Below are 44,984 nucleotides of genomic sequence, written 5' to 3' on the forward strand. Positions count from 1 at the left end.
CATCAGACTGTCCCAAATGACTGACTAAAATCTGATAGCCCTTTTCTCTTAACTCTAATGCGTTCATCATGAAAAATTCCTGTTTACTGCTCCTGTAAAACCTCAATCAGCCACACCACCGGATTACGAATAGCTACCTTTAATTGGTGTTCATGTCTGCGAGCCGTCTTGAGCAGGGGCGATTGAGACAACACACATCTAAATATACCGCAACCATCACACCCCCTGCAACTGCGCCGCCACCCACTCGCACACCTGCACAAACCCCTCATCCACCAACTCCAGATGACTGTTGAGGATTTGCAGTGCTTCCCCCGGACAGTTGAGGAGTTCTTGAATCAGGGAGAGATAAGCCTGCACTCTTTGTTCATCCATAGCCGCGCACCGGGTAGGGAATAGCACTCCCATTTTACCCCATTCCAGAGACTCAGAAACGGGGTTTATTTCTTAAATCTTGGTGATGCGATCGCTATCCTACCAGAAACCCGCTTTCTTTGAGAAACCCGGTTTCTTGACACCCCACCGAGAAACCCGCTTTCTTTGAGAAATGTTGGCTAATTTAGGATTAGTCACAATCAATTACCTCGGATATTTGGGATAGGGTGAATCGGCTGTAAAAAGGTTTCTGGAAGCCTCCCTAATTATTCAACCGAGAAGGGGTGAGGAAATAGATAAACTTATACCAACCCCCGTTGGTTCACTTGCGCCTAACAGCAGAGTCCCTGGGTGGCGTGAGAGGCTGGGGTTGAAGTAAGCTACTGGAAGGCAAAAATGGCGGGAATTTGTTAACATCAGAAAAATGTTAGTTGAGCAACCCGAGTCCCATGGCGTTAAAGAGCGATCGCATTGTCATTGTGGGCGCTGGATTTGGTGGTTTAACAGCAACCCGCCTCCTAGCTAAGGCGGGCGCGAATGTGTTGCTAATCGATCGCAACTGCTACCATACTTTTATACCCCTACTGTATCAAGTAGCCACCGGGTTACTATATCCCCACCAAATCGTTTATCCCCTCCAGTCAGCATTCAAAAAATATCCCAATGTCGAATTTATCCAGACTAACGTTGACCGGATTAATTATGAATATCAATGGGTAGATACAGATCACGGACAAATCAGATATGATATTCTCGTTATCGCTACCGGAAGCCGTCCCCAATTAGATCACATCCCTGGGGCTGCTAAATATAGCTTAACTTTAAATACCCTAGAAGATGCGGCGGTTGTGCGCCATCATATCGTCGATCGCATTCGCCGGGCTATTTTAGAACCTGAACCCATTGATCGCGCCCGGTTATTGACATTTGTGATTGTTGGTGGCGGTCCGACCGGGGTAGAATTGGCCGGAGGTTTAATCGACCAACTCCGCGCTTTGTTAGGTTGGCGGCGGTTATTCCCCCTGGCGAAGGTGATTTTAGTACATTCCGGCGATCGCCTACTTCCCAACTTTTCCCAGGGGTTTAGCGCCTATTGTGAACGTCATTTACGCCAATTGGGGGTATCTGTCTGGTTAAATCGTCGGGTTTTGCGGGTCAACTCCCAGGGGGTAGAATTAGACACCGGAGAAGCGATCGCCGCCCCAACTATTATCTGGACAGCAGGGGTACAAGTCGATCATCCCAGCCAGCTTGACCAAATCTCTACCGCCGCCAAGGGTAAAATCATTGTGGAACCGATTTTACGAGTTCCCGATCATCCTAAAGTATATGCGATCGGAGATGTGGCTTTTCTCAGGCCTGATCATGGTCTTAGCGGTATCGCCCCGGAAGCTATCCAACAGGGGGAAGCGGTGGCGACCAATATTTTGCATCAGTTACGGGGAACATCTCCGCAACCTTTTCGTTATATTGATAAAGGCAAGGCTGCTATTATTAGTCGCTATGCTGGGATTTTGTCATGCGATCGCCTCAATAACACCGGATTTTTGGGTTGGCTAACTTGGTTAGTGATTCATATGTGTTATCTACCGGGATGGCGCAATCGCTTAACAGTCGGCTATAACTGGTTCTGGGATTGTGTTTTAGGACTGAGACTGCTAAAACCGATTATCCGCCCTTACCGGGAAATTGCCTTTTTAAATAGTCCTGATCCGGCTATCGAGTTTTTTAAGGATAAATCCCAAAGAAAGCGATCGCATTTGTTGTCTCAAGATAATTGGATTATGAATTATATTCCCCTAATTGGACGAGCATTTTTAGCCACCATTTTTATCAATTCATCCGTTAGCAAAATCTTGGATTTCGCCGCTACCGAGGAAATGATAGCATTGCGGGGATTGCCACATCCCAATTTAATGCTATTAGGAAATATTGTGTTTCAATTAGTGGGGGCTTTTTCTTTAATTCTAGGTTATAAAACCCGTTGGGGGGCGATTATTTTGATATTATTTTTAATCCCCACCACCCTAGTTTTCCACAATTTCCTAGATGATCCTGCTCAGAAAACGGCATTTTTAAAGAACTTAGCCCTAATTGGTTCTTTAATGATGGTTTCCTACTTTGGCCCAGGACCTGTTAGCTTAGATGAGAGGGTATAAGCCAAGGACCCAGCAATCATCGCGATTATAAACAATACCGGGTTAAGAATACCTAAAACTAGGGCGGTAATGGCGGGACCCGGACAGTAGCCAGCAATACCCCAGCCAATGCCAAAAATAGCGGCTCCCATGATTAAAGTGGGGTCGATATCTTGGCGAGTAGGTAGATAAAATTTGTTGGAAAATAGGGGGTGAGGAAGACGGAGGACAAACCGAAAAGCGATCGCTGTCACCCCCACAGCGCCGCCGAGGACAAAGATTAAAGTAGGGTCCCAAACTCCCACAAGATCCAAAAATCCCAAGACGCGATCGCGATCCATCATTTGGGATAAACCCAGCCCGAAACCAAATAAAATCCCAGAAACCAAGACAATTATATTTTCTTTGAGGTTCATAAAATTACACCCCTAAAACATGACGCATGATAAATACAGTAATAAAAGCAGTGGTCATAAATGAGAGAACTGCTATCAGCGATCGCATAGAAAAGCGACCCAAACCACAAACCCCATGACCACTGGTGCAACCGTTACCCATACGAGTACCAAACCCCACTAGAAAACCACCAATAATCATTAATAAAGGTACGGAATTTGACGGGGGAGTTGGTGGCGATGGAAATCCATATTCATAAATAGCAGCACCAGCTATTAAACCCAGAATAAATAGCCATCGCCAAGCCTCCTGGGATTTAAAAGTAATCGCCCCATTAACCATGCCGCTAATGCCAGCAATCCGACCATTAAAAGCCAATAATATGGTAGCACTCATACCAATTAAAACCCCGCCCATTAATGCACTTATCCAGTTAAAATCAGCCATATTACCTCCTGAACGATTAACACTGTTTCACCCTCTCAATTATCATGATTGTGAGAGTTTTTCAGATGTGCAACTATCAAGAACGTCTAATATTGAAACAGCACCAATTCTGTCGCTTCCAGAGAGTGGCGACGATCCAGCCATGTTGTTCTAACAAATCAGCGATCGGTTTAGCCTGTTCTAGCAAAATACCACTGAGAACCCCCCAACTATTAGGTTTAGTCAGACAGTCCAACTGAGGAATTATATCCATAATCACCTCAGCCAAAATATTGCATAAAATCCCATCAACAGGTCCTTTAGCACGCTTAATCAACTCCTCAACACTTCCCACCTCACTAATCATTTGTTCTGGGGATATATGGTTAAGGTCGCGGTTTTCATTAGCCGATCGCACCGCTAAGGGGTCAGTATCGACACCATAAACCTGAGTCGCCCCCAATAGGATCGCACCAATACCCAAAATTCCCGAACCACAACCGATATCAACAACAGTGATCGGATTTTCCCCTAATATTCCCAAACGCATTTCTAGGGACTCCAAGCAAAGCTGAGTAGTAGCATGGGCTCCGGTACCAAAAGCCACCCCAGGGTCAAGACGTAAAATAAGGCGATCGCTATTTTCGGGGGGAGTTAGCCAAGCCGGATAAATCCAAAAGCGATCGCCAATTTCCGTTGGTTCCCAATGCTGCTTCCAACTACTAGACCAGTCTTCCTCATCAATGAGATCCCATTGCACAATAGGGATAGACATTTCCATACACAAAGCATCCTGGCGCAGCAAAATAGATAAAGCCGCCAGGTCCAAAAGATGAGCTTGTTCTTCTGGTAAATAGGCACAAATCAAACAAGACTGATGTTTAGTTTGACTGGCTGTTCCCCGAAAGCCAAAATTTTCGAGTCGCCAGAAGACAGTTTCTTCTAGGTTCAAATCACAGACTACTCGAATTTCCCACCAGCTATGTGCCATATCAGTTACTTTTGGGGCCAGACAATATGCGAGCATTTAGCTCACTAGAAGTATGGGGATAATTTATCCCACTAGAGGTAGTGTGAGCATCTGATTCTCCACTTTCTCCAGTCTAGTCTGCCAGGAGCCATTAAGTCCAGCACCCTAATTTCCTTGAGTTTAGAGAGTTACCGTATAGGCATCCCGGATACCTGCTACTTTCATGATCTCACTCAACAGTCCGTCCGGCAATGGGTCATCTAAACTTAAAACCATCACCGCCTCTCCCCGTACAATTTTACGACCGACCTGCATACTAGCAATATTGACATTAAAGCTACCCAGCAGCGACCCGATTTTACCGATAATTCCCGGCATATCTCGGTGGAGAGTAAATAACATATAACGAGTCGGGGGTACGTTAATGGGGAAATCATCAATATTTGTCACCCGAATTTCCCGATCGCCCAATAGAGCCCCCGTCACCGAATGAGTACCTAAAGATCCCTTAGCTTCCAAATGCAGAGAGCCGGTATAGTCACAGACCGAAGCATCCCTAGTTTCAATGACCCGAATACCGCGTTCTTTGGCTTCAATGGTAGCATTAACATAATTAACCCGCTCCCGCAGAGCCTGAGATAACAAACCTTTCAGAGCCGCTACCACCACCGGTTTACTATCGCGATTGGCTAAATCCCCTTGTAAACGGATATCCAAGAAATCGACCCTACCTCCTACCAATTGGCTGACCAAATTTCCCAAGGTTTCCGCCAGTTGTAGATAGGGCTTGAGTTGTTCGAGAGCATCGGGATACAACCCAGGAATATTGACCGCTGAACGAGCTGGTAAGCCCAACAATACATCTCTAATTTGTTCAGCTACATCAATGGCTACATTAACTTGAGCTTCTTCTGTGGATGCTCCTAAGTGGGGAGTGAGGATCACCTTTTGACCCAACTCCCGCAGGGGGGAATTTTCCTCTAGGGGTTCGTTTTCATAAACATCTACCGCCGCCCCAGCAATTTGATCATTTTTCAGAGCTTCTGCTAAAGCTACTTCATCCACAATACCCCCACGAGCGCAGTTAATGATACGAGCTGTGGGTTTCATTTGAGCCAGAGCCTGTGCATTAATTAAATGATAGGTCTCCTCAGTTTTCGGCATATGTAGACTGATATAGTCTGACTCGCGGATCAGTAAATCTAAATCTACTAACCGACAGCCTAACTGTTCGGCGCGATCTTGGGAAATAAATGGATCATAGGCTAGTAATTTCATCCCCATAGCTTTGGCGGCGGAGGCTACATGGGAACCGATTTTACCCAGTCCCACAATCCCCAGGGTTTTTTTGTAAACTTCTACCCCAATAAACTGTTTGCGATTCCACTGGCCGCTTTTTACGGATACATTGGCTTCGGGAATATGGCGCGATAGGGCTAACATCATGGCTATAGCGTGTTCGGCAGCGGCGATCGTGTTACCTTGGGGGGAGTTAACTACGACAATTCCTTGGCGGGTGGCGGCGGGAACATCCACGTTGTCCACCCCCACACCAGCCCGACCAATAATTTTCAGCTGAGTACCCGCTTCTATTATTTCTTTGGTGACACGAGTACCAGAACGGATCATCAGGGCATCATATTCGGGAATAATCTTTACCAGTTCCTCAGCAGGTAGTCCGGTTTTGACATCCACCTGAGCCACCTGAGAGATAATGTCAAGTCCAACTTGATCAATCGGATCAGATACAAGAACCTTAGGCATGGTTGGGCTAATAAATTGCAACTGTAGGGGATTAACCACAACTTCCTTGATTTAAGGATTCGTGGTAAATTGAGAGAGTCTGTTGATGCAGATCTCGATCGCGGTAAAAATACCGCAGTGAACTATTCTAGCGTTAAGGGGGACGACCTACCACAAATTGTTCACAAAAATTTAGTAAATTTAGTTTGGATTGTCCCCAGCATCATGGCCCTTGATAATTAACCACAGAATTATGGTAAATTTACCAACCTTAACAGGGGGATCATGAAACCTAGTGACTAACAGAATTGCAGCCGTATATCCAATAATCTAATCATCATATATGAACTACCTAATTGCTGTTTTACCCGATCGCATTCAAGCTGAGGCTGCCTATTTGGCTTTAGAAAAAGACGAAATCCCAATCACTCAAGTGAGTATTTTAGGCAGAGGATACAAAAGCGCTGATGAGTTTGGCTTGATTGACCCCTATGATCCGGCCCGCAAACAGGTTAAACTTATGGCTAGTTGGTTGATTCCTTTTGGCTTTGTGGCTGGCTACACCTTTAGCTTAATCACGGGACTTAATACCTTTGCTTGGGCGGGGGAAATTGGCGATCATTTCATCGGTGGCATTCTGGGGGGCATTTCTGGGGGACTCGGTAGCATTCTCGCTGGCGGCGGGGTAGGCTTGATTATTGGCGGGGGAGATGCTGTACCCTATCGAAATCGCCTCAATGCTGGTAAATATCTAGTTGTGGTTCAAGGTTCGGAAACTTTAGTCCGTCAAGCTACCCGCACCCTCAAACAATTTAACCCGGAAAATATCCAGGGTTATAGTATCTGAAAAAGGCAGCAGGATCCGATAGCTTACCTAGCAGCTTGCACAATTACGGTTAGCTGTGCAAGCTGTTGGCTTGGCAATTAGACCAGAGTTTTATCCTTATATATTGGGTATGCTTGACGGCAAATATTGACAAATTGCCTACGTCCTCGGTAAGCACACCAGGCAAAAATCACGAGAGTTTGCCAACTCAGTAAAATGGATAATTCCCCGGTTCCTAGTGCGACAGAAATAATCAGAAATGTAAACAAAAAGCACCGGAAAAACTCTCCCGGAAATTCCATCCATTCGGTGTGTTTACCGACTCGATACACAATATAGGCGATCCAGCGAGCTAAAACTTGAGAAGCAAATAACATAATACCTATGCTATTTGTGGTAGTTACTATCAAAAACCCAAAACATTTACTTGCTTGTAAGCAGAAATATAGCCAAATTCGAGTTTGTTTGTCAAGGCGGTTATAACTCCAAAAACACCCAAATACAACGCTCAAAAAAGTGAGCCACAGGACACCATCTAAACCCATAGAACTGAGTAGGGATAAATTGATAGTTTTTGGGGTTAATTGAAGTTTTATCACCTCTAACAAGAAAAGTCCGGGTATTGCCAAAATTATCGCCCATAACCAAACCTGCAAGAGTTTGACACGATTTTTGTAGTTTTGATAGGTGGCGCTGAGAGTAGGTTTTTGCTCAAAAGTTTCGGCGATGATATCATTATCTACATAGCCATACTCGTAGATACACCAAAAAGATAAAAGCAAAAACAGCATCATGATTGATTGTAAAGCTGGATAAGGACTTATCCAAGCGATCGCCAAAATCAAGACTAACCAATCATCTGCGATAATGTTCTTGATGAAATATTTTTGGCCGGGGCGCTTACCGCGTTCCAGATACAAAAATGGAATATAAGCATCAGCCATAGCCGGGACATATTGAGCATCAGGCCACTGCACGAGATAGGGTGATGCTACAGCATCCAATAATACCTGATCATCTGTGGAATCTGTAATGACGGCGGCATTGGCGATTTCTTCGTCAGTTAATACTGCTTTAACTAACTCATACTTTCCCCGTTGACGATCAACCCCTCCCTGCCAAAACCGACAACTAATCACAGCATCAGGACAAAATTGTAAATTCTTAATAATGGGATTTATAATTAGATCAAAGCCGAGGGTAGCAATAACTATTTGTGAGGGGAATTGTTCAAGGAATTTTAGGATCAGTTCCTGGTTGATATAATTATGGGCAAGTTTCTGGGCTTGCTGTTGCCAAAAAATTAAAGTCCAGGGAAAAATTAGGGTGGAGATAATTACACGACACCAATCCCTTGATTGGTCTCCTTTGAGGGGTTGGGGTAACCAGTTCCAAGGCTTGAGAATATCTAGGGCAATTAATAAAACAGCCCCCAAGGTTTTAGGCTGTAAAGAATTTAGATATTCTTCTGTGGAGTTTCGCAGAAAAAGCGTTTCGTCCAAATCTACAATTACAAGTTTTCCTTGTAGTTCCATGGACATTGATTCGGGCTCTATTGTGGCCATAGGTTTTCAGAATTGATCAAGAAAATTTGATTTAGGGTGGAGTAAGCATTTAACGTATTCAGATTGTCTTGAGTGAAATTACGGATGTTACCATCATCAAATATATGCGATCATGGACTTAGTGGCTATAGCAGTCAAGAATAATCTGCGATCGCCTTGATCTGGAGATATCCTGCCCCTGGCTAAGGAAAAGGGCAGAAGTTGCTAATATTGACCGGTTATCTTTGACAACAGCTTCTAGGGGCTGCTAGTCAGATTGATGACTGGGTAGTGGGGTCAATTATACTTAATTGTGCGATTGGGCCGATCGCTGTTGGTGAAGGTAATCAAATACACTTTTATCACCAATATCAGAAGGAATGGCTTGGAAACACTTGCGGAGGGCAAAAATCCCGAATTGAATAGCCCAGAAAAACAACAAAAATTTCTGATTGATGACTGTCCACACTCCCGCCATATATCCCAACAGTAAGAGGGGGACTAGGGGAGTTAGCAGTTTGGTTTCCATGCGATTAAAACAAAAAGCCTCCTTAAAATAAATGCCTGTTAGAGCCACAAATGTAAAGCCGACACCGAATAAGCTATATGGCTGATTATAAACGGTGACGGCTAAGGGTTCAGGATCTGCGATCGCCACTACCAGGGTAGCAATACCCCCAATGAGCCAACAAAACTGAAGGAATCTGTGTAAAATAATTAGATAGATATGAATTGTGAACAGGCTAACTCCCAAAGCTAACCAGAACACAAGATAAATAGGGGTCAGCAGTTGCCGGAATATGGGGCTGTGTGAGTCCCATAAGACTAAAGCGGTCCCTAAACCAAAGCAGACGGCGGCGATCGCCAAACTAACTCTATATACTAGGACTCCCTGGCGATCGTCATCAGTGATGGTATACTCGCCAAACTGTCCTTGGTAGATCTGTGGCTGAGAGGTTGGTACTGTTTGGGTCACAATTTTGGTCTCCTGTTGATGATTCGGATCTATCCAGAACAAATTAAAGTAAGTTCTGTTGTTCACTAACCTAAATATTATGACAAAATTTCAGAAAAACTTAAAATCCGCCTCGACTCATCCCGAACCGTCTGACCTCAAGGGGATTCAAATTGATGAGACGATTACTTTTAATATCCGTAGTGGTAACAGTATAGACCGATTAGACCTCCCAGAAGATCCTCGTTTGTTGATGTTGGATGTCATCAAAAACTTGACTATAAGTGATATCGAAAATATCCCAGGTATTGATGACTTATACCTTGATTATTTGACCGATGCTGACCTGGAAATGGCGGTAGCTAAGACTGAAAAAAACTTGGGTTTTAAGCCTTCTTATAGTTTCCGAAAAAAACTTAAACTCTATCTGCAATATCTGAAAAAACAAATCAAGTTACCTTGTTATGTAACCGCAAGTGATGAATTTGCTTGGGAAGAAGAATATCTATTGTCTTCCGGTCGCAAAAAGGAATACGAGAAACAAAAAATCAACAATCCTTCCCATCAAGATACTTTTGAAATTCTGGGCTTTGCTGATAAATTTGATGAAGAATATGGCTTACAAGTGCAAGTCCGACGGGTTAGCGATGAGAAATTATTTACCCTAGACCTAGCGGATTTAGAATGCACAGATGAGGAGTCTGATAATTATCAATTAATTGAAGATTATTCGATCTGGTTTTTAACTTGCGCGGGAGATTGAGATGAGAATACAGCCCCAAGTGTCATGTAATCGGCGGATAATTAATAACTGCCAAAGAGATGAACGCTGGGGCTGTAGAGATTTTCTAAGACTGATAAATCCGGGCAGTATTCACGGTGGCTAATGCTTCCACGAGACTACGAACCGCTGCAATCATTGCTAATTCATTATCGAGGCGGTTGATAGCTGAACCGACACCGACACCGGCAGCACCGGCGGCGATCGCCAAAGGTGCTGTTACACTAGAAATTCCAGAAGCGCATAATACTGGAACCGATACGGCGCGGGAAATTTCCCGGGCGGCGGCTAGGGTAGGCGCAGCCTTTTCAATCAATCCTAAAGTTCCGGGATGCACAGGGTTAGCGCTAGTTCCCCCTTCTGTTTGGATAATATCCGCCCCAGCTTCCACTAAGTCTATGGCTAATTGGACTTGTTGATCCAGTTCCAAAATATGGGGAACTGTTACGGATAGGGTAATCTCAGGAAGTAGCGATCGAGTTTGACGGGTCAACTGCAACACTTCGGGGGCTTCAAAGCGCCGTCCTTGGGCGTAGAAAGCATCAAAATTCCCAATTTCAATCAGATCAGCGCCAGCTTCCACACAGGGGAGGAACTTTTCTGGTTCTACGGCTGACACACAAATAGGTAAATGGGTCAAATCACGCGCGATCGCCACTAATTCCGGGTCAGCGGCAATATCTACAAAGGTCGCGCCGCCTTGAGTTGCTGCTTTCACCACCGCCACCACATTGGGGCGATGGAAATTCATTAAACCGCTAATTACTTTCAGCCCTTGGCCTCGGTTAAAGGCTTGCTGTAGAGTAGAGTTGATCATTGTCATTACTTAGGCTCTATTTCCGATATCGATTTATTTTGACACAGAGCGGAAACACTGGGGCTGCTGAAATTTATAAATATCTGCGATCGCTTTTACCCAACTGTCTACCACCGACTCCAGTAGGCGACTCCCCTTCTCTTCTGTAGCCGCCGTTGCGTCTCCCAACACACCACTAGCGCTTAGATCCCGCGTTACCCAAGCAAAGGGCAATTTTCCTTCCATACTCAGTAAACTGTCGGAGGGTAAGCCGTGGGGAAACTCTCGCACCGCCTTATCCCGGCGTACCACATCCGGCAAAATTGATAACATCACACTGGTTTCTATGTCTCCGGCGTGAATCCCTAATTCCAATTCTTCCGGGGAAAATAGTTCTTTGGCTATGTGGGGAACCCGCCACACAAACAGGGGAAATACCATGAAATCTTCATGCTGTTGATGCAAGTCTCGCGCTACCATGTCTAAAATCTGGGGTTGTCCACCATGAGCGTTCAGAAATACTAATTTGCGGAACCCCGCCCTATATATACTTTCCCCTACTTCCATTAATACTGATATTAAGGTTTCAGAGGTTAAGGTGATGGTTCCCGGAAAGTGCCAATGTTCGTTAGATTTGCCGTAATATAAGGTAGACAGGGCATAGGCGGGAATAGTGCGATCGAGTTTTTCTAGGGCTAGACCCGTCACGGCGGTAGCAATAGCAGCATCCACAATTAACGGTAAATGGGGGCCGTGTTGTTCTATAGCCCCAATTGGTTGGATAATTACGGTATTTTCTGGATCGGGCATTTCCGCAATTTCTGTCCAAGTTAGGTAAGGGAAAAATCGATGAGGGGGGATAAAATTGTGCATGGTTTTCCAGGTAATTTTCACCAAAAATTGATAATATTTTGTAATCTCAGGAAACTAGATCTTGATCATGGTCTGCATACCTACCTAAAGACCAAGGGCATGGTACAATCAGACCGGGTTCACTTGCCAATATAGTAGGGGCGGGTTCTGTAATCATCTATATGGAAGTCCCGATTCTTTAGAACCCGCCCATACAAGCATATTCTTTAATCATCTATATGGAAGTCCAGACTATTTAGAACCCGCTCCGTATAAGACGATCGCTCGTCAGCAGCTTAGGCGGAATGAGAGCCGCCGTCTTTTTAGATCGGGGTGCTGACACTTGTTATGGTTGATATAGACTATACCCAAAATTTTATGCCAAAATTGACATAAGAAACTCAATGGTGAGTTCTCAATCCTGATGAAAATCAGTTAATCGATAGGAAAACCGATTCCATTTGCTCTCTCCAGCCATTTTATATCAAACTGTAACATATTATGAACTTAGACGATCGCTCCAAACCCCATTCCTCGAACTCCCCTAGAAGTTTCAAACCTCAACGCCAGATGGAAATCATTGGTCAACTCCTAGATGGAAGGTATCGAATTGTACAAATTTTGAGTTCAGGAGCATTTAGTCAGACCTATCTAGCCGCAGATACCCGCCGTCCTGGTCATCCTCAATGTGTGGTTAAACAACTGCGTCCCCCTAGTAATAATTCCAAAATCCTGAAAACAGCCTTACGCCTATTTCGACAGGAAGCAGAAATCTTAGAAAAGCTAGGACGCAACGATCGCATTCCCCTATTATTAGCCTATTTTGAGGATAATAATCACTTCTATCTAGTCGAAGAATTTATCGAAGGACATCCCCTTCATAAAGAACTAATTCCCGGTCATCCTTGGAAAGAAGATCTAGTGATCGAACTCTTAGAAGAAATCCTCAATATTTTAGTATTTGTTCACCAAAATGGCGTAATTCATCGAGATGTTAACCCCTCTAATTTAATTCGCCGCAAATCAGACCAAGCCCTAGTCTTAATCGATTTCGGTTCCGTCAAAGCCGTGACTAGCCAACTGGCTGAGGAAAATAATCAACCCATGCGAACGATCGCCACGGGTACACCCTCCTATATGCCGATCGAACAATTCCAGGGAAACCCCCAATTTAATAGCGATCTCTATGCTGTGGGAATGATTGCTATTCAGGCTTTAACTGGTTTAGAAGGCTCAGATTTGCCCAAACTCCAAGATCCTAGCCTATCTATATCTGGAGAAATTGCCTGGCGACAGCGGGCGCGAGTTAGTAACGAATTAGCTAGTATTATAGATAAAATGGTGCATCATTACTATGGGAAACGATATAAATCCGCTATTGATGCGATCGCTGAATTAAATCAACTCACCGGAAAAACCGGGTTAGTTAACCCAACTTCCCCAAATCATCCCCCCTATAAAACACACAAACCGCGACGAGACATATCCTTAAATCGCCTCTGGACTGTAGTGGGAATAGCGGCAACCGGATTAGTCGGTTTAATCGTGATATTTGGCTTATTTCAAGTGTTAAGCCGCCCCGATCCTGTCAAATCAGAAGCCGCCCTAAAAAGAGGGGTAGAACGTCTGGAAGCGGGAGACCCAGAGGCGGCAATTAAGGCTTTTACTCGGTCAATCCAGCTATTTCCTGATAATAGTGAAGCCTTCCGTAAACGGGCTAATGCTTACTATGATCTCCAGAAATATGAGCAGGCGATCGCTGACTATACCCAAGCCATTAAACTTGATCCTACTAATCCTGACATCTATTTTAACCGCAGTTTAGCATACCATCAAATGAGAGATTTTGGTAATGCTATTAATGACCTAAATCAAGTGATCCGTCTGAACCCAGAAGATACAGATGCTTTTTATCAAAGGGGACTCGCCCATTATAGCCAAGAAAACTACGAAGCCGCCATATTAGATTATACCGAAGTAATTAGGCGACAACCAAACAATAGTGAAGCCTATCGCGCTAGGGGAAGCGCTCACGTTAAATCTGGTAACTTACAAGCAGGAATGGCTGATTATACAGAAGCAATTAGACTCAATCCCGAGTCGGCTGCTGCTTATTATAATCGGGGTCGCGCTCGGTTTCATTTAGGAGATTATCAAGGTGCTTTAGCAGACTATAATCAAGTGATTAGTTGGGAACCAGATAATGCTGAAGCATACGGGAATCGTTGCAGTACCTACATCAATTTAGGGAATTATGAGGCGGCGATAGAAAGTTGTAGTAGATCCATTCAATTAAACCCCACAGCTATGGATTATAATAATCGCTGTATTGCTCATCTGAATGTGCAAAATTATGATGCAGCTATTGGAGATTGTACTAAGGCGATTGAGTTAGAACCTAATAATTCTAAGGCTCACAGTAATCGGGGGTTAGTTCACTCTTTGGCTGAGGATTATGAGGCGGCGATCGCTGACTATAGCCAAGCTATTAGTCTGAATCCTAATGATGCTGAATCATACAGTAATCGCGCTCAGGCTCATGCTGAACTTGGTAATTACTCTGAGGCGATCGCAGACTACGCCCAAGCTATTCGCATCAGACCTAATTTGGCTGGTGCTTTTTATGGTCGCGGAATGGTCCGAGCATCTTTAGGCGATCGCCGAGGTGCCATCAGTGATTTTGAACAGGCTGGAAAACTGTTTTTAGAGCAAGGTTTGACCGGGGGATTTCGGGATTCTCAATATCAAATTCAGCGATTACAGTAACCTGGTTTTTATCTAAAATTTATCCCAGATATTGGTTGGTAATTTTGTGGGACATTAGCCAAATCCTCTAACTCTATCTATAACCTAGTCATGACTAATCAATACCCTCAAAACTCTCTAAGTATCAGTGATGTTATCATTGCCGGGTTTCGGATATATCGAGACCATTTTAAACAATACTTTACTATGGCTTTGGTCGGCTGTTTATGGCTGATTGTTCCCGTTTATGGTTGGGCTAAATGTCTCGCCACTTTAGGAGCGATCGCTCGTTTAGCCTTTTTTGAAGTGAGCGAACGCCCCGAACCTCCATCAGACGCTAAACGCTACACTAACAAACGCCAATGGAGTTTTTTAGGACAATTACTGCTCGTCGGATTAATTATCATTGGCATTTTCATAGGTTTTAGTATGGTTCTTGGTACGGCAATCTTCATATTTATGAAACTGAATATTGAGACTTTTTGGTTATCATGGTTGATATTTTTATTGGCAGTATTTGGATTTATCATCTTATACCTGGGGTTGATGTGGATATCAGCCCGTCTGTATATATGTGACGTGATTCTCGCATTAGAAGACCAGACCAACGCCAAAAAGTCGATCAAGAATAGTTGGGAAATCACCGAAGAATCAGAGTTTCAAATTATGGGTATTTTTATAGTCGCAGTTTTAGCAACCTTACCCTTCCCCATAGCGACTCGGTTTATTTTGTTACTCAGCCGATTACTTATCAATTCCCTAGTTACGGCTGAGGTAGCAGTTGGGCTGAATTTATTAGTTTTATCAACTGTTTTAATTGCTATGGGGGCGCTGACTATCCCCTTCTTCAAATCCATTAAAGCCGTGATTTACTACGACCTCATCAACCATCAGGATGAACAGGATTTAGTCACAGATAACCCCAAAATCTTGGAAATCTGAAGGTATTTATAAAATTTTGTTTAAGAAAATCGCCCTAATTGGTCGATTCCTGTATAATCCTCACCATAGGAATTGTCTGGCTGGTGAATTAAAAGCAGATTCCTGGATCCCCCCCTAAACCCCCCTAGGTGAAGACGATCAGCATTTCTGGCTTTGGTGAAATCAAGGATACCAAGAATCTGTAATTTTGGAGACAGTCAAAAATCCTATAGCTGCATCTATAAATTTAGTCATGACTAATAAATATGCTCATAAATCCCTCAACTTGGGTGATGTGATTAGTGCCGGATTTCGTATCTATCGAGACCATTTTAAACAATACTTTACTATGGCGTTTTTCGGCATTTTATGGCTGATTGTTCCCATTTATGGTTGGGCGAAATTTGCGGCGATTTCAGGAGCGATCGCTCGTTTAGCTTTTTTTGAGGTGAGCGAACGCCCCGAACCAGGAGCAGACGCTAAACGCTATACAGACAAGCGCAAATGGAGTTTTTTAGGGCAATCAATTCTGGTAGGATTGATGATTATTGGGGCTTTTATAGGTTTAGCCATAGCTATTGGAATAGCCGGATTATTAGTATCTATCCTACTGAGTCCCGAAAGTTTGGTATCATTATTACTAGGATTTTTATTAGGAGTAGTCGCATTTGTCATGTTTTATGTGGGGTTGATGTGGATATCAGCCCGCCTGTATATATGTGACGTGATTCTAGCCGTAGAAAACCCGATGACTGCCACCGGAGCAATTAGCAAGAGTTGGCAAATAACCAAAGAATCAGCCTTTAAAATTATCTGGATTCTGATAGTCGCAGGTCTAGCCACATCCCCCATTGGCGTGGTTCAGTTGATGATACAAATCACCCGATTATCGATAAATGCCAATGCTCCCGATGAGATCACAATTTTGGTGAACTTGTTATTTTTGCCTGTGTTAACTGCAATGAGTGCGCTGACTTGGCCGTTTTTCCAATCCATTACAGCAGTGATTTACTATGACATAATCAGCCGTAATGGGAAACAGAATCGAGTCACCGATCGCCCCAAAAAGCCAGAAATCTAGGGCTTACGGTCAGAAATAGAAAGGCTATAAGGATGTTGAGACTGTTGGCGATCGCCAATAAAAATCCGATAAGTCCCGCGAGTACCATAACCGGAAAACTGTAAAATAGACCCAGAGGGACTCTCCGGGAGTACACAATAGCGACCAGCCGGACCATCAATCAGTAAAGTGGGAGCCCCAGCCGTCTGTACAGTAATACTCCAATATGGTAGATCCTGAGTCACATCCAGAATATGATTAGGACTCTCAGCGATCCAACCACAGTCTCGGCTATTAGAACTTCCCCCCGAAGTTCCCGATAAAGTGACAGCCACCCCAGGAGAAACCGATCGCCTGTCAGCCAAAGCCGACTGCGCCGCAGCCAGAAACAGGGAAACCCCCAGAAGTCCAGCGGTGAAAACTTGACCCAAGTTAATATTAGTCATAACCCACCCTCTTAATCTCCTTGTACAATGGTAAAGCGTTGTTTTATATCCCCGGAGGAGAAATCCCTTGAACTACCAAGACGACCCGAAAATCAATCGTCGCCTCGAGGAACTCGAAGCCGAAGTTAACCCCAATGCACCCATAAATCCCACCCCCTCCAACTTAAACAGCAGCCTAAAAACCCTATATGGTCAGTTGATGGCGCGGTTCAAGAGATTACCCAAAGCCGGACAGATAGCCGTAGCCAGTGTGGGAGTCATCGCCGGGTTAGCCCTATTAAAAACCCTTGTCGAATTAATTTCCTTAGCCATAAGTCTTGCGGTAGTCGGGGTGATAGTGTACATAGGTTATCAAGTATTCAAATCATCCCAAAAACCCAAGATTTAAAGAAATCTGCTTAACCCATCATCAAAGATTCAGACAAAGGCAATTATTAATTATGGCTAGTCCGACTGCAAACCGACCCAGCATCGACCAACCAACGCCTACCTGGCAAAAACAAGCCAAACAACTCCCCTTTTGGGTGCGTCGCTGTAGTGCTTGGGCGGTCGAGATCTCCCTAGTAATCGTGGGGGGATTAGCCCCATTGACCATCGGTGCGATTGCTAATCGCGGTTCTGTGTCAGTCCCCCTCAACCCAGTAGTAAGAGGAACAGCCGAAACTGTGGCAGCTACCTTGGGACTACCAATGCGCGATCGCCAGCCCCGTGTATCTCCATTGACGAATTTCTTTTGGTCTGGTGCCTTAATTTTGCCGATAGCGATCGCCTCCTGGCAGCTTTATCTATTGTCCACCACCGGACAAACCCTTCCCAAACGCTGGTTTGGGGTTCGTGTAGTCAACTCCAGACAACTCCCCCCCGGATTTTCACGGATTATCGCCAGGGAAACCATCGGGCGTTGGGGCATTCCCGTCGGTATCGCCTATCTAGTTTGGCAAGCGACAGGCGCATTCCCCAATCTCCTGGTATTTATGGGGTTATCGGGAATTATGCTCGTCGCTGACGGACTAATGGGGCGGCGCTTCCACAGTCGCACCGGACACGATTTGCTGGCTGGTACTTATGTACAACCCGCGGCGACTTCCTTCTTTACCAATCCATTTACCTCCTACGACTGGGAAGAAGAAAACCAATCCGTCAAAGCGATCGTCTTGACCTCTAAGCCAAAACTCCCAGAGTGGAATTTATGGCAATGGATGCGACAATATCCTGGCTTAACCCTAATTATCGTCGGTAGCGCCAGCATGGCAGCGGTTTTGGGAACCTTTATTGGTACTCAAGTTTATATTCAAAATCAAGCCAACCTTCGCGCCTCCCAAAATCAAGATAACGAAATATTCCTGGCGCTGGTGGGTCGCCTTTCTCCCACCGCCAACACCGACCCCGCACAACGGCGGGGAGCAATTTTAGCTTTAGGAACCCTACAAGACCCCCGCGCTGTTCCCCTATTGGTGGATTTACTCGGTCAAGAAGATGACCCCATATTGCTAGAGGTGATTCAACAGGCTTTGGTGAGTACAGGTCCGGTGGCTTTACCTAACATCCGCAAACTGAATCAAGCCTTGAGAAATGACCTCGATTTCATGAGGTTTGGGGCGGACCAACGGCAAAGACGTATTGTTTCCCAACGACAGCAGGCTACTCAAAGGGCGATCGCCAAAATTCTCAAAGTCTATGGCGGTTTTATCCAACAAGCCGATCTCAGTCGTGTTCATCTCGGTCAAACTACCACCCCTCCCGCTCAGTTTACCCTCGTACTAGACCAAACCGACCTATCTGGGATCAGTTTCCGCAGTGCGATCATGACCCATGCAAATTTCCGTAATAGTCGCTTTGCTTCACCAGGACCTGACGGACGTTTTAACACCTTTGACGACTTGATCTCAGACCTCAGCGGCGCTGATTTGACCTCTGTTGACCTGACAGGCGCTTTTATGAGTCCCGTCATCATGCGGCGCACTAACCTGTTAAATGGGACCCTAGACCGCGCTAATTTATCAAATGCTGATTTGAATGGCAGTAATTTTAGCAGTGCTAGTCTGATTGGCACTAACCTAGAAAATGCTAATCTAAAAGAAGCTAGTTTGACCGGAGCAGATATCACTAACGCTAATCTGTCACGCTCAGACCTCAAATTAGCCCGTATGAGTCAGATTAACGCCCAAGGAACCCAATTTATGTTTGCTGACCTCCGGGAAGCAGATCTACAAAGGGGTTCCTTATCCGGCGCTGACTTCCAAGGCGCTAATCTTCAGAATGCTAACCTCAGTCAAGCTCAACTCACTGGCACTAATTTTAGAAACGCTAGGTTACAAAATGCTAACCTGAGTAATGCTGACCTGAGTTTAGTTAACCTACAGGGTGCTAGACTACATGGCGCAAATTTTGAGGGGGTGACCTTTGTGGTTAATCGGGAAACTCGCACTGATGAGTTTATCGAAGAAACCCATCAAGGTGAAACCTCAAACCGAATGCAGGGGGCTGATTTTTCCAGAGTGCAAAACTTGAGTGATGCTCAAATTACCCATATCTGCAATCAAGGCGGAATTCATCCTAATTGTGGGTCATGAAACGGCTTTTAAATGCAGTTAGATTCAGTGGTATGGTCATAAGGGATTAACTACTGAACCCCCCCAGACTCCAGCTTTATTTTGGTTAATTCGGCTAATTTCACCGTAAAAAATAGACACCCAAATTGTTCCATATTGGCTAAAATCATGACCGATTCTATGGCACCTATTCCCTTTGTTGATTTATCCTTTCAATATCAGGAACTTACCGATGAAATTGAAAAGGCAATTCATGCAGTAATTGGACGCGGAGATTTTATTCTGGGACGCGCTCTGCAAGAATTTGAGGCGGATTTTGCTACAGCCTGTGGTGCAGAATATGGGGTGGGTGTCGCCTGCGGAACTGATGCGATCGCCATCGGTTTACAAGCCTGTGGGGTGAAACCAGGAGACGAAGTTTTAGTCCCAGCCAATACCTTTATTGCTACCATTATTGGCATTTTGCAAGCCAGAGCCAAACCCGTTTTGGTAGACTGTGAATTAAACACCGCTTTAATTGATATAGCCGCAGCCGAAAGGGCGGTCACCGAAAAAACTAAGGCGATTTTACCAGTGCATCTATATGGTCAAATTGTCACCCCTAGCCAACTGCTGGACCTAGCCCTAACTCATAACTTAATTGTATTTGAAGATGCGGCACAAGCTCATCTGGCTACCTGCGAAAACTATCGCGCCGGTTCTATCGGTCGCGCCGCCGCCTTTAGTTTCTACCCTAGCAAAAATCTAGGCGCTTTTGGTAGTGGGGGTATGGTGGTGACTTCCGATGAAACCGTAGCTAAACAGGCGCGAATTCTGAGGAATTATGGCGCACCGGAAAAATATCTACATACGGAATTGGGAACTAACAGCCGCTTAGATACTATACAATCCGCCGTTCTTAACGTCAAATTGCGTCATTTACCAGGGTGGAACCGCGATCGCAATTTAGCCGCCGAACAGTATGATGTTCAATTGATGGTACTCAAAGAATATGGCATTATCCCCATTTACAACTACAGTGAAGGCGGTCATGTTTATCATCTGTATGTAATTCGTGTGACCGAGGAATGTTCCCTCACTCGCGATCAACTACAAGCTAAACTGAATGAATTAGGGGTGCAAACAGGTATTCACTATCCCATCCCCTGTCACCTGCAACCCGGTTATACTGATCTGGGATACAAAGCTGGAGACTTTCCCAAAACTGAAACCCTCAGCCAGCAGATTCTATCTTTACCCATGTATCCTGGAATTACCAGTGATCAGATTAATCGGGTAGTCGCAGCTATTCGCACAGCCTTGGGAATTAAAAATGAGTAGGTGCGAGATGTTCGCGACCAAATAGGGACATCGAATCAGGTGGGAATGTGGCTCGATTACACAATTATTAAGGCTTATGGAAACTCAACCGAAAATTCCTGTGGCGATAGAGCGAAATCTATTTATCGGATTGGCTTGCGCCTTGTTGGTGTTATTATACGGCCCTTTGCTCGTGCATTGGTACGATGGCTGGCTGAACAAAAGCATTAGCATCGAACATGAATATTTTAGCCACGGCGTAATTGGTCTACCCTTCGCGGCTTATATTGCATGGAATAACCGCCACCAGTGGAACAAACTACCCAATCAACTGCACCCCTTGGGGGGAGTATTATTAGGACTCGGTGGCGTTTTCTACCTCAGTAGTATCTCCGATTTAGTCAATCTGTCCTTTCCGATGATTCTAGCCGGACTCTGCCTCTGGCTAAAAGGAATACCTGGGTTAAAATTGCAGGGGATAGCCTTATTATTTGTGCTACTGGCAACCCCTAACCATATCCCCTATCTGATAGAGCCTTTAGCCCTGCCTCTACAAACCTTTATCGCTAATATGGCGGGATTTGTTCTGATCCAGTTTAACGTCCCGGTGACAGTAGATCAAATCTATCTCTATGTAAATGGACAAATTGTTGAGGTAGCGCCGCACTGTGCAGGCCTGAAAATGTTATTTACCAGTCTGTATGTCGGTTTAATGTTATTGTACTGGACGGGTGCGATCGCTTCGAGAACCAAAACCATCCTCTTCTTGGTGGCAGCAGCTTTGACGAGTATTGTCGCGAATATTATCCGCAATACCCTATTAACTCTGTTTTTCGGCACAGGTAATCAAGAACTTTTTGATTGGCTTCATGAAGGGTGGGGAGGAGACCTATATTCTGCTTCTATGTTGGGTCTATTGGTGATTGTGATGAAATTAATGCAATATTATTTCCCTGAGCAAGAGGAATCCGAAGATAATGGACAAATCAGCCCCGAATCTTGAACCCACCAGCCATGAAACCCCCAAACTACAGCTAAAACCCTCTCAATGGGTACTATTGGGATTTCTCCTAGTCCTATTTTTGGTAGGGACCCTTCCCGGTTTCTTTCGGGGTGGCTGGTCCTGGTCAGATATGCCTGATATTCAAGCTCTCCCTCAACTGCAAACCATTCGCCGTGAGGGTTTAACCGTACCAGGGTGGGAAACTACCAGTCACGATACCATTCAAGTGGGGGCGAGGAGATGGTCTTTGCAGAGCCTCAAACAAAATGATACCGAAGTCCTGCTATTGCTGTTTCCCCAAAACTATTATAAAGACCAGCCCCAAGTCGAATGGATGGATCTGCAAGGGTTACAGAGCCTCAGAACTGACTCCCATCGTACCCTGCAATTGACCCTAGACTCCCCCCAACCAGTGACAATTAACGCCAGATTTTTTCGGGCTTGGAACCCCCGCCAAACCTATGCCCTTGTACAATGGTACGCTTGGCATAATGGCGGTTCTCCCGCACCAAGTCACTGGTTTTTTGCCGATCGCCAAGCTCAACTAAGAGGCGATCGCGCTCCCTGGGTAGCTGTCAGTATTATGATTCCTATGGAGCCTTTGGGTGACATAGAAACAGTGGCAACTATAGCTCAATCCCTCGGTCAGGATATCCAAAAAGAATTGATGACCACGATTTTCCAGCCAGAATAAACAGTTATCCACAGTGTTGATATGGGCGCTAACCTCAACCCGATTAAATCCCTATTCCTCACCAGTCTCTACTCAGTGGCGAGTATTATTCCTTTAGCCATCATCACCAGTGGCGGAAAGTCTATGGCTCAAAGGATACCTGATCGGTGCATCTTACCTCGCTCCTTTGTGAATCAACCCCTACCGAGAGGCGGCGGACAACCCGCACCAGTACAACCGGACTGGCCTACACTATTAGAGCTTTTCCGCAATGTGGATGCTCCCATTCAGACCAGACCCTCTGGTATTCCGGTGGAACCTTCTGTGTTTGAAGGCCCTGTTGGCGATCGCATGAAAAGTTATGAGCTAGGACCTGGAGATCAGATTTTTATTGATGTGTTTGTCAATGGTCAGCGTTCCCAAGAATTAACTATTCCCAATGCTACCATTGGTCCTCAAGGTTCCCTAGCTATGCCTTTAATTGGTCTAGTGGAATTGGAAGGATTAACCTTAGAACAGGTGCGCCAGAATATTCAACCCCGCCTAGCTCAATTTGTCAGAAACCCTGAAGTTGTCGTCTCTCTGGTCAATCAGCGACCGGTACAAGTCACCGTGACCGGAAAAATTGCCAGACCAGGTTTTTATCCCCTACCATCACCACAGCTAATTGTCGCCTTGACTACGGCGGGGGGAACTAGACCAGGGGCAGATTTACGACGGATTACTGTGCGCCGGACTTTACCCACCGGACAAACCCTCGAAACCCAAATCGACCTATTTACCCCCCTATTATTGGGTATGGAACCGCCTAATATTCGCCTAAGCGATCGCGATGTGATTACAGTTCCCACTATGGAGGTTAGCCCATCAGAAGGCGTAGAGCGAGATCTGTTAGAAAATTATAGTCTGGCTGCTGCACCAGTTCCCGCCCAAGTAACCGTCGTTGGGGAAGTTGTGCAACCAGGTTTCTATACCCTCCCGGCTGGGGGTTCTCGCGTCTCTACGGCTCTGTTAGCGGCCGGAGGTGCGACATTAACTGCTGATTTGCGTACCGTCCTAGTTTGTCGCACTACCGTTGATGGTCGAGTTTTAGAAGATATCATAGATCTATATACACCCTTAGCAGAAGCTACGGCTCTCCCGGATGTTTCTCTATCTAATGGTGATTCGGTGATTGTACTACCACTAGCTCCTGATGTGGATGAGAGAGACTACGATCGCAAATTAGTGGCTAGTTCAACTTTAGTTAACCAGCAAATTACCGTCAGAATTCTTAGTTATGCCGGAAATGCGATCGGTGCTGTAGCCTTACCCAATGGTAGCACCTTTATTGATATCCTCGCTAATGTACCTTTACAAACTGGAGACCTCGATAAAATTGCCCTGATTCGATATGACCGACAATCTCAACAAACAACTACTCAGATTCTGAATGGTAAAAATCTACTTAGAGGAGACCAAACCGACAATATTCTACTACAAGATGAAGATGTGATTGTGATTAATCGTAATCTGATTACCCAGGTCACTGTGTTTCTCAATAACTTTACCCAACCCTTTCGCGATGTCCTCGGTTTTACTCTCTTCTTTCAACAACTCATTAACTCGGCTGAACGATTATTTGGACCCGACCAATAACAGAATAATTAAAGGTATACAGCTTGTTGATAAATTGTGCTAAACATTACCCTCACCCTAAATCCCTCTCCCATGGGGGAGAGGGACTTTGACGGCCTATGGCATGATTACTGAAAAGGCTGTAAATACCAAATTGCTATTACCCAAAATCCTGAGATTGCCATGACTTTACCAATTGTTAAACGCTATTTAATCGCCTTTGAAAACTATAAAGTTGCTGGATTAGCCGCCTTTGTAGTAGCGTTGGGAATTTCTGGGGGGGTGGGTATGATTTTGGAAGCGCCGCCAAGACCTCCCTACGAAGCCAGAGGAGTTTTAACCTATAAAAATCCGCCCGTTTTGTTCTCCCAAACAGGTCAGAATATTCGACAGCAAGGACAACAACTCACGGACCGGATGTTACTACAACCCCGTGTGATTGAGGCGGTGTTAAATGAAACGATGATTACCCCTAGAGATTTTCGTGCTAACGCTAGGATTCAAATTAGACCGGGAGAGGGTGGTCAACCGGGTACAATTCAAGTCACCTTTAGAGATTATAATCGCGATCGCTCTGTGGAAGTGGTCAATGTATTAATGCGGGAGATTATCGAACAGAGCCGTTTAATTAATACCGAACAACTCCGCAATATTATCGACACAATTCAAGATCGCATGGGACCAGCGAGAGCGGACTTGAGAGAAGCTGAAAATACTCTGGAAGAGTATGATAGGCGAGAAGGCGCTACTTTATTGGCGATCACAAGTGGTTCCTTACCTCAGTCGATTATTTCCAATAGAAATCATGTAGAACAGCTTGAATTGAGACTGGATTCTATTAATGCTCAAATCGCTAGTTTGGAAGGTAGACTAGGATTGAATGTCGATCAGGCCTATGTTTCCCAAGCGCTGACCGCTGATCCAATTATTGCTCAATTGCGAGTACAACTGTATCAAATTGAGTCTCAGTTAGAGTTTCTCCGTAAGGATTTTACCGATGCTCATCCCCAGGTAGCAGATTTAATTAAACAACAACAGGCAAGCGAACAGCAATTACAAGCGAGAGCTTCTGAGGTTCTCGGAGGTCATGGAGTGGCGGCTCCCCTGCGACAGGTTGACCAAATTCGGGTTGATTCTTCCTTAGACCCCTCCCGACAGCAAATTGCTCAAAATTTAATTAACCTGCAAACTCAGCAAGAAACTCTACTCCAAGAAATTGCTACTAGCCGTGAGGTGGGACAAAGACTAGAACGGGAATATGCCACTATTCCTAATAAGCAAATGGAGAAAATGCGGCTAGAACAACAGGTGGGTTATAGACAGGCTCTCTACGATAAAATGCAGGCGCAATTGGCTGACGCTCAGGCGGCGGAAGCGGAAACGGTGAGCAGTTTACAGGTGGTTCAGGAGGCGGCGGCTCCTGATGTGGAAGATCCACCACCACCACCTAGTTTAATCCTGGTCATGGCTGCGGGTGGCTTTGGTGGGGTGATAGTTGGTGCGGTGCTGATTTTTGCGTTGGGTATACTTAGCGGTAAATTCTACACCTGGGAGGAGATTCAGGGCGCTTTGAAAGAACGAGAAATTCCGATTCTGGGGGTGGTTCCCAATGTTTTGGATGACCATGCGGATTGGGATATGCCTTTACTACTACATCATAATTCTCGGTATTTGGAACCTTATGAGCAGGTGCGTAGTAATTTGTTCAGTAACGGCCAAAAACCTCCGAAGGTGGTGTTGATGACTAGCACTAAGGGACCGGAAGGTAAGACTCTGACAGCCTATAATTTGGCGATCGCCTCCGCGAGAGCCGGAAAACGGACTTTGATAATTGAGGCAGATTTGCGATCGCCAAGCCAAGCTGAGAGAATGCGATTGGCTATTGATTCTCAAGACCGTTGGGAACCTTTGCGCTATTACGGAGATTTGAATAATTGTATCCGCATGGTTCCAGATGTGGAAAATCTCTATGTGATTCCCTCCCCGGGTCCCTTAAAACAAGTGACGGCGGTGCTAGAGTCTAGTGAGATGCGACGTTTACTTAAAGAGGTGCGCCATCGCTTTGATGTGGTGATTGTCGATGTACCTGCTTGGAGTGATCATAATGATGCCTTGACTCTGGAACCGTTAACTGATGGCATGGTTTTGGTGGCTAGAGCTAATTGTACTATGTCGGCTCAGATGAATCAATTGGCTGATCAGTTGACGGAAACTGATGAGGAGCAAACTGGACCGAAAAAATATCGGCCGAAGTTACTTGGTGCTATTATTAATGGGGCTGAACTCGGTCTTCTGCCTGAAGATGATGGCGAATTGATTGATATTCAGGGTGTTGATTCTTTGGATCGTCCGGCTTTACCTAGGGATTTACAGCCTATTCCTCAATTGCCTTCTGGCGCTAGGCGTTAAATGTGGCAACGGGTTCATTTTACCCCGTTTGGGGATGATGCGATCGCTCCGACTGTGGAGGTTTGGCAGGCTGATTTGGATTTGAATTTAAGTCAAATTGCTGGTCTGGAAGGACTCCTAAGTGCTGAGGAAAGACAAAGGGCGGCGCGGTTTCGTCGGGAGAGCGATCGCCTCCATTTTACCGCCGCTCGTGCCATTCTCCGCCAGATTTTAGCCTCTTATGTGGGGGTGGCTCCCCAGGGGTTGGAATTTGCCTATACTCCCCAGGGAAAACCGGGTTTAATTACCGGAAATTCTCAGGGTGAAATTCAGTTTAATCTTTCCCACTCCTACGGTAAGGCTTTATATGCGATCGCCTTGAACCGCAGAGTTGGTATTGACTTGGAAAAAATCCGCCCCCTGGATGGATTAACCTTAGCCAAACGCTTTTTTTGTGAGGCGGAATATTCCCAACTTTATAACTATCCAAAATCCGCACAAAACCGGGCTTTTTTTCAGCTTTGGACTGCGAAAGAAGCCTTACTAAAAGCCACTGGTACGGGATTAATGGGCTTAAAAGATGTGGAGATTTTACCCCAAAATTATGGTCAACTTTTCCGGGCTAAAATAGTTGGATATTCCCCCCAAGATTGGTATTTAAAAACCTGGGAAATTGACAATTGGGCGGCAGCTATAGCAGTAGAGACCCTGAATAAATAAGCCAATAGCAACTCTCCCAACAGTAACTTGATGTTAAAAATCATCCACCAGGGAACTCAGACGCTGAAGCAGTGGGTCGGCTTCTTGGGGGTGGACGGGTTCTGGTGGTGGGGGAGGTGGCGCAGTTGACCGAGGGGGTTCTGGTGGTGGGGGAGGTGATGTAATTTGGGGTAATTGACTAGGTATTTGAGCGATCGCCTCATTGGTAGCATCTAGTTTAGATGCGATCGCCGACTGAAATTGAGCAAGCTGCTGGGTTAACTGATTAACCTGACTCTCAAGTTGTTGGGTTTGATTTTCCGTTTTTTGGGCTTGTAGCTGTCGCTCCAAAACCCCTAATTGCCTCTGGAGACTCAATAAACCCTCTTCAATAGGTTTTAGATTAGGAGGGGGGTTTACAGGTCTTTCCGAGGTAATTTCCGAGCGGTAATCATTGTTAACCACAGGGGTCTGTGTGGTGGGAGAACTCAACAGAAACTGCCACAAAGCCTGTTTACAGAGATTGCTAAAAGTTTGATATTTGGTGAGAGATAGCTCCTTTTCGATCGCCTCTAACAGAGTTTGATCAGCAGCATCCTCAGTAAAAGTAACCGACTGCGTAAGTTTTTTATTAACCCAGAGCATAGTTAGGTAGGACGTATGGGCAGACCTGCCAATGAGGACTAACCCAGTTTAGCAGTAATTAGATCTAATTTCACCCCCAAACAGGCTATCCCGTTGAGAAACCACCCAACGGGATGAAAAAAACCAATTAATTAGCGTTTGGCTAGTTGAGCTTCCCCATAGACATATTGTCCTAGGGCGTTGGCTTTACGAGCCGGTTGAGTCAGATGAGCTCTTAACTGAGCGTCTTTGAGCAGGGGTTGTAAATCTTGCCAGAAAAACTCACCACCGCCGCCAGTAATCACTACATCTGTGACCCTTTCTGGGAGCCATTTTACCACGCGATCGCAAAGATCCCGTGCAAAAACCTTACGCAACTCAGGTACAATTTCATCTAGGTTAGCAGGTTTAGTCGCGCCTCTGGGACGATAAAAACGCTGTCCTTGAGGTTTATGTACTGCCTCTAGGAGGAATAGGGATTGAGCATCGGCTCCCTCAATCTTAGCGGCGACTTCCTCATAAAACTTACTCATGGCAAACACTTCACTCTGAGAAACCCCACGAGCAAAGCGGAAGCGATCCACAGTCAAGAAATCCGTAGTTTGATGTCCCACATCAACAACAGCTACAGAAAGATCCGCAAAGTTAGGCGCATCCTTGCTGCCCTGGGCTTCACACCAAATCAGGCTACCATAGCCTTCTGGCATTACCCGAACACTCTGGATATCAACCACTACTTGCTCACCCCTAAAGACCAACGTATTGGGTCCAGTGAGGAGACTAATAATTTGTTCTTTCTCCCGCTCAAACTGTTCTTGAGAGTAAAATGGTAAGCCCAGCACCACATCAAGATCACCTTTAAGGTTGAAATATCCCACACAAGCAAAGATCTTAATTAGGGCATCGTTCACCTTGGAGGGGTTGGCGGCGGGATCTACGCCAAACAGACTTGCTCCAAAATCAGCAGCCAGTTGACCTACGGCAAAACCATTTCCCTGATATTCCAGCCATAGATCCAACAGTGGATCGGTGTTTTTCGACTCAAAGCCACCGCCACGGGCTTTTTCTACACTCATTTGAGCAACATTCGAGGGAACAAAAACCACATCTGCGGGGTTGCGACTAATACAAGATTTAGTTGCGGTTCTCCCCAAGTCAACGCTGAGAATCGTTGAGCGGCCGACTACAGTAGTAGTGGTCGGTTTGGTTGTGGTAGTGGTAGCTTTAGCTAACGGTGACTGTGACTGTGACTGTCCGGGCTGTTTGTTACTCTGCATCTGAAAAATCCGTTACTTCACGAAGACTCAAAAATTGTGACACTCAGAGGGACTAAGTCCGTGAGATTCTTCTTTCGGCCATCAGACTTGCCATCGGGAACTAAAGTTCTCAACAGTCAAGCTGAGATCAGAAGAAGCGTTTGGGTTGCCTCACAACCCAGTTGACCAGTACATCAGGGTACTTAAATCTCATGCTTTCGATGTTAATTGCCACGTTGCCGCCCCATTCTCACAACTTGAATTCAGAAATATGAGTTTGAGTGTCTAGCAACCTTCTGACAATTCTCCCATAGTTATAACTTTCCTGAGATTTAGATATAGGCAATCCAACAACGGTAACTTTACCCTACTTCGCGCGCGAAATAATCATCTCTAACTACAATTCCTAGGATTATAGCCTGCTGTCCCCCATTGTCAGATTATATCCCACTGATATTTTTCCGTATCAGGACTTTTCCCCCTCATCAACTGTAGCGGGCCATTAAACTCCCCGGCCTGGTTGCCTGATCACAGACTCTTACGTTAAATTTAGTTAAGATTATGAATATCTTTAATCTTAGCCATTAACTGGGCTGAGTTTTAAGAAACTTCTGATGTATAGGACATAGAGGCAACGGAATTTATGAAAACGTCTTGGAGAACAATTCTGCTATGGACGATCCCGGCTCTGGTGATCGGGTTCTTCCTATGGCAGGGTGCTTTTGCTGCTTCCCCGACAGATATAGCCCAAAATAATACAGCCAGCACTCGCATGACTTATGGCCGATTCTTAGATTATCTCGATGCTGGGCGCGTTACCAGTGTCGATCTATATGAGGGGGGACGGACGGCGATCGTCGAGGCAATTGATCCTCAATTAGACAATGGAGTGCAGCGCCTACGGGTCGATTTGCCTAATAACGCCCCGGAACTAATTTCTCGCCTGCGTGCTGCTAATATTAGCTTTGACTCTCACCCTCCCCGTAATGATGGCGCGATTTGGGGACTTTTAGGAAATTTGGTTTTCCCGATTTTGTTGATTGTGGGACTGTTTTTCCTGTTCCGCCGTTCTAATAATGTGCCGGGTGGCCCTGGTCAAGCCATGAACTTCGGTAAGTCTAAGGCTCGTTTCTCTATGGAAGCCAAAACCGGGGTTTTGTTTGATGATGTAGCCGGGGTTGAGGAAGCTAAAGAAGAACTCCAAGAGGTGGTTACCTTCCTGAAAAAGCCGGAACGCTTTACGGCTGTTGGGGCGAGAATTCCTAAAGGTGTTTTGTTGGTTGGACCTCCGGGAACTGGTAAAACTCTCCTGGCTAAGGCGATCGCTGGTGAGGCTGGGGTTCCCTTCTTTAGCATCTCTGGTTCGGAATTTGTGGAGATGTTTGTTGGGGTTGGGGCTTCCAGGGTCCGCGATTTGTTTAAGAAGGCTAAGGAAACTGCCCCCTGTATCGTCTTTATTGATGAAATTGATGCGGTCGGTCGCCAGCGTGGTGCTGGTATTGGCGGCGGTAATGATGAACGAGAACAGACCCTTAACCAGTTATTAACTGAAATGGATGGTTTTGAGGGTAACACGGGCATTATTATTATTGCTGCTACTAACCGCCCAGACGTTCTTGATTCGGCTTTGTTGCGACCAGGAAGGTTCGATCGCCAAGTTATAGTCGATGCTCCTGATATTAAGGGCCGTCTGTCAGTTTTGGAAGTTCACGCCCGCAATAAAAAACTTGCCGATCAGGTGTCTCTGGAAGCGATCGCTCGTCGGACTCCCGGATTTACTGGGGCTGACCTGGCGAACCTACTTAATGAAGCTGCTATCCTCACCGCCCGCCGCCGCAAGGAGGCTATTACCATGGCGGAAATTGATGATGCCGTTGATCGGGTAGTGGCGGGTATGGAAGGAACCCCCCTCCTTGATGGTAAAACTAAGCGTCTGATTGCTTATCATGAGATCGGACACGCGATCGTTGGTACTCTGATTAAAGATCATGATCCCGTTCAAAAAGTAACCCTAGTTCCTCGTGGACAGGCTCGCGGTTTGACCTGGTTTATGCCTGATGAGGATCAGGGTTTGATTTCTCGCTCTCAAATTCTCGCTCGTATTACCGGCGCTTTGGGCGGTCGCGCCGCTGAAGATGTGATCTTTGGTGATGCCGAAGTTACCACCGGCGCGGGTGGAGACCTGCAACAGGTGGCGGGAATGGCTCGTCAAATGGTGACTCGTTATGGTATGTCTGACCTCGGCCCGCTGTCTCTGGAATCTTCCCAGGGTGAGGTTTTCCTGGGTCGGGATTTTGCTACCCGCACTGAGTATTCTAATCAAATTGCTTCCCGCATTGATTCTCAAATTAAAGCGATCGCCGAACATTGTTATCAAGATGCTTGTCAAATCATTCGCGATCACCGCGAAGTTATCGATCGCCTAGTTGATTTACTCATCGAAAAAGAAACCATTGATGGAGACGAATTTCGGCAAATTGTAGCCGAATACACTGAAGTTCCCGAAAAAGAACGGTTTGCTCCAGTATTATAATTTCTCTACCTGAGAAATCGCTCTGAAAATTTCCGCCCAGTTTCTTATTCAAGAGACTGGGTTTTTTCATGTACCCCCCATACCCTACAATTTTGCTCATACTTGCTCCCCCTTCGACTCCGGGAAAGGGAAACCATATCCAGCCACGGGAGGCGACGCGCTATATTAATCACCCCCCACTCACCCATCATTATCAATTACCAATCCCGCTTGACAGAATGAAATCTGCTATATTATCAAACACCACAAGAATCTTTATCAGGAACAGTTAACCAATGACCACACCAGTAGAATATAAACAGCGTCGCGAACAGTTAATGGCTAAAATTGGTGGGGGTACTGCCATTTTTAGAAGTGCGCCCACAGCAGTTATGCACAACGACGTTGAATATTCTTACCGCCAAGATAGCGATTTTTTCTACCTAACTGGCTTTAATGAACCCAACGCCGTCGCCGTCTTAGCACCCCACCACGAAAAACATAAATTTATTCTATTTGTACAACCCAAAGACCCCGAAAAAGAAACCTGGACAGGATATCGAGTTGGGGTTGATAATGCTAAAACTATTTATGGTGCTGACGAGGCTTATCCCATTCATGAATTAGACGAAAAATTATCCCAATACCTGCAAAAAGCCGATCGCATTTATTACCGACTAGGACCTGATCAACAATTTAACCAGATAATTCTCAACCATTGGCAAAATTTAATCCGGGTTTATCCTAAACATGGCACAGGTCCCATTGCTATCCAAGATGCTGGCACAATTCTCCATCCTCAAAGGCTAATTAAAAGCCCCAAAGAATTGGAATTGATGCGAAAAGCGGCGGAAATTTCTGTAGATGCTCACCAGAGAGCGCGAGAATTTGCTCAACCCGGGAAGTATGAATATCAGGTACAAGCTGAAATTGAATATTTCTTTAGTCAACATGGTGCGACTCCCGCCTATCCTTCCATTGTCGCCTCTGGTGAAAATGCTTGTATTTTGCATTACATTGAGAATAATCGCCAAATGCAAGACCAGGATTTATTGTTGATTGATGCGGGTTGCGCTTATCAATATTATAATGCTGATATTACTCGCACTTTTCCCGTTAATGGTAAGTTTACACCAGAGCAAAAAACTATTTATGAGTTGGTTTTGCGCGCACAAATCGCCGCCATTGAACAAGTGAAACCAGGAAATCCCTATAACCAGTTACATGATACGGCGGTGCGGGTTTTGGTAGAAGGTTTGCTAGATTTAGGATTACTCAAAGGCGATATTGAGGAGATTATTAAGGAACAAAAATATAAGCATTTTTATATGCACAGAACCGGACATTGGTTGGGTTTAGATGTTCATGATGTCGGGGTTTATCAGTGGGGTGAAGAACCGCAATTATTGCAGCCAGGACAGGTGTTAACTGTGGAACCGGGGATTTATATTAAACCGGATATTAAACCCGTGGAAGGACAACCAGAGATCCATGAGCGATGGCTGGGAATAGGGGTGAGAATTGAGGATGATGTCTTGGTGACAACAGATGGTTATGAGGTTCTTACGGCTGGAGTCCCTAAGTCGGTGTCAGCTATGGAAAGTTAGGCTTAATTTGGGGGTGGAATTTATGGTAATTTCTACCCCGGTTTAAACTTACCCATGAGTGACCAATATTAAGTTTGGTTAAAAAATGGCTGCTTACGGTCGATTAACAACTATAATGGAAATAGTCAAATCATCACCAACAAACACCGATAAATGAATAATTGGTCTGGTTCTGTAATGATTTCAATAATCCTAGTCACCGCTACGGGTTGGGGAACAGCAGCGATCGCATTTACTGATTTTGACTCTGTTAAACCGTCTCAGGAATTACAACTCGCTCAAACCCCTGTAGGCGCTTGTATTGTCAATGACCCTACCGGAACTCCCTTAAATGTGCGAGCAACTCCTGCTGGTAAAATTGTTGGTAGTTTACCCAATGGAACTCGCGTAATTTTAGGAATAACAGACGGTAGAGAAGGACCAAACTGGACTCGCATTATCGGACCCATAGAAGGTTTTGTTTGGAGTCTATATTTAAGTAATTGTGTTTATCGATAAATAACTACCATCAAACACTACATAAACCGGGTGGGAGGACTATTTGACGCGCTAATAACCCGGTAAATTCGGGTCAAGACCTAATAATTTCATAGCTTTTTGGTGGCTTTCCCAAAGATATATAACCAAGACCATAGCACAGGATATTATTGTGAGCATGAGACTCTGATAATAAACACGCAATAAGTTTTGTTTTGACTGCTTAATTTCCGACATTAACTGTTTAAAGGTATCATCCCCAAATATACTGAATGATAAATTATCCACTGCGATCGCCCAAATTTCACCATATTCTGGTACTGTTAACAATACCTGATTTTCTGCGATCGTCATGTTAGAAATATCAGTAGTTTCTGGTAGCCAAACTTTGCGGGGTCTCGACCAGTTAGGATCGAACCTAATCAGGTTATAACGGGAAAAGGAACTTTCAGAAACTAACACCCACCAAAAGCCCTGGTTATCCTGTTCCAAAAATATCGGAAATGTTTTTCCACTGTCTGCGACAGTTAAAGCGATCCTCCTTCCTTCGATGTAGTAATTTGTATGATCTCTTAAGAGTTTTTCCCAGGAGCGAATTATCCAATTTTTAGGTCGAGTTGTGTGGTCAGGAAGACACTCCGTAATAGGTCGTGGTGGTCGAACTGTATCAATTTGTTGATCTGGGGTAATTTCCAAGCCTTCGCTATTGGTTAACCAAGTAATCAGCCGAAAATTGTTACTATCAGCAACAGCCAATTTTCCGTTATTGTCAATGGTGATACCGTTGGGATAACACAGTAACATTTCTTCCTCGGTGGGTAAAATTTCTTCCCCTCTGGTACTTTCGAGAATTTCCCCATTCATGGTTAAGGCGACCAGACGATGTCTGGCTGTGTCCGTAGCATAGATTAACTGTTTTTCGTGATCAACAACAAATTTAAAGGTACTGCGAAACTCCCAATTTATTCCTGTATCTTTCTGAAAACCTGGTAATTCTTGACAAGTATTTTGGTCTAGTTGACAATATTCGATTCTTCCAGTTTCCCAATTTCCGAGAAATAATTGAGAGCGATCGCTTACCTGTAGGTCTGTTATTCCTTCTCGAATACCTAAATCTTTTAAAGCATATTTATTGTGCAGATTTCCTTGAGAGTCTAAGTTATATAAATAACGATGATCCGTCGTAAAAACATCACCATTGGGACTGGCGCTAATAAAGCCTAATTGTTGAGGATACGCCGCATTGAAGCTACTATAAATCGTCGTCAACAGTCCAATAAACATCACCACTATTAGGGACTGAACAAATATTTTTAACTCTTGTGTTGGTTGACCATAGGAGATGATTCCACCCCGAAAATGAGCCGATAGTTGATTAAACACTTCTCGAGTTTTCCGGCGGTCTATATTACCCCATATATCAGTAACCACAAAGTAATAACTTCTCTTTTTGCGGGGGTTAATAATCCGAATCAAAGGAGGTATTTTCGACGATATTAAAACTTTGGGATTCATCAAAACCACTTCTGCATCTTGGTCAAATTCTTTGGTAATCAGTCTATAATCATCTTCATAACGCATTACACCAATGATTTTCCGCTTTCCATATTGTAAAACTCCCGGGGTAGTTTCCGGATTAGTTATCATCGTGATTTCCTCGATTTTATGTTGAAGAATAAAACCGACTAGACACTGGTTAGGTTGGCGGTAATTGTAATTATGCTTAATATCTTTGAAGGTTCTATAATGGGATATTCGTTGATAAATTCTCACAAATATACTGACAATTACTGTCATTATAACAATAATTAGATAAACCATCAATATAGATTTCATAGGACTACAACTCCTCTGCAATTATTGAACTTTCCACAGGTCTGGGGTCTCCAGGACTTGCTCAAGGTCGCCATAATTTTGCTGTAACAACTCTTGTAATTCCTGAGAAGGTCTAAATACAAAAATGGTGGACTGTTCAGGAATTAATTGTAATGATGGTTGATTACTCATCAGGATAAGTTTCACATCATTATTTAATAGATAACTCAGGGAGATTAAATCTCCTGTATTAGTACCATTTCCCGCATCGGAAATTAACACAGATGAGTTGGCTTGATTAATTTCGGTAGCCACTTGATGATTAAAATAGCTTAAACCTTTATCCCACCAAGTTGATGAAACTGTACTCAAACCCAAGGAAATAATACTAAAACTTAGTAATATGGCTAATACCCACAGCCACAACTTTTCACCATCTAATAATGATTTACGACCGCTATTAAGGTGGGTTCCTAATAAAAAAGCGATCGCTATTTGAATAGCCGGAAAACAAGCGATCAGATACCGAGTGACAGAGGAACGTTGTCCTCCCCATAATAAATCTGGTAAAACCAGCAGGATAAACGGTATCCAAATGGCAGTTAAAATAAACAATCCGGTTTGACTATCATTGGTTTCACTTACATAATACAGAGCATAAATAATGAGCAGTAAAAACGGCAGCCTAAATAAATACGTCCAGAAGCTGTTAAAGCCAAAGTCAATATCAACTAAAACCGACGTAAAACTGAGCAGCCAAAACTTGGATAAATCCAGTAAACTCATCGATTGCTGAGTCCAACTGGTTAAGGTTTGAGCCTGTTCCCAATTATGGATAATAACAGTTATCCAGGGGAGATAAAGAACCAAAGTTAAACATATAGATATCCCCAACTGAATGAAAAACAAAGACAGACGTGGTTTATAATTCCGTCTCGGTTCTGACCCAAAAATCAAGATTCCCCAACCGATATGACTAGCTATAACTAATCCAAAAAATAAATGGGTATATAGTCCCAAAGTGCAGGTGATTACATAACCCAACCACCACAGCCAATTGTTAGTCCGACTCCCCTTGAGTAACATGAGACTAGAGGCGATAATTAAAGCCGTCATTAAGCTGTATTGACGAGCGGTTTGCGCTAATAATACATCCACCGGAGAAACAGCTAGTAAAGCGGTAGCCATGAGGGAAATTAGCGGAGATTGAAATAATTCCCAAGCTAAGGCATAAATAAGCGGTAAGGATATTAAACTAATGACGGCGGGTAAAAGACGGGAAGCTAAAATCGAACTGCCAAAGCCTCGCATCCAACCCCTAGCCATGAGATAATATAGGGGGGGATGATGGGGGTTTCTATGCAGAGATGCGATAGTATCGGCGGCGGTGCTATCGGGTTTGAGGCGTTGATATTCTAGGACTTCTGAGGGGGTAAAAATGCGATCGCTGAACAATTGCTGATCTACCTGTTCCCGGGTAAAACCAGCCGATCGCAAATTGGTAAAAACTTCATCATGGGAATATAGTTTGCGATCGAGACTCGCAAAACGAAACAACACCCCCAGGACAATCACGATCATTAACAGAATAACCAGGCGACGGGGTAGACCACCTGTAAACACCTTTGGTTGGTAGAGCATTCCTGTGGTTAAGGGTTTTTATCGATTCTACCAATATCATAAAGGCAGGGAGTCACCCCTGCCTCAAAATTTTAGAAATTGGCGGTTAGCCTAATCCTAGATTAAATTTTAGCGGGTGATTTAGTACAGTGAGCCAGTGGGACGGTGAACGATAAAGCTGAGAACTTGGCACTGCTTCACGTTATCAAAACCCATAACGCGGATAAAGCACTTAGGATATTCCCGACGGCATTCGTCGATTTCCGCCATAACTTCGCGAACGGAAGTTGCATTAAACAGAGGCAACTTCCACAGAGTCCAGTAGTGTTGCTCAGGCGCAGAGGATTCGCTGAATTCTACCCCAGCAATAAAGCCTTGCTCAAGAATATACTGAAGCTGTTTCTGGGTCTGAGCATCAGTCAGAGGGGGTAAATAGGACAGAGTTTCGTAACGGCGCTCTTTTGGTAGTGTTTGCATTGTGATTTTCCAGGGTAGTTGTTGAAATTAATTATTTAGGCTCCGACCTTAGTCGGGAGGGTTAGTCTCTGAAGTAGTGAGTTGCGTCATTCGTTCCAGGTACTGGCGGCGATGTGCCATATTTCCCTGCTGAATCCCCTGCCGAACCATCTCCGGTAGATAACCCGCCACCTCTTCAGCGAGATGATCTCGGACGGTCATCACTCGGAAAGCCAGTTCTTGATTTTCCTGTAACAGTTCCTCAAGATAAGCCTCACCATCCTGGATTTTCCCCTGAGAGGAAAAATCACTTAGCCAGATAGCTAAACCAGGGTTAGTCTCTGTCAATTGGTTGGTGATGATGATTACAGCTTGGTAGGTTAGGTAACTTGTCAGTACCTTGGTCGTGTCCTTAGCAACTTTTTTGATATCCATGTTCCGACACCAACCCTCTGTTAAGACTTCAAGTTTGAGATATTGGATTGAGTTGTATCCGTAGCTCTCCAAAATTGTCAAGTTAGAGGAGTTGCCCAATCCAAAATCACTTCTCGAAATCTGAGGAAACCTACAGGGTGTCCATGGCCTCGAACTCGAACTTGATTTCTTTCCAAAGTTCGCAAGCCACAGCCAGCTCAGGACTCCACTTGCAAGCCTCACGAATCACGTCGCCGCCTTCACGGAACAGGTTGCGGCCTTCGTTACGAGCTTGGATACAGGCTTCGAGAGCCACACGGTTAGCAGTTGCACCAGGAGCATTACCCCAGGGGTGTCCCAAAGTACCACCACCGAACTGCAAGCAGGAATCATCACCGAAGATTTCCACCAGAGCTGGCATATGCCAAACGTGAATACCACCGGAAGCAACCGGCATTACACCAGGCATAGAAGCCCAATCTTGGGTAAAGAAGATACCACGAGAACGATCTTCTTCGATGTGGTCTTCCCGCATCAGGTCTACAAAACCCATGGTGATACCTTTTTCACCTTCGAGTTTACCTACAACTGTACCGGAGTGCAGGTGGTCACCACCGGACATCCGCAGACACTTGGCGAGAACCCGGAAGTGGATACCGTGGTTACGTTGACGGTCAACCACAGCGTGCATAGCGCGGTGAATGTGCAGCAACAGACCATTATCACGGCACCAACGAGCTAGGGTGGTGTTGGCGGTAAAGCCAGCGGTGAAGAAGTCGTGCATGATGATGGGGGTGCCGATTTCTTTGGCAAATTCCGCCCGTTTCATCATTTCTTCGCAGGTGGGGGCTGTTACGTTTAGGTAGTGACCCTTAATTTCGTTGGTTTCAGCTTGGGATTTTTCGATCGCCTCTTGTACAAATAGGAAGCGATCGCGCCAGCGCATGAACGGCTGAGAGTTGATGTTTTCGTCGTCTTTGGTGAAGTCCAGACCGCCACGCAGACACTCATAAACCGCACGACCGTAGTTTTTAGCCGACAGACCCAGTTTAGGTTTGATGGTGCAACCCAACAGAGGACGACCGTATTTATTCAATTTGTCCCGCTCAACGGTGATACCGTGGGGAGGGCCTTGGAAGGTTTTCAGGTAAGCAATTGGAATCCGCATATCTTCCAACCGCAAGCCCCGCAGAGCCTTAAATCCAAATACGTTACCCACGATGGAGGTTAACATATTGGTAACGGAACCTTCTTCAAACAGATCCAGCGGATAGGCAACAAAGCAGAAATATTGATTGTCTTCGCCGGGTACTGGTTCGATGTGGTAGCAACGACCTTTGTAGCGATCGAGGTCTGTTAACAGGTCAGTCCATACAGTTGTCCAAGTTCCGGTCGAAGATTCTGCTGCTACTGCTGCTCCCGCTTCTTCCGGGGGAACTCCCGGTTGAGGAGAAACACGGAACGCGGCCAGAATGTCTGTATCTTTGGGCGTATAATCCGGCGTGTAATACGTCAGCTTATAGTCTTTTACACCAGCCTGATATCCGGCTTTCGATTTGGTTTGAGTTTGAGAGTAAGACATAACTCCTTTATATCTCCCTTCTGAGGAATCGCTCTTTAAATTTCCGGCTATTTGCCGATTGATTAAAATACTATCAATAAATGGCTTCAGTCAACCTTTAATATTGTTAATATTTCCATTACATTTGTTTATATTTCTTTGCAAAACCACATATCGGGTATCTGGGAAAAAATATCTATATCACTAAATGGCTAAAAAAAATATTAAGTATTGTAAATATAATCTATATGAAAGTTTTAGGGTTGGGATCTGAGCGATCGCGATCAAAAATCTCGATCGCCCCTCCATACCCATGAGTTATACAGGCTCAGGAATTAGTCCCAGCCGAAAAAAGGCTTTCTGCCCCCTTATGATCCAGGAACTGCTATAACCGATATAGGTAATTATATCAGTGTCAATCTATTGTATATTATCTATATTTTGATAGACTTAAATCAATAGTACAATCATCGCCCATTACTTGGAGGACAAAGCTGGTGATTCAGGCCACACTGCATCAGTTAAAGGTTTTTGAAGCCGTAGCGCGTCACGGTAGCTTCACTCGCGCAGCAGAAGAGTTATTGATCACCCAACCCACTGTCTCAAGTCAAGTCAAACATCTATCGCAAGCGGTGGGACTACCACTATTTGAGCAAATTGGCAAACAACTTTATCTTACTGATGCGGGTCAGGAGTTACAAGCGACCTGTCACGATATTTTCCAGCGCCTGGAACATTTCGATATGACCATTGCTGACCTGAAAGGCGCTAAACAGGGACGATTAAGTTTATCAGTAGTCACCACAGCTAAATACGTTATTCCCAGACTGTTAGGGTCTTTTTGTCAAAACTACCCAGCCATTGATATTGCCCTACAGGTGATCAATCACCAACAGATTACCCAACGGATGCTGGAAAATAAAGATGATCTATATATACTAAGTCTACCGCCCGAAGATATAGACCTTTGTACAAAACCCTTTTTAGATAATCCCCTAGTGGTGGTAGCCCCCTGTAACCATCCCCTCGTCGGTAAAACCCAAATTCCCATTGAAGCGCTGAACCATGAACCATTTATCATGCGAGAATCTGGGTCAGGTACCCGTAGGGCAGTGCAGAAATTATTTGACAAGAGTAAGGTATCAGTGCGGGTACGCCTAGAGTTAGGTAGCAACGAAGCGATCAAACAAGCGATCGCCGGAGGTCTGGGGATTTCCGTTTTATCCAAACATACATTAAACTCGTATGGCGATCGAGGAGAGCTAACCACTTTAGATGTGGTAGGATTTCCCATCCAACGCTGTTGGTATGCAGCCTACCTCAACGGGAAACAATTATCAGTTGTCGCCCAGACCTTCTTAGAGTATCTTCTCGAGTCCGGTAAGTCTAATTGACTTGGGTTGAAACATAGTGTGATCATGAAACTACCCTTTTTGCCATCTCCACCATCATCAGAACCCCCGCCAACTTCCCAAACCGGAGCAGGTTTAGGGACTTTTGGTGGTGTCTTCACTCCCTCAATTTTAACCATCCTGGGGGTGATTATGTATCTGCGATTTGGATGGGTAGTCGGTCAGGTGGGACTGTGGGGAACCTTAGCTATTGTCACCCTATCAACATCTATCACCTTTCTGACCTCCCTTTCCATTTGTGCGATCGCCACTGATCAAGTAGTCAGAGCCGGCGGAGCCTATTATATGATTAGTCGCTCCCTCGGTATTGAATCCGGCGGAGCCATTGGGATACCCTTATATTTTGCCCAAGCCATCTCCGTTGCTCTGTATACCATTGGTTTTGCCGAAAGTCTAGTCATCACCTTTCCCCAACTCAATATTAAAGTTGTAGCCATCATCACCACCATCATGGTGGCGATAATTGCCATTAAGTCCGCCAAATTAGCGATTAAAGCCCAATACTTCATCATGGCAGCGATCGCCCTATCCCTAATCTCCCTGTTATTCGGTAGTCCAGTCGAAGCCAGCACACAAGACATAGCAATTGCCACCAACCTCCCCAAAGTAGGATTTTGGCAAGTGTTCGCCGTCTTTTTCCCCGCCGTTACTGGAATTATGGCAGGGGTCAATATGTCAGGAGATCTGCAAAACCCCACCAAATCTATCCCTACAGGAACCCTCGCCGCCGTCGGCACAGGTTATGTAATATATATGTTGCTACCCGTCCTATTGTGGATGCAAGGGGATACAGACAGCCTCCTAGTCGATGCGCTAATCATGAAACGGATAGCTTTCTGGGGACCCGCTATCCTGCTGGGAGTGTGGGGAGCCACCCTATCGAGCGCCCTAGGTAGTATATTAGGAGCGCCAAGAGTCCTGCAAGCCTTAGCCAAAGATGGCATTTTACCCAACTGGTTAAAATTCCTAGGAACCGGATCGGGACCCGATAATGAACCCCGTATCGCCACAGTTGTTACCCTAGGATTTGTATTAATCGCCGTTGCTGTCGGCGACCTCAACCTGATCGCCCCAGTGTTGAGTATGTTCTTTCTGACCACCTATTTGGTACTCAACCTAGCAGCAGGTATCGAGACCTTTTTAGAAAGTCCCTCCTTTCGTCCCACCTTCAAAGTTCACTGGCTATTGTCTCTGTTGGGAGTCGTCGGCTGTTTAGGCGTAATGTTCCTCATTGATGCGATCGCCACCATTATCGCGGCTATCATTGTCTTTAGTATCTATATTTGGTTAGAGCGACGAGAACTAGAAAGCGCCTGGGGAGATATCCGTCAGGGAATTTGGATGGCTTTGGTACGCATGGGAGTGTTCCAACTGAGTTACACCCCAGACACCAAAAACTGGCGACCCCATATCCTCACCTTTTCCGGTGCGCCCAGTAAACGCTGGCTCTTAGTAGAATTAGCCTCCAGCCTCAGTCATAACCGTAGTTTATTTACTGTTAGTACAGTTTTACCCAGTGGAGCCAGGAACCAAGCCCAACGTAGTGAGATGGAAACCACTATTAGAGAGTATCTCAATAAACGGGGGATTCGGGGCTTAGTGCGGGTGATTATGGCTCCTGATACTTTCAGCGGAGCCCAACAACTCATCGAGTCCTATGGTATTGGTCCTTTAGTACCCAATACAATTTTATTAGGAGATTCCCAATCCCCTGAACGTCGAAAATCATATTGTGAAACCCTAGTACATTTTCACAAAACCGCTCGTAGTGTACTTATACTAAGAGATGAATCAGATCGGGGATTTGGCGCGCGACAGAAGATTGATCTCGGGTGGGGGGGTCTTAATACTAATGGAGGCTTGATGCTAATTCTGGCTTATTTGCTGCGGACGAGTCTGGAATGGCGCGGAGCCGAAATTAATTTAAACTTAGTTGTACCCGACGAAACAGCAGCCGTAGCAGCCCATACCAATTTGGCTAAAGTGGTTGCACAGTTACGCATTGGGGCTAAACCCCAGGTGATTGTGTCTCAAGGACAACCTTTCCCGGAAATTCTACGGTCTTCCTCTCAGGATGCCGATTTGGTATTTTTGGGTATGGCTACCCCCAAAGAGGATTTGCAGTACAGTAAATATTACGAGGGACTCCAGAAAATGGCTACGGGATTACCCGCTACAATTTTTGTGTTAGCTGCTCCTGATTTTGCCTTCTCTGAGGTGTTACAAAAAGATTAGGTTCACTTTTTTTTCAACCAGTAGTCTGAGGTGTTATGGGGCTGAACTTTCAATGGTCTAGGTTCAAGTTAGCTGTACTTTCGGCGATCGCATTGGGGACTCATATTGCGATCGCTACCCCAGTGAAGGCAGCAGAAACAATTATAGTTCGCCAAGGGATTATGTCTCTCTCTCTGGCAATCGAAGATTTAGAAACATTAGCCAACACCGGAAAAGTTCCCCCCGGACTCCGAGGTTATGAGCTGTTTCTGTCCCCCCAACAAAAACAACAAGTCCTGGGAGTCTTAAATTCTCAAGTAGGTATCCCACCCACCGCCGTCAGCAATTTACTGACAACCCAAATTGGCGAAAACATCCTTGACGAAATTGCCACCATTACCCGCACTCAGGACCCCCAAACCCGAGGCGCAGACATTAAAACCGCCCTATTAGAAGCAGCCGAAAGCGAGTCTGGGTTATCAATACTAGGGTTTTTACAAAGCTACCCTAACCCAGAATTGAGAATTGATATCGATGTCGCCTTTGATGTATTTAGTCGCCTCAACCGTTCTTTTTGGCAGACTCAGCAGTTTATGGTGGAAATAGTCCAACAATTAGGACCCACAGATGCTAATTTAACCCTCCCCCTAGACCCCACCCAACCGGGTCCTCACCAAGTGATCACCACTACCCATACTTTTGAGGATACAGCCAGAAACCGCACCATTGATGTAGATATTTACTGGTCAGAAGCCGTAACCAGCGATCGCCCTGTGGTACTGTTTACCCATGGTCGCGGTTCCGTTCGCAATGAATTACAATATGTAGCCCGCCACCTAGCATCTCACGGCTATGCTTTCGTCACCTTAGAACATCCCGGGAGTAACCAGACCTATATTAACCAAAATCTGGCAATGCAACCACAGGAGTTGTTAGAACGTCCCCAGGATATTAGTTTTGTTCTCGATCAGTTAACTCAACTAACGCAAACTGGTGGAGTTATAGAACGTAGCCTTAATCCTAACCGCGTTTTAGTGATTGGTTATTCCCTCGGTGGTGGTACAGCTTTAACTATAGCTGGGGGAGAGTTTCAACTCGACTCCCTACGCCGACGCTGTCAGCAGGACGCAATCACTTTAAGTTCAGGACAAATTACCCAATGTATCGCCACTGAACTACCAGGCGATCGCTATCGGCTATATGATCCCCGCATTAAAGCAGCGATCGCCCTTAATCCTACCGCATCGTTGCTTTTTGGTGAAACCGGACTAACTCAAATCCGAGTTCCCACCCTCATTTTCTCCACCTCCGCCGATAAACTCACCCCCGCCTTATCCGACCAAATCGCCATATTTCCCCAAATTCCCGCCCCCAAATGGTTAGTTGGGGTTTTGGGAGGAACCCACCTCAGCGCCAAAGACCCCGATTTTGTCTTAGATCAATCCCGCGTTCCCAGGACACCCCTATCTGGTGATGAGGTAGCAGGTATCGCCGCCGCCGATATCCAAAACTATGTAAAAGCCTTTACCCTAGCTATGGCTGCACAACTGACACCAGAAGCCGAAAAATATCAAGTTTTTCTTACCCCAGAATACTTTGAGTTTATTTCTACCGATGCCTTTCCAGTGCGGCTACTCACGGAAATTCCCGAACCCATGCAGGTCCTGGTTGATTCATTTCTGGAAAACCAGTTACCGTGAGATATTCCCGACCCTGACTCTACCCCCACGAGGGGAGCATGATTTAATCTCAAATTAGGTTAATATTTTAGGGCAATATGGTATAAGAAGCGAGAAGAGTTGAGGATAAAC

The 44,984-nt window shown here is 45.1% G+C and carries 37 protein-coding genes; 20 read left to right on the plus strand and 17 right to left on the minus strand.

Annotated elements, in window-relative coordinates:
* Positions 1-216: 216 nt before the first annotated feature.
* On the minus strand, positions 217-408 hold the full coding sequence (locus ACTIE0_RS06675; RefSeq protein WP_006623694.1) for a hypothetical protein: 192 nt from the start codon (positions 406-408) through the stop codon (positions 217-219).
* A 398-nt stretch (positions 409-806) separates the two neighbouring features.
* On the opposite strand from ACTIE0_RS06675, the gene ACTIE0_RS06680 reads away from it, so the two are divergent.
* On the plus strand, positions 807-2,534 hold the full coding sequence (locus tag ACTIE0_RS06680) for an FAD-dependent oxidoreductase (protein WP_315690195.1): 1,728 nt from the start codon (positions 807-809) through the stop codon (positions 2,532-2,534).
* Here the strand turns inward: ACTIE0_RS06680 and ACTIE0_RS06685 are convergent.
* The 4 genes from ACTIE0_RS06685 to serA form a co-directional block, all read right to left on the minus strand.
* Complete coding sequence (locus ACTIE0_RS06685) at positions 2,492-2,929, minus strand: DUF6691 family protein (protein ID WP_006623692.1); 438 nt, start codon at positions 2,927-2,929, stop codon at positions 2,492-2,494. The two genes, ACTIE0_RS06680 and ACTIE0_RS06685, sit on opposite strands and share 43 nt — an antisense overlap.
* Positions 2,930-2,933: 4 nt before the next feature.
* Positions 2,934-3,356, minus strand: coding sequence for a YeeE/YedE family protein (locus tag ACTIE0_RS06690; RefSeq protein ID WP_006623691.1), 423 nt, complete (start codon positions 3,354-3,356; stop codon positions 2,934-2,936).
* A gap of 76 nt (positions 3,357-3,432) precedes the next feature.
* Positions 3,433-4,326 (minus strand): 50S ribosomal protein L11 methyltransferase, encoded by an 894-nt coding sequence (gene prmA, locus ACTIE0_RS06695; protein ID WP_006623690.1) that lies wholly within the window; start codon positions 4,324-4,326, stop codon positions 3,433-3,435.
* 159 nt (positions 4,327-4,485) lie between these two features.
* On the minus strand, positions 4,486-6,069 hold the full coding sequence (gene serA, locus ACTIE0_RS06700) for a phosphoglycerate dehydrogenase (protein ID WP_006668563.1): 1,584 nt from the start codon (positions 6,067-6,069) through the stop codon (positions 4,486-4,488).
* Between the two features lie 322 nt (positions 6,070-6,391).
* Between serA and ACTIE0_RS06705 the strand changes: the two genes are divergently transcribed.
* Positions 6,392-6,895, plus strand: a complete 504-nt coding sequence (locus tag ACTIE0_RS06705) for a hypothetical protein (protein ID WP_006623687.1) — start codon at positions 6,392-6,394, stop codon at positions 6,893-6,895.
* 77 nt (positions 6,896-6,972) lie between these two features.
* Here ACTIE0_RS06705 and ACTIE0_RS06710 read toward each other — a convergent pair whose 3' ends face one another.
* Together ACTIE0_RS06710 and ACTIE0_RS06715 are read right to left on the minus strand one after the other, a co-directional pair.
* On the minus strand, positions 6,973-8,439 hold the full coding sequence (locus tag ACTIE0_RS06710; protein ID WP_318286140.1) for a haloacid dehalogenase-like hydrolase: 1,467 nt from the start codon (positions 8,437-8,439) through the stop codon (positions 6,973-6,975).
* 286 nt (positions 8,440-8,725) lie between these two features.
* The gene (locus ACTIE0_RS06715) at positions 8,726-9,394 is read right to left on the minus strand and encodes a DUF2301 domain-containing membrane protein (RefSeq protein ID WP_006668565.1); all 669 of its coding nucleotides are present in this window, start codon (positions 9,392-9,394) and stop codon (positions 8,726-8,728) included.
* 79 nt (positions 9,395-9,473) lie between these two features.
* On the opposite strand from ACTIE0_RS06715, the gene ACTIE0_RS06720 reads away from it, so the two are divergent.
* A complete protein-coding gene (locus tag ACTIE0_RS06720; protein WP_006668566.1) occupies positions 9,474-10,136 on the plus strand; it encodes a calcium-binding protein in 663 nt (220 codons plus the stop codon).
* An 85-nt stretch (positions 10,137-10,221) separates the two neighbouring features.
* Here the strand turns inward: ACTIE0_RS06720 and ACTIE0_RS06725 are convergent, their stop codons facing one another.
* Both ACTIE0_RS06725 and ACTIE0_RS06730 read right to left on the minus strand, forming a co-directional pair.
* Entirely contained in the window at positions 10,222-10,977 is a 756-nt protein-coding gene (locus ACTIE0_RS06725) for a DUF561 domain-containing protein (protein WP_006668567.1), read from the minus strand.
* A gap of 27 nt (positions 10,978-11,004) precedes the next feature.
* A complete protein-coding gene (locus tag ACTIE0_RS06730; protein ID WP_006668568.1) occupies positions 11,005-11,823 on the minus strand; it encodes a creatininase family protein in 819 nt (272 codons plus the stop codon).
* A gap of 480 nt (positions 11,824-12,303) precedes the next feature.
* Between ACTIE0_RS06730 and ACTIE0_RS06735 the strand changes: the two genes are divergently transcribed.
* The 3 genes from ACTIE0_RS06735 (at position 12,304) to ACTIE0_RS06745 (ending at position 16,549) form a co-directional block, all read left to right on the plus strand.
* Positions 12,304-14,568, plus strand: a complete 2,265-nt coding sequence (locus tag ACTIE0_RS06735) for a tetratricopeptide repeat protein (protein WP_006668569.1) — start codon at positions 12,304-12,306, stop codon at positions 14,566-14,568.
* Between the two features lie 90 nt (positions 14,569-14,658).
* Entirely contained in the window at positions 14,659-15,489 is an 831-nt protein-coding gene (locus ACTIE0_RS06740; RefSeq protein WP_006668570.1) for a hypothetical protein, read from the plus strand.
* 232 nt (positions 15,490-15,721) lie between these two features.
* Positions 15,722-16,549, plus strand: a complete 828-nt coding sequence (locus tag ACTIE0_RS06745; protein WP_006668571.1) for a glycerophosphoryl diester phosphodiesterase membrane domain-containing protein — start codon at positions 15,722-15,724, stop codon at positions 16,547-16,549.
* Here the strand turns inward: ACTIE0_RS06745 and ACTIE0_RS06750 are convergent.
* Positions 16,546-16,974: a hypothetical protein gene (locus tag ACTIE0_RS06750; protein WP_006668572.1), complete on the minus strand. Its 429-nt coding sequence runs from the start codon at positions 16,972-16,974 to the stop codon at positions 16,546-16,548. The genes ACTIE0_RS06745 and ACTIE0_RS06750 overlap by 4 nt on opposite strands.
* Before the next feature lie 67 nt (positions 16,975-17,041).
* On the opposite strand from ACTIE0_RS06750, the gene ACTIE0_RS06755 reads away from it, so the two are divergent.
* The 8 genes from ACTIE0_RS06755 (at position 17,042) to ACTIE0_RS06790 (ending at position 27,226) form a co-directional block, all read left to right on the plus strand.
* The gene (locus ACTIE0_RS06755) at positions 17,042-17,362 is read left to right on the plus strand and encodes a hypothetical protein (RefSeq protein ID WP_006623674.1); all 321 of its coding nucleotides are present in this window, start codon (positions 17,042-17,044) and stop codon (positions 17,360-17,362) included.
* 52 nt (positions 17,363-17,414) lie between these two features.
* A complete protein-coding gene (locus tag ACTIE0_RS06760; RefSeq protein WP_006668573.1) occupies positions 17,415-19,547 on the plus strand; it encodes a pentapeptide repeat-containing protein in 2,133 nt (710 codons plus the stop codon).
* Between the two features lie 147 nt (positions 19,548-19,694).
* Positions 19,695-20,846, plus strand: a complete 1,152-nt coding sequence (locus tag ACTIE0_RS06765; protein ID WP_006668574.1) for a DegT/DnrJ/EryC1/StrS family aminotransferase — start codon at positions 19,695-19,697, stop codon at positions 20,844-20,846.
* A gap of 76 nt (positions 20,847-20,922) precedes the next feature.
* Positions 20,923-21,828 (plus strand): cyanoexosortase B, encoded by a 906-nt coding sequence (gene crtB / locus ACTIE0_RS06770; RefSeq protein WP_006623671.1) that lies wholly within the window; start codon positions 20,923-20,925, stop codon positions 21,826-21,828.
* A complete protein-coding gene (locus tag ACTIE0_RS06775) occupies positions 21,803-22,522 on the plus strand; it encodes a cyanoexosortase B system-associated protein (RefSeq protein WP_006623670.1) in 720 nt (239 codons plus the stop codon). Before crtB ends, ACTIE0_RS06775 begins: the two co-directional genes overlap by 26 nt.
* 21 nt (positions 22,523-22,543) lie before the next feature.
* Entirely contained in the window at positions 22,544-24,139 is a 1,596-nt protein-coding gene (locus ACTIE0_RS06780; RefSeq protein WP_006668575.1) for an SLBB domain-containing protein, read from the plus strand.
* Positions 24,140-24,301: 162 nt separating this feature from the next.
* A complete protein-coding gene (locus ACTIE0_RS06785; protein WP_006668576.1) occupies positions 24,302-26,527 on the plus strand; it encodes a GumC family protein in 2,226 nt (741 codons plus the stop codon).
* Positions 26,528-27,226 carry a 4'-phosphopantetheinyl transferase family protein gene (locus tag ACTIE0_RS06790; protein ID WP_006668577.1) on the plus strand — a complete coding sequence of 233 codons (699 nt, stop codon included), beginning with the start codon at positions 26,528-26,530 and terminating at the stop codon, positions 27,224-27,226. It abuts the gene before it with no gap.
* Between the two features lie 33 nt (positions 27,227-27,259).
* Here ACTIE0_RS06790 and fcmC read toward each other — a convergent pair whose 3' ends face one another.
* Together fcmC and fcmB are read right to left on the minus strand one after the other, a co-directional pair.
* Positions 27,260-27,850 (minus strand): filament morphology membrane protein FcmC, encoded by a 591-nt coding sequence (fcmC, locus tag ACTIE0_RS06795; protein ID WP_006623666.1) that lies wholly within the window; start codon positions 27,848-27,850, stop codon positions 27,260-27,262.
* 131 nt (positions 27,851-27,981) lie between these two features.
* Positions 27,982-29,106 carry a filament morphology actin-like protein FcmB gene (gene fcmB / locus ACTIE0_RS06800; RefSeq protein ID WP_006668578.1) on the minus strand — a complete coding sequence of 375 codons (1,125 nt, stop codon included), beginning with the start codon at positions 29,104-29,106 and terminating at the stop codon, positions 27,982-27,984.
* Positions 29,107-29,728: 622 nt separating this feature from the next.
* On the opposite strand from fcmB, the gene ftsH2 reads away from it, so the two are divergent.
* From ftsH2 to ACTIE0_RS06815, 3 genes are all read left to right on the plus strand, one after another.
* Positions 29,729-31,618, plus strand: coding sequence for an ATP-dependent zinc metalloprotease FtsH2 (gene ftsH2, locus ACTIE0_RS06805; RefSeq protein ID WP_006668579.1), 1,890 nt, complete (start codon positions 29,729-29,731; stop codon positions 31,616-31,618).
* 275 nt (positions 31,619-31,893) lie between these two features.
* Positions 31,894-33,204 (plus strand): aminopeptidase P N-terminal domain-containing protein, encoded by a 1,311-nt coding sequence (locus ACTIE0_RS06810; protein ID WP_006623663.1) that lies wholly within the window; start codon positions 31,894-31,896, stop codon positions 33,202-33,204.
* A 153-nt stretch (positions 33,205-33,357) separates the two neighbouring features.
* Entirely contained in the window at positions 33,358-33,702 is a 345-nt protein-coding gene (locus tag ACTIE0_RS06815; RefSeq protein ID WP_006623662.1) for an SH3 domain-containing protein, read from the plus strand.
* Between the two features lie 51 nt (positions 33,703-33,753).
* Here the strand turns inward: ACTIE0_RS06815 and ACTIE0_RS06820 are convergent, their stop codons facing one another.
* From ACTIE0_RS06820 to ACTIE0_RS06840, 5 genes are all read right to left on the minus strand, one after another.
* Complete coding sequence (locus ACTIE0_RS06820; protein WP_231296317.1) at positions 33,754-35,328, minus strand: NHL repeat-containing protein; 1,575 nt, start codon at positions 35,326-35,328, stop codon at positions 33,754-33,756.
* Between the two features lie 210 nt (positions 35,329-35,538).
* Positions 35,539-37,137, minus strand: a complete 1,599-nt coding sequence (locus ACTIE0_RS06825) for a glycosyltransferase family 39 protein (protein ID WP_006623660.1) — start codon at positions 37,135-37,137, stop codon at positions 35,539-35,541.
* 120 nt (positions 37,138-37,257) lie between these two features.
* Positions 37,258-37,593 (minus strand): ribulose bisphosphate carboxylase small subunit, encoded by a 336-nt coding sequence (locus ACTIE0_RS06830; protein WP_006623659.1) that lies wholly within the window; start codon positions 37,591-37,593, stop codon positions 37,258-37,260.
* A 48-nt stretch (positions 37,594-37,641) separates the two neighbouring features.
* A complete protein-coding gene (rcbX, locus tag ACTIE0_RS06835; protein WP_006623658.1) occupies positions 37,642-38,007 on the minus strand; it encodes a RuBisCO chaperone RbcX in 366 nt (121 codons plus the stop codon).
* 130 nt (positions 38,008-38,137) lie between these two features.
* Positions 38,138-39,568, minus strand: a complete 1,431-nt coding sequence (locus ACTIE0_RS06840; RefSeq protein WP_006668582.1) for a form I ribulose bisphosphate carboxylase large subunit — start codon at positions 39,566-39,568, stop codon at positions 38,138-38,140.
* 476 nt (positions 39,569-40,044) lie between these two features.
* Between ACTIE0_RS06840 and ACTIE0_RS06845 the strand changes: the two genes are divergently transcribed.
* From ACTIE0_RS06845 to ACTIE0_RS06855, 3 genes are read left to right on the plus strand one after another with little or no spacing between them, the layout of a single operon-like run.
* A complete protein-coding gene (locus ACTIE0_RS06845; RefSeq protein WP_006623655.1) occupies positions 40,045-40,941 on the plus strand; it encodes a LysR family transcriptional regulator in 897 nt (298 codons plus the stop codon).
* Between the two features lie 24 nt (positions 40,942-40,965).
* Positions 40,966-43,194: an APC family permease gene (locus ACTIE0_RS06850; protein WP_439516863.1), complete on the plus strand. Its 2,229-nt coding sequence runs from the start codon at positions 40,966-40,968 to the stop codon at positions 43,192-43,194.
* A gap of 35 nt (positions 43,195-43,229) precedes the next feature.
* Positions 43,230-44,873 (plus strand): alpha/beta hydrolase, encoded by a 1,644-nt coding sequence (locus ACTIE0_RS06855; RefSeq protein WP_006623314.1) that lies wholly within the window; start codon positions 43,230-43,232, stop codon positions 44,871-44,873.
* Positions 44,874-44,984: the final 111 nt, after the last annotated feature.

The organism is Limnospira sp. (assembly GCF_051859755.1).
GTDB classification, from domain to species: domain Bacteria; phylum Cyanobacteriota; class Cyanobacteriia; order Cyanobacteriales; family Microcoleaceae; genus Limnospira; species Limnospira fusiformis.

Bases quoted from the DNA above. Each gene is read 5' to 3' on its own strand.
- ACTIE0_RS06675 (WP_006623694.1), bottom strand. From the start codon at position 408: ATGGGAGTGCTATTCCCTACCCGGTGCGCGGCTATGGATGAACAAAGA.
- ACTIE0_RS06685 (WP_006623692.1), bottom strand. From the start codon at position 2,929: ATGAACCTCAAAGAAAATATAATTGTCTTGGTTTCTGGGATTTTATTT.
- ACTIE0_RS06690 (WP_006623691.1), bottom strand. From the start codon at position 3,356: ATGGCTGATTTTAACTGGATAAGTGCATTAATGGGCGGGGTTTTAATT.
- prmA (WP_006623690.1), bottom strand. From the start codon at position 4,326: ATGGCACATAGCTGGTGGGAAATTCGAGTAGTCTGTGATTTGAACCTA.
- serA (WP_006668563.1), bottom strand. From the start codon at position 6,069: ATGCCTAAGGTTCTTGTATCTGATCCGATTGATCAAGTTGGACTTGAC.
- ACTIE0_RS06705 (WP_006623687.1), top strand. From the start codon at position 6,392: ATGAACTACCTAATTGCTGTTTTACCCGATCGCATTCAAGCTGAGGCT.
- ACTIE0_RS06710 (WP_318286140.1), bottom strand. From the start codon at position 8,439: ATGGCCACAATAGAGCCCGAATCAATGTCCATGGAACTACAAGGAAAA.
- ACTIE0_RS06720 (WP_006668566.1), top strand. From the start codon at position 9,474: ATGACAAAATTTCAGAAAAACTTAAAATCCGCCTCGACTCATCCCGAA.
- ACTIE0_RS06725 (WP_006668567.1), bottom strand. From the start codon at position 10,977: ATGACAATGATCAACTCTACTCTACAGCAAGCCTTTAACCGAGGCCAA.
- ACTIE0_RS06730 (WP_006668568.1), bottom strand. From the start codon at position 11,823: ATGCACAATTTTATCCCCCCTCATCGATTTTTCCCTTACCTAACTTGG.
- ACTIE0_RS06735 (WP_006668569.1), top strand. From the start codon at position 12,304: ATGAACTTAGACGATCGCTCCAAACCCCATTCCTCGAACTCCCCTAGA.
- ACTIE0_RS06740 (WP_006668570.1), top strand. From the start codon at position 14,659: ATGACTAATCAATACCCTCAAAACTCTCTAAGTATCAGTGATGTTATC.
- ACTIE0_RS06745 (WP_006668571.1), top strand. From the start codon at position 15,722: ATGACTAATAAATATGCTCATAAATCCCTCAACTTGGGTGATGTGATT.
- ACTIE0_RS06750 (WP_006668572.1), bottom strand. From the start codon at position 16,974: ATGACTAATATTAACTTGGGTCAAGTTTTCACCGCTGGACTTCTGGGG.
- ACTIE0_RS06760 (WP_006668573.1), top strand. From the start codon at position 17,415: ATGGCTAGTCCGACTGCAAACCGACCCAGCATCGACCAACCAACGCCT.
- ACTIE0_RS06765 (WP_006668574.1), top strand. From the start codon at position 19,695: ATGACCGATTCTATGGCACCTATTCCCTTTGTTGATTTATCCTTTCAA.
- crtB (WP_006623671.1), top strand. From the start codon at position 20,923: ATGGAAACTCAACCGAAAATTCCTGTGGCGATAGAGCGAAATCTATTT.
- ACTIE0_RS06775 (WP_006623670.1), top strand. From the start codon at position 21,803: ATGGACAAATCAGCCCCGAATCTTGAACCCACCAGCCATGAAACCCCC.
- ACTIE0_RS06780 (WP_006668575.1), top strand. From the start codon at position 22,544: ATGGGCGCTAACCTCAACCCGATTAAATCCCTATTCCTCACCAGTCTC.
- ACTIE0_RS06785 (WP_006668576.1), top strand. From the start codon at position 24,302: ATGACTTTACCAATTGTTAAACGCTATTTAATCGCCTTTGAAAACTAT.
- ACTIE0_RS06790 (WP_006668577.1), top strand. From the start codon at position 26,528: ATGTGGCAACGGGTTCATTTTACCCCGTTTGGGGATGATGCGATCGCT.
- fcmC (WP_006623666.1), bottom strand. From the start codon at position 27,850: ATGCTCTGGGTTAATAAAAAACTTACGCAGTCGGTTACTTTTACTGAG.
- fcmB (WP_006668578.1), bottom strand. From the start codon at position 29,106: ATGCAGAGTAACAAACAGCCCGGACAGTCACAGTCACAGTCACCGTTA.
- ftsH2 (WP_006668579.1), top strand. From the start codon at position 29,729: ATGAAAACGTCTTGGAGAACAATTCTGCTATGGACGATCCCGGCTCTG.
- ACTIE0_RS06810 (WP_006623663.1), top strand. From the start codon at position 31,894: ATGACCACACCAGTAGAATATAAACAGCGTCGCGAACAGTTAATGGCT.
- ACTIE0_RS06815 (WP_006623662.1), top strand. From the start codon at position 33,358: ATGAATAATTGGTCTGGTTCTGTAATGATTTCAATAATCCTAGTCACC.
- ACTIE0_RS06820 (WP_231296317.1), bottom strand. From the start codon at position 35,328: ATGATAACTAATCCGGAAACTACCCCGGGAGTTTTACAATATGGAAAG.
- ACTIE0_RS06825 (WP_006623660.1), bottom strand. From the start codon at position 37,137: ATGCTCTACCAACCAAAGGTGTTTACAGGTGGTCTACCCCGTCGCCTG.
- ACTIE0_RS06830 (WP_006623659.1), bottom strand. From the start codon at position 37,593: ATGCAAACACTACCAAAAGAGCGCCGTTACGAAACTCTGTCCTATTTA.
- rcbX (WP_006623658.1), bottom strand. From the start codon at position 38,007: ATGGATATCAAAAAAGTTGCTAAGGACACGACCAAGGTACTGACAAGT.
- ACTIE0_RS06840 (WP_006668582.1), bottom strand. From the start codon at position 39,568: ATGTCTTACTCTCAAACTCAAACCAAATCGAAAGCCGGATATCAGGCT.
- ACTIE0_RS06850 (WP_439516863.1), top strand. From the start codon at position 40,966: ATGAAACTACCCTTTTTGCCATCTCCACCATCATCAGAACCCCCGCCA.
- ACTIE0_RS06855 (WP_006623314.1), top strand. From the start codon at position 43,230: ATGGGGCTGAACTTTCAATGGTCTAGGTTCAAGTTAGCTGTACTTTCG.